Below are 56,931 nucleotides of genomic sequence, written 5' to 3'. Positions count from 1 at the left end.
CTACAGTGACAGGCGTGGATCTCGACCTGGCGCAGGTGCGGGCGTTCGTGCTGGCCGCCGAGGAGCTGCACTTCCGGCACGCCGCCGAGGCGCTGTCGATCTCGCAGCAGGCGCTGTCCAAGCGGATCGCCCGGCTGGAGTCCACGCTCGGCAGGCGGCTGTTCGAACGCGGTGCCCAGGGAGTGCGGCTCACCGAGACCGGGCAGCGCTTCCTGCAACCGGCCAGGCAGGCGCTGGCCGCCGCCGACCTGGCGGTCGAGGCGGCGCTGAAGGCGCACCGGCCGCTGCGCGTGGACGTCTGGGGCCACCTGTACGCGCCCATGCGCACCCTGGCCCAGGTGGCGGGCGAGGTGCCGCGCCTGGAGCTCGGCCACGGCCGCGACCTGTCGTCGGTGGCCGCCGCGCTGCTGCACGGCGACATCGACGCCGCCTTCGGCCGCGTCCACCCGCCGCTGCCCGCGGGGCTGACCCACCGCCTGGTACGCCTCGAACCGGTCGACGTGCTCCTGCCCGCGCGCCACCCGCTGGCGGACGCCCCGGCGATCCGGCCCGCCCAGCTCCGCGACGGCGTGCTCTGGACGCCGGGGCCGCTGCACCGGCTCGACTTCCTGCACCGCTTCGCCGAGCACTTCGCCGTCCGCGAGCACGCCGAGGGCCCCAACCTCGGGCTGGAGCACTTCCTGACCGGCCTGGACGCCGACCCGCGCCGCTTCTGCCTGCTCCCGGCCGACGTGCCGCTCCCGCCCCGCCCGGCCGTCCGCCCGGTGCCGCTGGTGGAGCCGACCCCTCTGTACGCCTGGTCGCTGATCTGGCGCGGCGACGGCCACCCGCCGCTGGACACCCTGATCGCCGCCTTCACGGCCCGGGCCGAGCGCAACCGCTGGCTGGAGTACGACCCGTCCCGCGACTGGCTCCCCGGCCCGGGACGGCCGCCCGGGTGATCCCGCTCGCCGGCTGAGGCCGGCCGGGTGTCAGGTCAGGAACGGGGAGACGGCGGTCCAGGCGGGGTCGGTGGAGATGTCCACCCGGGGCTCGCCCTCCTCCCAGCTCACGATCAGCTCCTTGGCGTGGATCGCGGCGTCGCCGGTCGGGTCGGCGTAGATGTGGATGAGCCGCTGCCCCTCGGTGCTGAGGTGGGCGGCCAGGATCGCGTCGTCGCGCAGCTTGAGCAGGCGGGCGGCCAGGCGCTCCTCGAAGTCGCGCAGCGCGGTCAGCGACTCGCCGATGGGCAGCCCCGACTCGTCGCGGTGCGCGTACGGCAGCGTGATCGCGATGTGCTGGTCGAAGAGCGGGTGGTCGACCGGCCGCAGCGGGTGGCGGGCGGTGGCCACCAGCGGCGCCCCGCCGGCGGTCTGCCCCTCCAGGAGCACCCACTCCTCCTCGTCGTAGCCCGAGGCGAGGTCGGCGACCACGGCCGGCAGGTGCGCGGCGGCCACGGCGTCGATGGGCTCGCCCGTCACCGCGGTGATCTCGCCCACCCAGCGGGCCACGTCGTCCTCGCCCAGCAGCCAGTCGAGGGCGAGCAGCGCGGCGTCCAGGCGGGCGTCCGCGTCCAGCTCGGCGAAGACCGGATGGTAGGCCGCCACGTCCACGCGCGGCTGGTCGCGCGGCACCCGCAGGCCCAGCACGAGCTTGTCGAGCGCGAACTCGTGGCCGCCCACGTCGAGCGTGAGCTCGGCCGCCTGCGGGTTGGCCTGCCGCGACGGGTGGAACTCCCACAGCAGGTCGGCGGGTGGCGCGGCCTTGGCCCAGCGGTGCGCCAGCGGGCGCAGCTCGGCGTCGCCCGCCGAGGTCACCACGAGGGCGTGCATGGCGTTGCGCGCGGGCGCCACCTCCCACACCAGCTCGGGATGCACGGCGGCCACCGCCGGCGCCAGCAGCTCCTCCAGCCCGCCGGTGTCGCCCGCGGCGACCAGCGAGTCGACGGCCGGCCTGGTCTCCTGCCACCACGTCCAGAATGCGGCGATCGCGTCCTCGCGGGACTCGCCGCCGTGGTCCTCGGCGTCCTTGCGCCCGAACAGTCGCATGCGCTGAATCCTCGCAGACCGGGGGCGCGCCCGCGCACTCCCCGCCGGACAGTACGCTGGAACGGTCATGGGACTGCGTGTGCTTGCCGCCATGTCGGGCGGCGTCGACTCAGCCGTGGCCGCCGCGCGCATCGCCGAGGCCGGTCACGAGGTCACTGGTGTCCACCTCGCGTTGTCGGCCAACCCCCAGTCGCATCGCACGGGGGCCCGCGGCTGCTGCACGATCGAGGACTCCCGCGACGCGCGCCGGGCGGCCGACGTCATCGGCATCCCCTTCTACATCTGGGACATGGCCGAGCGCTTCCAGCGTGACGTGATCGAGGACTTCGTGGCCGAGTACGCCGCCGGCCGCACGCCCAACCCCTGCCTGCGGTGCAACGAGAAGATCAAGTTCGCGGCGGTGCTCGACCGGGCGCTGGCGCTCGGCTTCGACGCCGTGGCCACCGGTCACCACGCCCGGCTGGTCGACGGCGTGCTGTCGCGCAGCCCCGACCAGGGCAAGGACCAGTCGTACGTGCTGGGCGTGCTCACCCGCGAGCAGCTCGCGCACGCGATCTTCCCGCTCGGCGACTCCACCAAGGCCGAGGTGCGCGCCGAGGCGGCGCGGCGCGGGCTGACGGTCGCCGACAAGCCCGACAGCCACGACATCTGCTTCATCGCCGACGGCGACACGCGCGGCTTCCTCGCCGACCGGCTCGGCGCGGCCGAGGGCCCGATCGTCGACCAGGACGGCACGGTGGTCGGCAGCCACCAGGGCGCCCACGGGTTCACCGTCGGGCAGCGCAAGGGCCTGCGCATCGACCGTCCCGCGCCCGACGGCCGGCCCCGCTACGTGCTGTCGATCGAGCCGGTGAGCAACACCGTCACGGTCGGCCCGCGCTCGGCGCTGGAGGTCACCACGATCACCTGCGGCGCCCCCGTGTGGAACGGCCCCGACCTGCGCGACGACCTCACGGTGCAGCTGCGCGCCCACGGCGAGGTCTACGGCTGCCGCTTCGAGGAGGTCGCCGGCGGCCTGCGCATCGCCCTCGACCGGCCGGCCACGGGAGTGGCGGCGGGCCAGGCGGCCGTGCTCTACTCCGGCGACACGGTCATCGGCTCGGCGACGATCGTCTCGGCATCGGCGTCGGCGGGCGGGGGCCGGGTGGCGCGGGCCGCCGGCTAGCTAGCCCAGGCCGACCGACTCGCCGATCGCCAGACGGCGCATGTCGGCGCCCTGCTTGTCGGACTCCATCTTCAGCCAGTTGTCCACCAGGGCCAGGCCGATGTCGCCGTAGAGCGCGTCGTGCGTCGAGTAGGCCCGCGCCGGACGCACCGTGCGCAGGTAGTGCACCACGTCCGGCAGCCTCAGCCAGGGCGCGCCCGTCGGGACCAGCAGCGTGGGCACCTCGGCCTCCGGCACGGTCAGGGCGTCGCCGGGGTAGAAGACCTCGTCGTCCACGAGGAAGCCGACGTTCTGGACGATCGGCATGTCGGGGTGGTTGGCGGCGTGCCACTCGCCGAACGCCCGCACCCGGAACCCGGCGGTCTCGAACGCGTCGCCGTGCCGGACCACCTGGATCTTGGCCGGCACCTCGGACAACCCCGCCGCGACGCCCTCGCACGTCCAGATCTCCAGGTCGGGCGAGGCGGCCTTCAGCTTGCCGACGTCCACGTGGTCCATGTGCTCGTGCGTGATGAGGACGGCGTCCGCGCCGTCGAGCACCGGGTCCTTGGTGAAGGAGCCGGGGTCGATGACGAGGACCTTGCCGTCCTTCTCCAGGCGTACGCACGCGTGGCCGTATTTCGTGAGCTCCATACGCCAGAGCCTACGCTTGTGCCATGTCAACGTGGGAAGCCACCGGGGTCGGGTCACATCCGGGTGATGATCATCTTGAGGCCATCAGGGTCGTGTTCGGGGAGGTGCCCGGGTTGCCCTACCTGCCCGAGCTGCCCGCCAGGGGAGTCGGCGCCGACCTCGTCGGCCGGACGGCCTCGCTGCTGGTCGAGCTGCCCGTCGAGGTGCAGCCGTCGGGGTGGCGGCTGACCGACCGGCCGGGGCGCGACCACCAGCGGGCCGTCGATCACCTGCGGCGCGACCTCGACGGGCTGGAGGAGATCGGGCACGACTACGCGGGGCCGCTCAAGCTGCAGGTGTGCGGGCCGTGGACGCTCGCCGGGGCGATCGAGCTCAAGCACGGCGACAAGATGCTCGCCGACGCGGGCGCGGTGCGCGACCTGACGGCCTCGCTGGCGCAGGGCGTCGCCGACCACTGCGCCGAGGTGCGGCGGCGGCTGCCGGGCGTGACGGAGATCGTGCTGCAGCTCGACGAGCCCGGCCTGCCCGGGGTGCTCACGGGCACGGTGCCGACGGCCTCCGGGTTCGGGCGGCTGCCCGCCGTGGAGGAGTGGCGGGTGCAGGAGTCGCTGCCGCTGTTCGGCGAGCCGGTGGTGCACTGCTGCGCGCCCGGGGTGCCGTTCGGGCTGCTGCGGCGGGCCGGGGTGCGCGGGGTCTCCGTGGACGCCTCGCTGCTGCGCCGGCGCGACGAGGACGAGCTGGGCGAGCTGGCCGAGGCCGGGATCCCGCTGTTCCTGGGGGTCGTGCCGGGCACCGACACCCGGCTGCCGGACGTCGGGGTGATCGCCAAGCCTGCGGTGGAGCTGTGGCGGCGGCTCGGCTTCGCGCCGGACCGGCTGGCCGGGCAGGTCGTGCTCACCCCCGCGTGCGGGCTGGCCGGGGCCTCGCCTGCGTACGCGCGGGCCGCGCTGGCCGCCTGCCGCAAGGCCGCCCAGGTGCTCAAGGACGACCCGGCGAGCGGGACGGCGGGCTGAGCGGGCGGGCGGTTCGCGCCGCTCAGAGGTGGCGCGGCTCGCGCCGCTCGCGGAGGGCCGGCGAGGGCCGGATGTCGGTGCCCGGCTGTAGCGTTTGCTCAGGTTGTCGTACGGAAGGAGAGCCCGCGTGAGCGAGTCAAGCACCGAGGTCGGGGGCGTGCCCGTGGCCGCGCTCAAGCGGCACGCAGAGCTGAGCGATCTGGTCGAGGAGGCCCGCTGGCGCTACTACGTGCTCGACCAGCCGACGGTCAGCGACGCGCAGTTCGACGAGTGGTTCAGGGAGCTGCTGGCCCTGGAGGAGGCCCACCCGTCGTTGCAGACGCCCGACTCGCCGACGCAGAAGGTGGGGGCGTCGCCGGCCTCCAGCGACTTCGCGAAGGTCGCGCACCTGGCCAGGATGGAGAGCCTCGACAACGCCTTCAGCGCCGACGACATGGCGGCCTGGCAGGCGCGGGCCGAGCGGCTGGCCGAGGGCGACCCCGGGCCCTACCTGTGCGAGCTGAAGATCGACGGCCTGGCCATCGCCCTGGTCTACCGCGACGGCAGGCTGGAGCGCGGCGCCGTCCGCGGTGACGGGCGCGTCGGCGACGACGTGACGGCCAACGTGCGCACGATCACCGGCATCCCGCACCGGCTCGCCGGCGACGACGTGCCGAGCCTGCTGGAGGTGCGCGGCGAGATCTACATGCCGGTCGAGGGCTTCAACCGCCTTAACGAGCAGCTCGTCGAGCAGGGCAAGCCGCCGTTCGCCAACCCGCGCAACTCCGCGGCCGGCAGCCTGCGGCAGAAGGACCCGCGCGTCACCGCGCAGCGGCCGCTGCGGATGCTGGTGCACGGCGTCGGGGTCTGGGAGGGGGCGAGCGAGCCGCGCGCGCAGTCGGAGGTCTACGACCGGCTGCGCGCGTTCGGGCTGCCGGTCAGCGACCTCTACAAGGTGGTGCCGACGCTCGCCGAGGTCAACGAGTTCATCGAGCACTACCGCGAGCACCGGCACGACCCGGCGTACGAGATCGACGGGGTCGTGGTCAAGATCGACGACTTCCGCACGCAGCGCGAGCTGGGCTCCACCTCGCGGGCGCCGCGGTGGGCGATCGCCTTCAAGTACCCGCCGGAGGAGGTCAACACCAAGTTGCTCGACATCCAGGTGGGGGTGGGGCGCACCGGGCGGGTGACGCCGTTCGCGGTGATGGAGCCGGTGGTGGTGTCCGGGTCCACCGTCGAGCGGGCCACGCTGCACAACGCCGCGATCGTGCAGAAGAAGGGCGTGCTCATCGGCGACACCGTGGTGCTGCGCAAGGCGGGCGACGTCATCCCCGAGGTCAGGGGGCCGGTGGCGGCGCTGCGCGACGGGTCCGAGCGGGAGTTCGTCATGCCGACGCACTGCCCCGAGTGCGGCACCGAGCTGGCCTACGAGCGCGAGGGCGACGCCGACCTGCGCTGCCCCAACGCCCGAAGCTGCCCGGCGCAGATCCGCGAGCGCGTCTTCTTCGCGGCCGGGCGCAGGGCGCTCGACATCAACGGGCTCGGCTACGTCGCGGCCACCGCGCTCAGCCAGCCGCTGCCGCCGCAGGAGCCGGTGTTGCGCACCGAGGCCGACCTGTTCGACCTGACGCTGGAGCAGCTCCTGCCGATCAGGTCGGTGGTCCGCGACCCCGACTCCGGGCTGCCCAAGACCGATCCCAAGACCGGCGAGCAGAAGGTCGTCACGCTCTTCTCCAACCAGAACGGCGAGCCCAGCGCCAACGCGCGGCTGCTCCTTGAGGAGCTGGAGCGGGCCAAGCAGGCCTCGCTCGCGCAGGTGCTGGTCGCGCTGTCGATCCGGCACGTGGGTCCGCCCACCGCCCGCGATCTGGCCAACGCCATGCGCTCGATCGACGCGATCATGAACGCGACGGAGGAGGAGCTGGCCGCCGTCCCGGGGATCGGGCCGCGGGTGGCGGCGACGATCAAGGAGTGGTTCGAGGTCGACTGGCACCGGGAGATCGTCGAGCGGTGGCGGGCCGCCGGGGTGCGCATGGAGGACGATCCCGCGCCGGAGAAGGGGCCGCAGACGCTCGACGGGCTGACGTTCGTGGTGACGGGCACGCTGGAGGGCTACACCCGCGACTCGGCCTCCGACGCGATCGCCGCCCGGGGCGGGAAGGTGGCCTCGTCGGTGTCGAAGAAGACCTCGTTCCTGGTCGCGGGGGAGAACGCGGGGTCGAAGTACGACAAGGCGGTGAGCCTGGGGGTGCCGATCCTGGACGGCACCGGGTTCGCGGTGCTCCTGGCGGACGGGCCGGAGGCGGCGGCCGAGGCGGCGGTCAAGCCGGAGGCGTGACGGCGGCGGCAAAGCCGGAGGCGTGACGGTGGCGGGCGCGGCGCCGTGGCGGTGGCGCCCGCGGCGCTTCTCCGGTGCGGGCACGGATCGGGCAGGGTTTGCTACGCAGGGTGGTTTTTGGGTATATGTCGGAAAGGAGAATTACGGACCGTACGCGCTTGGTTTCGCGAAGTGGGCTGAAGGTCGTACCCTCCCATAGTGACCTAATGGGGGTTCTGTTATCGATGACTGACCCAACCGACACCCGCGACACCGGGCCACGTGTCGGCACGCCGCTGTGGGCCTTCCTGGCCGGCATCACCGTGATCGGCTTCACCGCCCTGCTCGTCTCCATGCTCCGGCTCGACGCCACCGGGCTCGTCGAGCTGGCCGGCACCGCGCTGTTCTGGGTGCTGGCGGTCCTGACGATCCTGGGCGAGCTGCGTCCCGTGATGGTGTCCTCCGCCGCCTCCGTGGGCGGGACGTACCCGTCCACCATGTTCACCTTCGCCGTGCTGCTGCACTTCGGACTGCCGGTCGCGGTGCTCCTGCAGGCCGTCGCGGTCGCCCTGAACGGGGTGCTCACGCGCAAGGCCTGGCACCGGGTCATGTTCAACATCGCGCAGTCCACCCTCGCGCTCACCGCCGCGGCCGTGGTGCTGGGGGCCTTCGGCATCGTGCCGAGCCCGGCCGCGCCCTGGGAGCCCGGTGTCCCCGACCTGGTGCCGATCGCGCTGGCCGGCATCGCCTACTTCGTCACCCGCGCCACCCTCGTCTGCGGGGCGGTCGCGCTGCACGAGCGGCGCTCGATCGTCCGCGTGCTGAAGGCCACCGCCGGGCCGCAGAGCCTCGTCTACGCCGCGCTGCTGGGCATGGCGCCGCTGGTCGTCGTGGTGATGGACCACTCGCCCGGCCTGGTGCCGCTGTTCGTCGCGCCCCTCGCGGCCGTCTACTTCACCGCCACGCTGTCCATGCGCCGCGACCACCAGGCGCTGCACGACGAGCTGACCGGCCTGCCCAACCGCAAGCTGCTCATCGTGAGCACCGAGGAGGCGCTGGCCGAGGCCCGCCAGGACGAGCGGGTCGGCCTGTTCCTGCTCGACCTCGACCGGTTCAAGGAGGTCAACGACACGATGGGCCACCCGGTGGGCGACCGGTTGTTGCAGATGGTGGCCCACCGCCTGACCCACTCGGTGCGTCCCGGCGACGTGGTGGCCCGGCTCGGCGGCGACGAGTTCGCCGTGCTGCTGCCCTCGATCCGCGACACCCACGCGGCCCGGGAGGTCGCGGCCCGGCTGCGCGCGGCGCTGACCGAGCCGGTGCGGCTGGAGGGCATGACGTTCGACGTGGACGCCTCGGTCGGCATCGCGCTCTACCCCGACCACGCCCCCGACTTCGAGCTGCTGCTGCAACGCGCGGACGTGGCGATGTACCTGGCCAAGGAGGGGCGCACCGGCGTCGAGCTGTACCAGCCGGACAAGGACCGGAACTCGCCCGAGCGGCTGACGTTACTCGGCGACCTGCGCCGCGCCATCGACGACCGCGCCGCCGGCGGCGGCGAGCTGCGGCTGCACTACCAGCCCAAGGTCGGGCTGGGCAGCGGCGCGGTGCAGGGGGTGGAGGCGCTGCTGCGCTGGCGGCACCCGGTGCACGGGACGATCCCGCCGTCGGAGTTCGTGCCGCTGGCGGAGCAGTCCTACCTGATGCGGCAGCTCACGGCGTACGTGATCGACGAGGCGCTGGCGCAGGCCGCCCGCTGGTGGCACGGCGGGCTGCGGGTGCAGGTCTCGGTCAACATCTCCGCCCGCGACCTGCTCGACCCGGCGCTGCCCGAGCAGCTGGAGGTGGGCCTGGCCCGCTACGGCCTGCCGCCCGCGGCCATCCAGCTGGAGGTGACCGAGCGCATCCTGACCGGCGACCAGGCTTACACGGAGACCATCAAGGCGCTGGCCACGCTGGGCGTCCCCCTGTCGCTGGACGACTTCGGCACCGGCTACTCCTCGCTCATCAGGTTGCAGCGGCTGGCGGTGTCCGAGGTGAAGATCGACGCCTCGTTCGTGCGCCGGATCGCCGACTCCGCGGACGACGACCGGATCGTGCGCTCGATCGTGGACCTGGTGCGCTCGCTGGGGCTGCGCTCGGTGGCCGAGGGCGTGGAGTCCGACGACGTCGCCATGCGGCTGGCCGAGATGGGCTGCGACGTGGGGCAGGGGTGGCTGTTCGGCGAGCCGATGCCGCCCGCGGAGGTCACGGCCTGGCTGCGCGAGCACGCCGGGGCCCCGGCCGCCACCGAGTACGGCTACGAGCCCGAGGTCAGCCACACGGGCTGACCCGTCGCCACGCTGCCCGTGGGAGCGCTTCCACGGGGCGGCCGGCGCGTGTTGCCAGTGGGTTAATCGTTCGGGTGCGCTGCGTCAAGCCCCCTAGGATGGCAGTGTCCAAAGACTCCATCCACGAAACGGGTTCAACGACTCATGTCCGCCATAACCCGCGACGAGGTCGCGCACCTGGCCCGGTTGTCCAGGCTGGCGCTCACCGACGACGAGCTCGACCACTACGCCACCCAGCTCGATGCCATCATCGAGTCGGTCGCGAAGGTGGCCGAGGTCGCCGCCGAGGACGTGCCGCCTTCGTCGCACGCGCTTCCGCTCACCAACGTCTTCCGTGCCGACGAGGTGCGTCCGTCCCTGACCCCCGAGCAGGCGCTCTCCGGCGCGCCCGCCGTCGAGGACGACCGCTTCAAGGTGCCGCGCATCCTCGGGGAGGAGGCATGAGCCTGATCCGCAAGACCGCGGCCCAGCTGGGGTCGATGATCGCCGCGGGCGAGGTGTCGGCGGTCGAGGTGGCCGAGGCGCACCTCGACCGCATGGCCGAGGTGGAGCCCAAGGTCAGGGCGTTCCTGCACGTGGACCGCGAGGTCACGCTGGAGCAGGCGCGGGCGGTCGACGCCAGGCTGAGGGCGGGCGAGAAGCTCGGTCCGCTGGCCGGCGTGCCCATCGCGCACAAGGACATCTTCACCACCCACGACATGCCCACCACGGCCGCCTCCAAGATCCTGGAGGGCTGGCGGGCGCCGTACGACGCGACCGTCACCCGGCGGCTGCGCGAGGCCGGGCTGGTCATCCTGGGCAAGACGAACCTCGACGAGTTCGCCATGGGCTCCTCCACGGAGAACTCCGCCTACCACGCCACCCACAACCCCTGGGACCTGACGAGGGTGCCGGGCGGCTCGTCGGGCGGCTCCAGCGCCGCCGTGGCCGCGTACGAGGCGCCGCTGTCCACCGGCACCGACACCGGCGGCTCGATCCGGCAGCCGGCCTCGGTGACCGGCATCGTGGGCATGAAGCCGACCTACGGCGGCTCGTCCCGCTACGGCGTCATCGCCTTCGCCAGCTCGCTCGACACGCCCGGTCCCTTCGCCCGCAACGTGCTCGACGCGGCGCTGCTGCACGAGGCGTTCTCCGGCCACGACCCGATGGACTCCACCTCCATCGACGCCCCGGTCCCGAGCGTGGTCGAGGCGGCCAGGAACCCCGACGTCAGCGGCCTGCGCATCGGTGTCGTCAAGGAGTTCTCCGGCGAGGGCTACCAGGCGGGCGTGCTGGCCCGCTACCACGAGGCCGTCAAGCTGCTGGAGTCGCTCGGCGCCAGCGTGGTCGAGGTCTCCTGCCCGTCGTTCACGACGGCGCTGCCGGCCTACTACCTGATCGCGCCGTCGGAGTGCTCGTCCAACCTGGCCCGCTTCGACGCCATGCGTTACGGCCTGCGCGTCGGCGACGACGGCACCCGCAGCGCCGAGGAGGTCATGGCGCTGACCCGCGCGGCCGGCTTCGGCCCCGAGGTCAAGCGGCGCATCATGCTCGGCACGTACGCGCTGTCCAGCGGCTACTACGACGCCTACTACGGCCAGGCGCAGAAGGTCCGCACGGTCATCTCGCGCGAGTTCGAGGCCGCCTACCAGCAGGTCGACGTCCTGGTGTCGCCGACGACGCCGACCACGGCGTTCCCGATCGGCGAGCGCACCGACGACCCGATGGCGATGTACCTCGCCGACCTGTGCACCATCCCGTCCAACCTCGCGGGCAACGCCGCCATGTCGGTGCCCTGCGGCCTCGCCGACGAGGACGGCCTGCCGGTCGGCCTGCAGATCATGGCCCCGGTGCTGGCCGACGACCGCTGCTACCGCGTCGGCGCCGCCGTGGAGCGGGCCCTGGAGAGCCGCTGGGGCGGCAGCCTGCTGTCGCAGGCTCCGGAGCTGTAGGGAAGGGGGACGGCGGCATGCTCACCCGCATCGAGATCGACGGCTTCAAGTCGTTCGCGGACTTCAAGCTGAACGTGCCGCCGTTCCTCGTGGTCATCGGCCCGAACGCCAGCGGCAAGTCCAATCTCTTCGACGGCATCCAGCTGCTCCGCCGGCTCGTCGACACGCCCAGCCTGTACGACGCCTTCGCGGCTGCCAGGGGCGATCTCGGTGAGCTGTTCCGGCGGCGGGGTGACGGCCGGGTCGTGGATCATATGGCGTTCGCTGTCGAGGTGCTCCTGGACCCGAAGGTGGTCGACCAGTTCGGGGCCGAGCTCGAGATATCGCACACCCGGATCCGCTACGAGCTCGAAATCGTCCAGCGCTTGAGCGAGGACGGCTTCGCGCGTCCTTATGTGGCCAGGGAGGAAGCGCGCCCGATCCGTTCCGCCGACGACTCCTGGACCCGGGAGCAGGGCGTGGGCAGGGAGTTCCGCTCCGCGTTCCTGCGCTACAAGAGGCAGTCACCTCTGCTTGAGACGACCCTCGACGACGCCGGTCGCCAGGTCTTCCGAATCGCGCAGGAAGGGCGGCAAGGGCGCAAGCGGGAGCTCGCGGCGCACGCCGCGGAGGCCACCGTTCTGTCGAGCATCACCTCGGCGGGAGAGTTCCCGCTTCTCTACGCGCTCAGGAAGGAGATCGCTTCCTGGCGTTTCCTTCAACTGGATCCGGCCTCGTTGCGCATGCCCAGCTCTCGTCATCAGCGAGGCGAGCAACTGGAGCCGAGCGGTGCGAATCTCGCCAAGGTTCTCCGCCGGATCGAGCAGACGACCGCGGACGAGTCCGGCAGCTCGCTGGATGAGATCGCCGCCGACATGGCGCGTGTCGTCCGCGGCTTCGCCGGTATCGAGGTGGAGGAGAACGTCGCCAAGGAGCAATGGGAGATCTACCTTCGGACGCGCGATGAGGGAAAGGTGAGCGCCCGTGTCGCATCCGACGGCACCCTGCGCGTCCTGGCCCTCCTGGTCGCGCTCTACGATCCGGCCCACCGCGGGCTCATCTGCTTCGAAGAACCCGAGAACGGAATCTATCCGCAACGTCTGCGGGAGCTCGTCCGGCATCTCCGAAGACTGGTGACGGATCCGAGCCGTGATGTGGAGGAGGACGAACCCCTGGCCCAGCTCCTCATGAGCAGTCACTCCCCGTTGATGCTCGTGGCCCTGGATCCGGAGGACCTCCTGGTCATGGACTGGATCACGGTGCCTGAGGACGATGTGGCCGGTGTGGGGAGCCGCGTGTCGCGTGCCCGCCATCTGGTGCCGAGCACCCCGGACGGCACGCCGCCTCTTGACGAGGTCGGGCTCGTCGTCCCGGGGCCCGAGTGGCGGGCTTTCGCCGCCATTTCGAAAGAAGAGGCACGGCAGCTTCTGGAGGAGGCCTCGTGATCGAGGTCAACGCCTTCCTGACCGCTGAAGGAAACTCCGACTACGACTTCTTGCCCGTGCTGCTGGAGCGGGCGCTGAATCGTTTGTGCCTGCCGCACCGCCTCGCGGTGGCAGGAATGACCTTGCTCTTCTACCACTACGACGGTTCGGCGGCCCCGGATCGTGAGGAACGGAAATACTGGGCTCCGTTACGGGAGTCATGGAAGAAGCACGGGCCGGGCCGGCCGTTGGTGAGAGTGGTCCCCGTCCGTGAGATGGAAAGCCGGGCACTGAGCGACCTGGATGTCCTGCGTCAGGTCGCAGGATCGTCGTGGCATGCCAAAGGCGTCTTCGAGGGTGAACGCCTCTCTCGGGTGGAGTGCCTGTCCGACCCGAAACGGACGTTGAAGGAAGTCGTCGCGAGTGGCAGGCGGCGCCGCCGAGCGGGCCGGGAGGCGGGCGACTACCTGACCCGCATCGCCGAGCTCATGAGCCTGGACTACCTGGAAAGCGTGCCCTCGTACCGTCTCTGGCTGTCCGGGACGTGCGAGGCTCTGGAAGAACTGAGGTTGATCCGTGATTGACACAACAGGGACCATGCCGTACGACGAGGCGCTGGAGCGGTTCGAGCCGGTGCTCGGGCTGGAGACGCACGTCGAGCTGGGCACCGAGTCGAAGATGTTCTGCGGCTGCAGGACCACCTTCGGCGCTCCGCCCAACACGCAGGTCTGCCCCACCTGCCTGGCGCTGCCCGGCTCGCTGCCGGTGGCCAACGCCCAGGCCATCGAGTCGACGATCCGCATCGGCCTGGCGCTGAACTGCTCGATCGCCGAGTGGTGCCGCTTCGCCCGGAAGAACTACTTCTATCCGGACATGCCGAAGAACTACCAGATCTCGCAGTACGACGAGCCGCTCTGCTTCGACGGCTACCTCGACGTCGAGGTGGGCGGCGAGACCGTGCGCATCGGCATCGAGCGGGTGCACCTGGAGGAGGACACCGGCAAGTCCACCCACGTGGGCGGCGCGACCGGGCGCATCCACGGCGCCGACTACTCCATCGTCGACTACAACCGGGCCGGCATCCCGCTGGTGGAGATCGTCACCAAGCCCATCCCGGGCACCGACCGGATGGCGCCCGAGGTCGCCCGCGCCTACGTCACCGAGCTGCGCGAGATCATGCGCTCGCTCGGCGTCTCCGACGTGCGCATGGAGGAGGGCTCGCTGCGCTGCGACGTCAACGTCTCGCTGATGCCGCGCGGCTCCACCGAGTGGGGCACCCGCACCGAGACCAAGAACGTCAACTCGCTGCGCAGCGTCGAGCGGGCCGTGCGCAGCGAGATCGAGCGGCAGGCCGCCGTGCTCGCCGAGGGCGGCAAGATCGTCCAGGAGACCCGGCACTTCCACGAGGACACCGGCACCACCACGTCCGGCCGGTCCAAGGAGGAGGCGCAGGACTACCGGTACTTCCCCGAGCCCGACCTGGTGCCGATCGCGCCCGACCCGGCGTGGGTGGCCGAGCTGAAGGCGGCGCTGCCCGAGCTGCCGTCGGTCAAGCGCAAGCGGTTGCAGGCCGAGTGGGGGCTGTCCGACCTCGACATGCAGGCCATGCACAACGCCGACGCGATCGACCTGGTCGAGGCGACCGTGGCGGCCGGCGCGCCGGCGGCCGACGCGCGCAAGTGGTGGATGGGCGAGCTGGCCCGCCGCGCCAACGAGACCGGCGTGCCGCTGTCCGACCTGGCCATCACGCCCGCCCAGATCGCGCGGGTGACCGAGCTGGTGGCCTCCGGCGCGCTCAACGACAAGCTGGCCCGCGAGGTGCTGGAGGGCGTCCTGGCCGGCGAGGGCACGCCGGACGAGGTCGTCGCGGCGCGCGGGCTGCAGATCGTCAACGACGAGGGCGAGCTGTCGGCGATCATCGACCAGGTGCTGGCCGAGAACGCCGACGCGGCCGACAAGGTGCGCTCCGGCAAGATCGCGGCCGCCGGCGCGCTGGTCGGCGGCGTGATGCGGGCCAGCAAGGGCAAGGCGGACGCGGCCCGGGCCCGGCAGATGATCCTGGAGAAGCTGGGCGTGTCCGAGTAGCCCCGCGTAGCCCTGAGTAGCCCCGCGTAGTCCTGAGTAGCCCCGCGTAGTCCTGAGTAGCCCCGCGTAGTCCTGAGTAGTCCCGCGTAGTCCCGCGTAGTTCCGCACCCTTTCCGGGAGGGGCCCGGCCGCCCCGGTGGCCGGGCCCCTCCCGCGTTCTCCGCGCAAGGGCGTAGGGCCAAATGCCGAGATCCTCCGGCACCCCCGCCGGAGGCGCGCCGGGGCGGGACATCATAAGTTCGCGGCATGACGAGGAAAGCGTTGACCGCGGGGCTGGTGGCGATGATGTCACTGGTGGCCTTCGAGTACATGGCGGTGGCGACCGCGATGCCGGTCGTGGCCGAGGAGCTGGGCGGGCTGGAGCTGTACGGGCTGGCCTTCAGCGGGGCGATGGCGGCGAGCGTGGTCGGCACCGTGCTCGGCGGCCGGTGGGCGGACCTGCGCGGGCCGCTGGCGCCGCTGTGGACGGGCGTGGCCGGGTTCGCCGCGGGGCTGGCGGTGGCGGGTCTCGCGCCGAGCATGGAGGTGCTGATCGCGGGCCGTTTCGTCCAGGGGTTCGGCGGGGCGCTGGCCAGCGTGGCGCTGTACGTGGTGGTGGCCCGGGTCTATCCCGAGAGCCTGCACCCGAAGATCTTCTCGTTGTTCGCGACCGCCTGGGTGGTGCCGTCCATGGTCGGCCCGGCCATCGTGGGCGTGGTGACCGACACGCTCGGCTGGCGGTGGGTGTTCCTGCTGGTGCCGATCCTGAGCGTGGCCGCCGGGCTGGTGCTGCTGCGCGGCCTGGCGGGCCAGCCGGTGACCGGCGGGCAGCGCGCGCCGGCGCCCGGCCTGCCCGCCAGGGTCGCGTGGGCGGTGGTGACGGCGGTCGGGGCCGGGCTCATGCAGTACGGCAGCGATGGGCGGCTGCCGCTGCTGGTCGCCGGGCTGGTGGTGCTGGCCGTGGCGCTGCCCAGGCTGCTGCCGGCCGGGACGCTGCGGGCCGCGCGCGGGATGCCGTCCGTGGTGGGGCTGCGCGGGCTGGCGGCCGGGGCGTTCTTCGCGGCCGAGGTCATGGTGCCGCTGATGTTGCGCGAGGAGCGCGGGCTGTCCACGACGGCGGCCGGGCTGGTGCTCACCGGCGGGGCGCTGAGCTGGTCGTTCGCGTCCTGGTTGCAGGGGCGGCAGGTCTTCGGGCAGCGGACGAACCTGCGGCTCGGGGCGGCCATGATCGCGGCGGGCATCCTGATCATGGGGACGGTGGCGTTCTCGGCGATGCCGGTGGCGGTGGCGTACCCGGCGTGGATCGTCACCGGGTTCGGGATCGGGCTGGTCTACCCGACGCTGTCCGTGCTCACGCTGGAGCTGTCGGCGCCGGGGGAGCAGGGCGAGAACAGCTCGGCGTTGCAGGTGGGGGAGTCGGTGTTCTCGGTGGTGTCGGTGGCGGTCACGGCGGCGCTGTTCACCGCCGCAGGGTCGGGGTACTGGGCGGTGTTCGCGGCGACGCTGGTGATGGCGCTGGCCGGGCTGGCGATCGCCTCCCGGGCCTTCGTGGCGGGCGGGGCCGGTCCCGAGGGGCGTACGGAACCGGCCGCGCAGGCGGTCAGCCGGTCGGCGTGACCTCCTCCCGCGCCGGCAGGCGCCTGAGCAGCGGCGCCAGCAGGGCCAGCGCCGCCAGCGCCAGCAGCGTGGCGGCGACCGGGCTGCGCACCAGGACGGTCACGTCGCCCGCCCCGATCGCCAGCGCCCGGCGGAGCTGGATCTCCGCCATCGGCCCCAGGATCATGCCGATCACCGCCGGGGCGACCGGCAGGCCGAAGCGCCGCATGGCGTAGCCGAGCAGGCCGAGGACGTACAGCACGAACAGGTCCACGGCGGAGCCGTTCAGGGCGTACACGCCGAGGGCGGCGAACAGCACGATCCCGGCGTACAGGTACGGCCGGGGCACCCGCAGCACCCGTGCCCACAGCGGCGCCAGCGGCAGGTTGAGCACCAGCAGCATCGTGTTGCCGACGAACAGCGAGGCGATCATGCCCCACACCAGCGCCGGGTCGTGGTCGAAGAGCTGCGGCCCCGGCTGGAGGCCGTACTGCTGGAAGGCGGCCAGCATGATCGCGGCCGTCGCGGACGTGGGCAGGCCCAGCGTGAGCAGCGGCACCAGGGTCCCGGCGGCGGAGGCGTTGTTGGCCGCCTCCGGCCCGGCGACGCCCTCGATGGCGCCCTTGCCGTACTCCTCGCGGGCCACGCCGCGCGCCAGGCGGCGCTCGGCCGCGTACGACAGGAACGTCGGGATCTCGGCCCCGCCGCCCGGCAGCGCCCCGAACGGGAACCCCAGCGCGGTGCCGCGCAGCCACGGCAGCCAGGAGCGCCGCCAGTCCGCGCGGCCCATCCACGCCCGCCCCACGGGCACCACGGAGGGCGGGGCGTGGCGCAGCCGCGAGGCCACGTACAGCGCCTCGCCCAGCGCGAACAGGCCGACCGCGACGATCACCACGTCGATGCCGTCGAGGAGCTGCGGGATGCCCAGCGTCAGGCGCGCCTGCCCGGTCTGCTGGTCGATGCCGACCAGCCCGATCACCAGGCCGAGGCCGAGCGAGGCCAGTCCGCGCACGACCGAGCGCGACAACACCGACGACACGGCGGTGAACGCCAGGATCGCCAGCGCGAAGTAGTCCTCGGGCCCGAACGAGATCGCGAACGCCACCACGGCCGGAGCCGCCACGACCAGCAGCGCGGTGGCGATGGTCCCGGCCACGAACGAGCCGATGGCCGCCGTGGCGAGGGCCTGCGCCGCCCGCCCGCGCCGGGCCATCTTGTTGCCCTCCAGCGCGGTGATCATCGATGAGGACTCGCCGGGCGTGTTGAGCAGGATGGACGTGGTGGAGCCGCCGTACATGCCGCCGTAGTAGATGCCGGCGAACATGATGAACGCGCTGGCCGGCGGCACCGTGAACGTGATCGGCAGCAGCAGCGCCACGGTCATCGCCGGCCCGATGCCGGGCAGCACGCCGACCAGGGTGCCGAGCGTGACGCCGGCCAGCGCGTACAGGAGGTTGACGGGGGTGAGGGCGGCGGCGAAGCCGTCCAGCAGGAGGTGCAGCGAGGTCACCTCAGATCACCCCCTCCAGCGGGCCGCCCGGCAGCCGCACGCCGAGGCCCTTGACGAACAGCAGGTACGTGGCCACGCCCATGACCACCGCGACCACGGCCGCCCGGCCTTTGTGCCCGGCCCCGAGCGCCACCGACAGCCCGAAGAACAGCAGGCTCGCGCCGATCACCCAGCCGAGCACGTCCAGCAGCGCGGCGAAGGCCAGGAAGATGCCGCTCACCAGGCCGACGCCGCGCCGGTCGGCGGGCGCGGCGGCGTCCACGTCCTCGCTCTCCTCGGGGTCGCCGTGCCCGCCGCGCAGCACGTCGAGCACGTAGAACAGGCCGACGACCACCAGCGACCCGCCGACCAGCATCGGGAAGAACCGCGGCCCGAGGCCGAGCCGGGAGGCCGCGGCCGAGACGTCCAGCGTCCCGGCGATCACGAGCACCCCCAGCGCGAGCACCACGACCGCGAGCCCCAGCTCGGGCCGCCACCAGGACCGCCGCCCGTCCTGGGACCCGCCCTGCGGTCCGTTCCGCCATCCGTGCGCCATCAGGACACGAGCCCCATCTCGGCGATGATGCCCTTGACCCGGGCCTGCTCGGCGCTCAGGTAGTCGGCGAACGGCCGCCCGGTCTGGAAGGAGTCGATCCAGCCGTTCTTGGCGACGGCGTCCTTCCACGGCCGGGAGTCGTGCATCTTGGTGACCAGGTCGGTCAGCGCCTTCCTGCCGGCCTCGGACAGCCCGCCGGGGGCGACGAAACCGCGCCAGTTGGCCAGCTCCACGTCGAGGCCGCCCTCCTTGAGGGTGGGCGCGTCCAGGCCGGGCAGCCGCTGCCCGGAGGTGACGCCGAGCGCGCGCAGCTTGCCGGACCTGACGTGCTCGGCGAACTCGCCGACGCCCGAGATGCCCGCGCTGACCTTGTTGCCCAGCAGCTCGTTCAGCGCCTCGCCGCCACCCGAGTGGGCGATGTAGTTGACCCGCTTGGGGTCCACGCCCGCGGCCTTGGCCATGAGCCCGGCCACGATGTGGTCGGTGCCGCCGGCCGAGCCGCCCGAGATCGACACCTTCGCCGGGTCGGCCTTCCAGGCCGCCACCAGGTCGGCCAGCGTCCTGAACGGGGAGGCGGCCGGGACCACGACGATCTCGTACTCCTCGGTCAGCTTGGCGATCGGCGTGGTCTCGGCCAGCGTGACCTTCGACCTGTTCTGCTCGATCGCGCCCACCATGACCAGGCCCATGGTCATGAGCAGGTCGCCGTTGCCCTTCTCGCCGGCGAGCTGCGCCAGGCCGATCGTGCCGCCCGCGCCGGGCACGTTGAACACCTCGACCTTGCGCTCCGGCGCGGCGGCCTTGAGCGCCTGCTCGGCGGTGCGGGAGGTCTGGTCCCAGCCGCCGCCGGGCGCGGCCGGGGCCATGATGCGCAGCGTCCCTGAGGCGGCGGTCCCGCCGCCCTGGCCGCCGCAGCCGGCCAGGGCGCCGAGGGTGAGCGCCGCGAACGCGGCGAAGATGCGCAAGCGCATGATCAACTCCAGAGGGGTCTCACGGTTATGAAACTGGGATGGTGAATCCCCTTCCGGTCCGCGTCGAGGCTTTGCATGCTTGCCGTCATAGTGGTCGTATTGGTCGTGAGCTGGGTTCATGGGTATGTGGCTCGGACGACGGGTGCGTGAGGCCCCGCTGGGGACCCAGCTCTTCGTGCTCCAGATGGTCATCGTGCTGCTCGCCACCGGCGGCACCGCCGGGGTGTGGGCGGGGCGCACCCGCCAGCAGCTCGACGCGCTGCACCAGCAGCGGGCGCTCGCCATCGCCCAGTCGGTGGCCGCGCTCCCGCAGGTCCGCGACGCCTTCAAGCGGCCCGACCCGCAGAGCGTGCTGCAACCGCTGGCGCTCGGCGTGCAGCAGGAGACCGGCGCCGACTACGTCGTCATCGCCGACGCCCAGCAGCGCCGCTACGCCCACCCCAACGCCTCGCTCATCGGCAAGCGGCTGTCCACCGACGGCACCGCGGTGCTGCGGAGCGGCCGGAGCTGGGTCGGCACCGAGACCGGCACGCTCGGCACCACGGTCCGCGGCAAGACCCCCATCCGCGACGAGTACGGCACCGTCATCGGCCTGGTCTCGGTCGGCATCCTGGAGACCACGGTCATGGGCCAGCTCGGCGCCGCCCTGCCGCCGCTGGTGTGGACGGCGCTGGCGGTCATGCTGGCCGGGCTGGCGCTGGCCGCGCTGATCACCGCCCGGGTGCGCAGGCAGACCTTCGGCCTGGAGCCCCGGGAGATCGCCGCGCTGCTGGAGCAGCGCGAGGGCGTGCTGCACGGCGTCAAGGAGGGCGTGCTCGCGCTCGACCTCGACGGCCGCGTGACGCTGGTCAACGACGCCGCCCGCGACCTGCTCGGCGAGGTCGCCGAGGGCGCGGACCTGACCCGCCTGCCGGTCTCCGAGCGCCTGCGCGACGTGCTCGGCGGCGCCGACCCCGGCGAGGACCGCATCGTCCTGCACGGCGAGCGGGTGCTGGTGCTCAACCGCACCCCGGTGTCGGTACGCGGCCGCCACCTCGGCTGGGTGGTCACCCTCAGGGACCGCACCGAGCTGGTCCGCCTGGCCCGCGAGCTGGACGACGCCAGCAGCGCCACCGGCGCCCTGCGCGCGCAGGCGCACGAGTTCGCCAACCGCATGCACACCGTCGTCGGCCTGCTGGAGCTGGGCGAGCACGAGGCCGCGATCGGCTTCATCACCCGCACCACGCGCGGCACGTACGCGACCGGCCTGCGCGAGCGCGTCCAGGACCCGACGCTGGCCGCCCTGCTGCTGGCCAAGTCCGCCGAGGCCGCCGAGCGCGGCGCCACGCTGGTGCTGTCGGAGGACTCCCGGGTGCCCGTGGGCGCGCTCGGCGACCCGCAGGACGCCGTCCTCGTCGTCGGCAACCTGGTGGCCAACGCCATCGACGCGCTCGACGGCGCGCCCGGCACGATCGAGGTGTCGGTGCGGGCCGACGCCGGCGGCCTGCGCGTGCGGGTCGGCGACTCCGGCCCCGGCATCGCCCCCGGCCTGGTGGAGGAGGTGTTCAGGGAGGGCTTCACCACGAAGGCCGCCCACTCGGGGCCGCGCGGCCTCGGCCTGGCCCTGACCCGGCAGGCGTGCCTGCGCCGGGGCGGCTGGGTACGGGTGCGCAACGCGGGCGGCGCGGTCTTCACCGCCCTGCTGCCCAGCGTCCGGGAGGGCGTCCCGGAGGCCGTCCGGGAGGGCGTCCGGTGAGCGACGTGCGCGTGCTCGTGGTGGACGACGACTTCATGGTCGCCCGCATCCACAGCGGCTACGTCGCCCGCGTGCCCGGCTTCCGGGTGGTGTCCGTGGCGCACACGGGCGCCGCCGCCCTCGCCGCCGCGGCCGAGCTGCGGCCCGACCTCGTGCTGCTCGACATCTACCTGCCCGACATGTCGGGGCTCGACGTGCTCAAGGCGCTGCACGACGCGGACGTGCTCATGATCAGCGCCGCCCGGGACGTCACCACGGTCAGGGAGGCCGTGCGCGGCGGCGCGGTCAACTACCTGATCAAGCCGTTCACCGCCGCCGCCCTGGCCGAGCGTCTCCAGCAGTACGCCGACACCCGCCGCCGCCTGACCGCCCTCGGCCCCGAGGCCCGCCAGGACGACGTGGACCGCCTCTTCGGCGCGCCGCCCTCGGCCGTACCCATGCCGAAAGGGTTGTCCGCGGCCACCTGCGCGCTGGTCGCCGATACGCTGCGGGAGGCGGGCCGCGAGTTGTCGGCGGCCGAGACCGCCGAGCTCACCGGCCTGTCGCGGGTGAGCGCCCGCCGCTACCTCGAGCACCTGTGCGCGTCGGGGCAGGCCGTGTTGCGGCCACGTTACGGAACGGCCGGGCGGCCGGAGCATCGCTACCGGTGGCTAGGTTGACACGCTTCCGTAGCCGTTTTCCGTGACATATGCGGATCCCCGTGCCTTACTGTTGCCTGAGACTTGGCTGCGGACCGGGAGGAGATTGAGGCGTGCCTAACGCCGGACCGATCGAATCACCGACCGACCCGTTCGCCTCGGTGCCCCTGCCCTCGTCGAGGGTGTCCAGGAAGCCGCGGATCGAAGGGCTGCCGCCGGGCGTCTCCCGGGACATCTTCGGCCCGCCGGAGCGCCAGGAGCCCCCGCCGGCGCAGGGCCCGGGCGCGCCGGGCGGTCCCGCCGCCGGTGCGCTGCCCCCGGTGGCGCCGCCGGCCCAGCCCTGGCCGGTCAAGGAGAAGGAGCCCGCGCCCGCCCCCGTGTTCGGGCCCGGGCCGGCCGAGCGCCCCTCCTTCGAGGGTGACGCCGACCCGCCCAGGCGGCGGCGGCTCCTGCCGGGCCTGACGCTGCTCGTGGTGGTGCTGGCCGCGCTCGCGTACGCGGTGCCCGCCGTCCTCATGTCCGGCTCGGTCCTGCGCGGCACCCACGTCGCCGGGGTGGACATCGGCGGCCTGACCGTCACCCAGGCGGCCGACAAGCTCCGCACCGAGCTGGGCGCCAAGCTCAGCAGGCCGGTCGTGGTCGAGATCGGCGACAGGAAGGACACCGTCCAGGCCGACGAGGCCGGGCTCGAACTCGACGTGGTCGCCACCATCGGGCAGGCGCCCAGCGGGTTCCCCAGCCCGCTGGAGGTGTGGCGGGGGCTGACCGGCACCACCGAGCTCCAGCCGAAGATCACCATCGACTCCTCGCAGCTCGCCCGGACCGTCGAGGGCCTGGCCGAGACCGTGGACAAGCCCGCGGTCGAGGGCCGCGTCACGTTCGCCGGGCTGGAGCCCAGGGCCCGCCGGCCCGCCGACGGCGTGCTGCTCGACCGGGACGACGCCGTACGCAGGATCGGCGAGACCTTCCTGCGCGGCGGCGGCGCCGTCGTCCTCACCCTGCGGCCCGCCAAGCCGGTCACCACCCCCGAGAGCGTGCAGGCCGCCCTGGCCAAGGCGCGCCAGGCCGTGGCCGCGCCGCTCACGCTCACCGCGGGCGGCAAGCAGGTGCAGGTCCCGCCGGCGATGATCGCCGCCAACCTGGCGTACGTGCCGGACGGCGACGGCACGCTGGTGCCCAGGTTCGACGCCACGGCGGTGCTGGAGAGCCTGGAGAGCGCCCTGGTGGACACCGCGCAGCAGCCGCGCGACGCCACGTACCAGATCGTGAACGGCAGACCGGTCCTGGTGCCCTCGCGCGTCGGGCGGGGCGTCAACGACAAGCTGCTGGCCAGGGACGCGGAGAGGGTGCTCGCCACCGGCGGCTCGCGGGTCGTCCCGGTGCGGCTCGGCACCGTCGAGCCGGCCGTCACCACCCGGCAGGTCAGCGGCCTCGGGATCAGGGAGGAGGTCGGCGCCTTCACCACCTCCTTCGACTGCTGCCAGCCGCGCGTGACGAACATCAGGCGCATGGCGCAGCAGCTCGACGGCCACCTGGTCAAGCCCGGGGCGACGTTCTCGCTCAACGAGGTGATCGGCGAGCCGACCCTGGAGGACGGGTACGTCGAGGCGGGCCAGATCGTCGGCGGCCGCATGGTCGGCATCGTCGGCGGCGGCGGCTCGCAGGTCGCCACGACCCTGTACAACGCGGCCTTCTTCGGCGGCTTCGAGGACATCGAGCACCAGCCCATGGACTACTTCGCGTCGCGCTACCCGGCCGGCCGCGACGCCGCGCTGCTCTACCCCGACACCGACCTCAAGTGGCGCAACGACTCCGAGTACGGCGTGCTCATCAAGACCGCCGTCACCGACACCTCCGTGGCGGTGACGCTGTGGAGCACCAAGCGCTACGACAAGGTCGAGGCGGTCGAGTCCGACCGGCGGGACATCACCCCGTTCCGGCGCGAGGTCAGCTCGGAGCCGGGCTGCCTGCCGACCCTCGGCCAGGAGGGCTTCACGATCGACGTCACCCGGGTGTTCCACGACGACGGCAGGATCGTCAAGCGCGATCCGAAGCTGACCACCGAGTACCGCCCCCAGGCCCAGATCACCTGCGCCGGCGGCCAGTAGCGGCTGCCGGCGCCAGAGGGTCAGGACATCCGGACGGACAGGACGCGGTCGTCGCCCGCGCGCGGCGAGCCGCGGCCGTCCTTGTTGCTGGTGCCGATCCACAGCCCGGAGCCGTCCGGGGTGGCGGTGACGGCGCGCAGGCGGCCGTAGCGACCGGTGAAGCGGGCGACCGGCTCGCCCGCGGAGCCGTCGCCGGCCAGCGGGATCTGCCACAGCCGCGCGCCGCGCAGCGCGCCCACCCAGAGCGAGCCCTCCGCGTACGCCATCCCGGAGGGGGAGGCGTCGGAGGTCGGCCAGGTGACGATCGGGTTCACGTACCGGGAGTCGTCGCCGCGCCCCTCGACCTCGGGCCAGCCGTAGTTGCCGCCCGCCTTGATCAGGTTCACCTCGTCCCAGGTGTTCTGGCCGAACTCGCTGGCGTACAGGCGGCCCTGCTCGTCCCACGCCAGGCCCTGGACGTTGCGGTGGCCGTAGCTGTAGACGAGCGTGCCGAACGGGTTGCCGGGGGCGGGCGCGCCGTCGGTGGTCAGGCGCAGGATCTTGCCGGCCAGCGAGTCGCGGTCCTGCGCGAGGGGGCGGTCGCCGGTCTCGCCGGTGGTGGCGTAGAGGTAGCCGTCCGGGCCGAGGGCGAGGCGGCCGCCGTTGTGGATGCCGCCCTTGGGGATGCCCTGGACGAGCACCTTCGCCTGGCCGAGCCGGTCGCCGTCGAAGGCGTAGCGGACGACGCGGTTGTCCTGCTCGGCGGTGTAGTAGAGGAAGACCTGGCGGTCCTTGACGGCCACGCCCATCAGGCCGCCCTCGCCGTCGGGGCGCGCCTCGGCGATCCTCGCCACCTCCTTGACCCGGCCGGACGGGCTCACCCGCAGCAGCCTGGCGGAGTCCCGCTCGGTCACCAGCGCGTCGCCGCCCGGCAGGAACGCGATCGCCCACGGCACGGCCAGCCCGGTGGCGACGTCCTGCGGCTCGCCGGGGCGGGCGGCGGTGGCGGTGCCGGCGGGGCTGCCGGGCGTGCCCGCGGGGGTGCCCGTGGCGGGCGGGGCCGGTGCGGTGGCGCCGGGCTCCGGCGCGCCGGGAGAGCAGGCGGTCAGCGTGGCCAGGAGCACGATCGTCCAGAGCTTCCTCATGTGTTCCATACTGACCCGTGAGTCGTAGGGTTCTCCGCATGAAGACCTGGGTTCCGTCCGATGCGGTGGCCGATGTCCTGTCCGACATGCCTGGTGTGGAATGCGCTGTCTATGACGGCACGACCCCCGAGCCGGAAGGCATCGGGGAGGTGGAGGTCTGGGTCCCGCCGCTCATCCCGGTGCCCGACGTGCCCGGCACGCTGGCCAGGATGACCTCGCTGCGGCTGGTGCAGACCGTCACCGCGGGCGTGGAGCCGTACCGGCCGCACCTGCCCGAGGGCGCGACGCTGTGCAACGCGCGCGGCGTCCACGACGCCGGCACCGCCGAGTGGGCCGTCGGCGCGATGATCGCGGTGCTGCGCGAGTTTCCCGAGTTCACCGACGCCCAGCGCAGGGGCGAGTGGGCCTACCGCCACACCGCCGTGCTGGCCGACTCCACGGTGCTGATCGTCGGCTACGGCTCCATCGGCGCGGCGCTCGAACGCCGGCTGGAGGGCTTCGAGGTGGAGGTCGTCCGGGTGGCGCGCACCGCCCGCGAGGGCGTGCACGGCCTGGCCGAGCTGCCCGCCCTGCTGCCGCGGGCCGACGTCGTGGTGCTGCTCGTCCCCGCCACCCCTGACACGGCGGGCATGGTGGACGCCGCGTTCCTGGGCCGGATGCGGGACGGCGCCGTGCTGGTCAACGCCGCCAGGGGCGGCATCGTCGACACCGACGCCCTGATCGCCGAGCTGAAAACGGGTAGGCTACGCGCCGCACTGGATGTGACGGCGCCCGAGCCGCTGCCCGAGGGCCACCCCCTGTGGAGCGCGCCGGGCGTGCTGATCACCCCGCACGTGGCGGGCAGCACCCCCGCGTCGGGGCGGCGGATGCTGCGCCTGATCAAGGCCCAGCTCTCGCGTTACCTGGCGGGCCAGGAGCTGCGCAACGTCATCACGGACTCCTACTGAAGGGACCCGTACTGAGAGGATTCCGGAACGTGGCTGGTCCGTGACCTGTGGTGCGTACGGTTACGTTTGCAGGGGATTCCTGACTCGCTGTCAAGGATCTCTTGGCGGCAATGGGTCTGTGTGGTTATCAGATCGGTGACGACATCGGCGTTGTCACCACCCGCGCGTCCGTGACCGCTCACACTGGCGAGGTGATCGCCGGACTTCGGCGGTCGCGGGTGCAGAGTTCGAGACGGGATGGGCAACGACTGTGATCCGCTGGCGTGATCCACGTGCGCCACTGACCGCCGCGGTCGCGGCAGGCGCGGTGGTGCTCGCTGCCGCGTTCCTGAACGACGAGCAGGCGCTCATCGCCGGAGCGATCGTCGGAGGGGTGGCGGCGCTGGCCGCCGCGGCCTTCCTGCTGCTCGCCTCGCTGGGATCGGGCGGGCACCGCCCCACCGCCATGGGCGCGCGCTGGATGGGCGGCGGCGCCGTCATCTGGGGCGCGGGGCTGGCGCTGCGCCCGTTCGCCGGAAGCTTCGTCGCCGGCTTCGCCGATCTGTTCCTGCTGCTCGGTACCGTGGTCACCGCGGGCGGCGCGCTGATCGCCGCCGACCGCAAGCTGCCCGCCAGGACGGTTTTACGGCACATCACCGACGCCTACCTGTGCGCGGCCTCGCTCTTCCTGGTCGGCTGGGTGGTGCAGCTGCGCCACGTGTACGAGGCCGCGGCCGACCCGCCGACCTTCACCCTCGTCATGCTGCCGCCGATGATCGGCCTGCTGGTGACCTGCGCCGTGCTGCCGTCGGTGGCCACCAGCAGGTCGCCGGCGTGGACGCTGGGCCTGGCGGGCGCGGTCACCCTGGTCGCGATGACGGTGACGGGCGTGTCCATCGCCGTGGCGCGCCTCGACGGCGGCCTGCCGCCGGTCTGGGCCGTGCTGCTGGCGCCGGTGGCGTTCCTGCTGCTGTCCGGCGTGCCCTGGTTCCAGTGGCCCGGCCCGATGGGCGGCGCGGTGGCCAGGAACCTGGTCGCGATGGTCCCGCTGGCGCTGGTCGCCGTGGCCGCGGTCACGATGCTGGCCCACGTGGGCGGCGGGCACGCCGAGAAGCCCGTGGCCGGCGTCGTGGTGATCGCGGTCAGCGTCGTGCTGCTCCTGCTGGTACGGCTGTTCGTGGTGTCGGCGACCAACGTACGCATGCGCGGCCTGGTCCGGCTCGGCGAGCGGCAGCTCAGGGAGCTGGCCGAGAGCACCGGCGACGTGGTGTTCCTGTGCGACTACCAGGGCGTGGTCCGCGAGATCGGCGCCGGCGTCGAGGTCACCTACGGCTACCCGCCCGAGGACCTGGTCGGCGGGTCGATCTTCGACTACATCCATCCCGAGGACGTCCCCGGCATCCAGGCCGCGCTGCGTGCCATGGGCCTAGACGAGGAGCACACCACCCCGGGCGCCTGCCTCATCGCCTGCCGGGTACGCGCCGCCGACGGCACCTGGCGGCCCACCGAGTCCGTCGCCACCCGCCACATCGGCGGCGACGAGCTGATGCTGGTCACCACCAGGGACGTCAGCGACGAGGAGGCCCTGCGCAACCAGGTCGCCCACCTCACCTTCCACGACGGCGTCACCGGCCTGCCCAACCGCGCCTACTTCGAGGAGCGCACCCGCGAGGTGCTGTCCGGCCGCATGGCGGGCAACGTCGCGGTGATCTTCCTCGACCTCGACGGGTTCACCTCGGTCAACGACTCCGTCGGCCACGCCAGCGGCGACTACCTGCTGGGCCAGGCGGCCCGGCGGCTGCGCGGGGCCGTACGCGCCGACGACACGCTGGCCCGCTGGGGCGGCGACGAGTTCGCGGTGCTGGTGGAGACCGGCGGCGAGGCGCAGGTCGCGGTCGACCTGGCCGAGCGGCTGGTCCGCGCGGTCTCGCAGGAGCCCTTCCGCGTCGCCGACCGCGACGTCGCGCTCACCGCGAGCGTCGGCGTGGCCTTCGCCGAGGACGACATGCCCGCCGGCGACCTCATCCGCAACGCCGACGTGGCGATGGCCCGCTCGAAGGAGCTGGGCGGGCGGCGCGTGGAGGTGTTCGCCGCGCAGATGCACGCCGACGTCGTCCGCCGGCTGGAGCTGGCCGCCGACCTGCAACGGGCGCTCATCGAGCACCAGTTCGCGATCGAGTACCAGCCCGTGGTGGACCTGGCCACCTCGCGCGTCACCGCCGTCGAGGCGCTGGTGCGGTGGTGGCGGGGGTCGGTGTTCGTGCCGCCCGAGCAGTTCCTCGGCCCGGCCGAGGACACCGGCCTGATCGTGCCGCTCGGCGAGTGGATCCTGCGCGAGGCGTGCCGCGAGGTCGCCGCCTGGCGGGCCTCGTCCTGGGACATCGGGCTGTCGCTCAACCTGTCGGCGCGCCAGATCACCGCGCCCCGCTTCGTCGAGACGGTCGAGGAGGCGCTGGCCGAGAGCGGGCTGCCCGCCTCGGCGCTGACGCTCGAAGTGATCGAGGAGATGCTCGTCGAGGACGCCGAGGAGACGATCAAGCGGCTGTCGGAGCTGCGCGCCCTCGGCGTGCGCCTGGCCATCGACGACTTCGGCACCGGCTACGCCTCGCTGGCCTTCCTGCGGCAGCTCCCCGTCGACATGATCAAGATCGATCCTTCGTTCGTGGCGGGGCTGGGCACCGACGACACGCTGACGCTGCTCACGCGGACGATCGTGCGGCTCGGCCACGACCTCGGGCTGATCGTGGTGGCCGAGGGCATCGAGCGTCCCGAGCAGCTCGAACTCCTGCGGGAGATGGGCTGCACGCGCGGCCAGGGCTTCCTCGTGGCCCGGCCGATGGCGGCGCGCGGCGTCGACTCGTTGATGCGGACAAGTCTCACTGTTTGAGACTTGTGTCCACCAAGTTGACACCGGGGCGTTCCGAGCGGCTATCGTGGACGCCATGCTTCGCAGTGAGATTCTCGTAGTACTTCGCCGGCGCGCAGGCCGATAGCGAAGCACGACGACCTGCGCGCCGCCCCAGTCCCGCCATCCCGGTGGGAAGGGGCATTTTTTATGTCCTAAGCGAGTAGCCACGCAAGGAACGAGCCGATGACCGAACGCATGACAGGTGCACAGGCCCTGGTCAGGGCACTGGAGCACGTGGGGGTCGACACCGTGTTCGGGATCCCCGGCGGGGCCATCCTGCCCGCCTACGATCCCCTCTACGACTCGGTCAAGGTGCGGCACGTGCTTGTACGGCACGAGCAGGGCGCCGGGCACGCGGCCGAGGGGTACGCGCAGGCCACGGGCAAGGTGGGCGTGTGCATGGCCACCAGCGGCCCCGGCGCGACCAACCTGGTGACGCCTTTGGCCGACGCCTTCATGGACTCGGTGCCGATCGTGGCGATCACCGGGCAGGTGGCCGCGCCGATGATCGGCACGGACGCCTTCCAGGAGGCCGACATCTCCGGCATCACCATGCCGATCACCAAGCACAACTTCCTGGTGACCGACGCCGGCGACATCGCCCGCACGATCATGGAGGCGTTCCACATCGCCTCGACCGGCCGGCCCGGCCCGGTGCTCGTGGACATCTCCAAGGACGCGTTGCAGTCCGAGACCACCTTCGCCTGGCCGCCGGTCATGCAGTTGCCCGGCTACCGCCCGGTGACGCGCCCGCACTCCAAGCAGATCCGCGAGGCCGCCAAGCTGATCGCCGAGGCCCGCCGCCCGGTCCTGTACGTCGGCGGCGGCGTCCACAAGGCGCGTGCCTCGGCCGAGCTGCTGCAACTGGCCGAGCTGACCGGCATCCCGGTCGTGACGACCCTGATGGCCCGGGGCACCTTCCCCGACGGCCACCCGCAGCACATGGGCATGCCGGGCATGCACGGCAGCGTCGCCGCCGTCGGCGCGCTGCAGAAGTCCGACCTGCTCATCGGCCTGGGCGTGCGCTTCGACGACCGGGTGACCGGCGACCTGGCGACGTTCGCGCCGTACGCGAAGGTCGTCCACGCGGACATCGACCCCGCCGAGATCTCCAAGAACCGCCACGCCGACGTGCCGATCGTCGGCGACTGCAAGGAGGTCCTCACCGACCTCATCGCCGCCGTCCAGGCCGGCGGGCAGAAGGGCGACTACGACGACTGGTGGCGGCTGCTCAACGGCTACAAGAAGACCTACCCGCTGGGCTACGAGCCGTTCGAGGACGGCTCGCTGGCCCCGCAGTACGTGATGGAGCGGCTGAGCAGCATCGTCGGCCCCGACGCCTACTACGTGGCCGGCGTCGGCCAGCACCAGATGTGGGCCTCGCAGTTCATCAGCTACGAGAACCCCGGCACGTTCATCAACTCCGGCGGCCTCGGCACGATGGGCTTCGCCGTCCCGGCCGCGATGGGCGCCAAGATGGGCCGCCCCGACAGCACGGTGTGGGCCATCGACGGCGACGGCTGCTTCCAGATGACCAACCAGGAGCTGGCCACCTGCGCCCTGGAGGGCGTGCCGATCAAGGTCGCCGTCATCAACAACGGCAACCTCGGCATGGTCCGCCAGTGGCAGACGCTCTTCTACGACCAGCGTTACTCCAACACCAACCTCCAGGCGACGCGCCGGATCCCCGACTTCGTCAAACTGGCCGACGCCTATGGTTGTGTTGGTCTGCGATGCGAGCGTCCGGAGGACGTGGACGCCGTCATCAAGAAGGCCATGGAGATCAACGACGTGCCCGTCGTGGTCGACTTCGTCGTCCACCAGGACGCGATGGTCTGGCCCATGGTCGCGGCGGGCACCAGCAACGACGACATCAAGATCGCCCGGGACATGGCGCCGAGGTGGGAGAACGAAGATGAGTAGGCACACGCTGTCGGTGCTTGTCGAGAACAAGCCGGGTGTCCTGGCGCGCGTGTCCGCGTTGTTCAGCCGGCGGGGCTTCAACATCGACTCGCTGGCCGTGGGGCCCACCGAGCACGACGACATCTCGCGCATGACGATCGTGGTGAGCGTGGAGGAGCTGCCGCTGGAGCAGGTCACCAAGCAGCTCAACAAGCTGGTGAACGTGCTGAAGATCGTCGAGCTCGACACCTCGCAGTCCGTGCAGCGCGAGCTGATGCTCATCAAGGTCAAGGCCGACGCCGAGAGCCGCTCGCACGTGCTGGAGCTCGTCCAGCTCTTCCGGGCCCGCTGCGTGGACGTGGCGGCCGACGCGGTGACCATCGAGGTCACCGGCACCCCCGACAAGCTTGAGGCGTTCGTCAAGGTCCTCGAGCCGTTCGGGATCAAAGAACTCGTCCAGTCGGGCATGGTGGCCATCGGCCGCGGTGCCCGTTCCATCACCGACCGGTCCCTCAGGGCACTGGACCGTACCGCCTAATCCGCCTGAAAGGTTTTGAGCACGTGACCGAGATCTACTACGACGACCAGGCCGACCTGTCGATCATCCAGGGGCGCCACGTGGCCGTGCTGGGGTACGGCAGCCAGGGCCACGCCCACGCGCTCTCCCTGCGCGACAGCGGCGTCGACGTGCGCGTCGGCCTGCCCGAGGGCTCCAAGAGCCGCGAGAAGGCGGAGAACGACGGGCTGCGCGTCGTCACCCCGGCCGAGGCCGTCGAGGAGGCCAACCTCACGATGATCCTCGCGCCGGACCACGTCCAGCGCGACCTGTACGCCCAGCACGTGGCCCCCAACCTGGTCGAGGGCGACGCCCTCTTCTTCGGCCACGGCCTCAACATCCGCTACGGCCTCATCGAGGCCCCCGAGGGCGTGGACGTCTGCATGGTCGCCCCCAAGGGCCCCGGCCACCTGGTGCGCCGCCAGTTCGAGGCGGGCCGCGGCGTGCCCGTGCTCGTCGCCGTCGAGAAGGACGCCTCCGGCAAGGCCCTCGACCTGGCGCTGTCGTACGCCAAGGGCATCGGCGGCACCCGCGCCGGCGCGCTGCGCACCACGTTCAAGGAGGAGACGGAGACCGACCTGTTCGGCGAGCAGGCCGTGCTCTGCGGCGGCGTGTCCGAGCTGATCAAGGCCGGCTTCGACACCCTCATCGAGGCGGGCTACCAGCCCGAGGTCGCCTACTTCGAGTGCCTGCACGAGATGAAGCTCATCGTGGACCTCATGTACGAGGGCGGCATCTCCAAGATGTACTGGTCGGTCTCCGACACCGCCGAGTACGGCGGCTACACCCGCGGCCCGCGCGTGGTCACCGAGGAGACCCGGCAGGAGATGCGCCGCATCCTGGGCGAGATCCAGGACGGCGCGTTCGCGCGCGAGCTGGTCGAGGAGTTCGACAGCGGCCAGAAGAAGTTCCAGCAGTACCGCGAGGAGCTGTCCGAGGACGCCATCGAAAAGACGGGCGCCAAGCTGCGCCCGATGATGAGCTGGCTCAAGGGCTGATCCACCGGACGCGGGCGGGTGCCGCCCCACCCGCCCGCGCCCGTTCGCCGGGCCTCGCCGCACCGAGCCGGCCCGGCGGCCGACTTGACTGATGATCTTAGATGCACCAGATTGTTCGGGTCCTTCCGGAGCATCCCCCCTCAAGGAACCAAGAACCCATGAAGCGAACCATCGTCGGTGTCGCCGTGGTCGCCGGCGCGTTGCAGCTCGCCGCCGCGCCCGCGCAGGCGGCGCCGAAGATCGATCCGGTGCAGGCCCTCACGGCCGAGCTGGCGCCGGGCAAGGGCGTCAACGTGCAGGCCACGGCGAAGGTGACGTACGCGGACGGCGGGTACATCACCTCGGCGCTCGACGGCACCGTCGAGTTCGACGCGCGCGGCGCGCGGGCCGCCGACACCAGCCAGAACCTGCGCTACAGCGAGAAGCTGCTCGCCAAGATGACGAAGGTGAGCCCCGAGGAGACCGAGGCGCTGCAGCAGTCGCCGGTCCGGGTGCTCTCCTCCGGCGCGACCAGCTACGTCTCCGGCGCGGTGGTCGAGGACGCCCTGCCGGAGGGGACGAGCTGGGTGCGGTACGGCCGCACCGACGTGCCGTCCGGCAACCTGGTGCTCGACGTCTTCGAGCCCGCCACGCTCAAGGCGCTCATGAAGCACCGCTCGTCCTGGAGCGGCGGCGTCGTGAAGGGCTCGATCAAGCCGCGCGAGCTGGCGAAGGTCTCCGACTCCTTCGTGGCCCGCTACGGGGCGGGGTGGAAGAAGAGCCGCGCCGGCAAGGTCACCTACGCGTTGCACCTCAGCCCCGGCGGCCTGGTCGAGCGGGTGTGGGCGAGGGGCGAGCTGCCCTACGCCAAGAGCCCGCTGAAGGTCGAGTCGGACACCCGCTACACCGAATGGGGCCGCCAGATCACGGTCCTGCTGCCGCTGCGCGGCGAGGTCATCGACCAGCCGGAGGTCAAGGACGAGGCGCCGACGCAGGTGCCCGCCCTCTGGAGCTGACCGCCGGCCCGCCCCCCGGCCGTTCGGTCCGGGGGCGGGGGCCACGGCGCCGTCACGCGAGCGGGCCGGCCACCGTGTAGGTGCGGGTCACCGCGACCAGCTCGCCGTCCTCCCGGGTGGCGGGCACCAGCTCGGCCGGCCTCGGGACGAAGCCCGGCACCGCGGCCGGCCCGTCGCTCTCGCCGATGGCGGTGAGCCGGACCGGGCCCTGCTCCGGCAGGCGCACGGTGATGCGGGCTCCCCCGGCGGGCAGGCCGCGGAAGCGGATCTCCGCGGGCCAGGTGCCGGTACGGGTGCCGCCGACGGGCACGCTCGCCGACCCGAACCGGCCGGCCGCGGCTGTGACGTGGGTGATCGGCCGGTCGAGCCGCAGCGTCACCGAGCGCGCGCCCTTGCCGGCGCTCACGCGCAGGTCGAGCGTGCCCCGGTCGCGGGACAGGACGGTGACCCGCGGGCCGTCAGCGGTGATCGCCGGCGCGGGGCCGGTCCACAGGGCGCCCCGGGCGTACCCGGCGGGCAGCGCGGAGGTGTCGTGGCCGGACACGTACCGCCGGGTCCACGCGGGCGGGTCGGCGTCGGCGCTGACCCAGTGGGCGGTGCGGGTGCGGGCGTCCATGACGTACGCCAGGTGCGTACGTCCCGGGCGGCCGGGGGCGAAGCCGTCCGTCACGAGCCCGGTGGCGACCAGCCCCGCCACGAGGAGCAGGGCCGTCAGGGACCCGGCGAGGACGGCGGCGCGGCGCGACCGGCCGGGCCGGACGCTGGGCTCCGCGCCGGGGCCGGTCTCGGGACGGGCGCCGAGCCCGGCTTCGGGGCTGGTGCCGGGACGGGGCAGGAACAGCTCCGCGACCGGTGTCAGGGTCAGCCCGAACAGTGCCAGCACCACGGCGCTCGCCCCGCCGAGCGCCAGCCCCATGCCGTCGAAGACGTCCCCGGCCAGGGCCGGCAGCAGCATGGCGGCCGTGACGGGGCCCAGCATCGCCACGACCGGCCGGGCGAGGGCGGGCGTGCGCGGCACGGCGGCGGCCAGGCAGCCGAGCGCGCCCGCCAGCGCCGGCAGCGCGAACAGGAAGGACGCGCCGGGCGCGGCCTGGGCGCACAGCACGCCCAGCCCGGCCGGCCAGGCCAGCGCGCCCACGGTGAGAGCCGCAGGGCCGAGCCGGCGCCGCAGCGACAGGTACCAGCCGAGCACCGCCAGCGCGCACAGCAGCGCGACCGCCGCCTGGTAAGGACGCGGGCGGTGCAGCAGCCCGCCCATCAGGTCGTAGGCCGGCCGCCAGGCCACCAGCAGCGCCCACAGCCCCTGCGCCGGCGCCGCCGACGCCAGCAGCGGCACCACGGCCGAGACCGCCGCCACCAGCAGCCGGGGCAGGCTCAGCAGCCGCCGGACGCGGGCCAGCGCCGCCAGACCGGCCACCGCGGCGACGGCCAGCACCGCCAGCGGCCACACCAGCCCGCCCGAGTACGTGATCATGGTGCCGAGCGCGCGGAAGTAGGTGACGTCGTGGTCGGCGGCCATCGTCCGCAGGTCGGCTCCGCCGAGGGCGCGGGCCAGGGCCAGCATGTTGGTGCCGTGGTGCTGGAGGCTGCCCGGGTCGAGGTTGGCGATGGAGTCGCCGGCGGTGTGGTAGTGCGAGGAGCGCTGGATGTAGGCGAAGTTCATGCCCGCGAAGCCGGCCGCGGTCAGCGGGGTGAAGTCCGTGTTGTTGGGCAGCAGCCGGTACAGCTCCACCATCGCGGAGTGGCCGCGCGGCGCGGGCACGGCGCCGGTGAAGGTCTCGACCAGGCGGGCGTTGCCGGGGGAGGTCTCGAACATCAGCGAGGGGCCGCCGACCCCGCGTGCCTCCCAGTTCAGCAGCACGCCGCCGGCCCTGCCCAGGGGGTGCTCGCGGACGAAGGACTCGGCGCCGAGCACGCCGTCCTCCTCGCCGTCCGACATGAGCAGCACGATGTCGTTGCGCGGGGCGGGCCCGGCGCGCAGGGCCCGGACGGTCTCGATCATGGCGGCCACGGCGGCGCCGTCGTCGGAGGCGCCCGGCCCCATGGCCGCGGAGTCGTAGTGGGCGGCGATGAGCACGGTGCCGGTGGAGGCCGTTCCCGGCAGCCGGGCGACGATGTTGTCCACCTGGCCGAACGTCGCCAGCCCCGCCGAGGACCGGGCGCCGACCGAGCGCTGGACCTCGACCTGGAGCCCCGCCGCGCGTAGCCGCCCGGCCAGGTAGTCCCGGGCGCGCTCGCTCGCCGGGCTGCCGATGGGCCGCGGTTCGGTGGCGAACCTCTTCAGGTGGACGAGCGCGCGCCCGGCGCTGAACTGCCCGCCCGGGGCGCCGGCCGGCAGGGGCTGCATGGTGCTGTCGGCCATGGCGGTCAGCATGATCACCGCGAACAGGGCGAGCAGGGCCGCCACCGCGGCCGGCCACCGCCGCCGGACGTCGAACAACTTTCCGATCATGACCGGGAACGGTAGGCCGCGCCGCGATCCCGGCGGAATGAGGTGCCTGCCCGTCCGAACCTGTGGTTTTCCACACCCCAGAACCGGCGACACGCCCCATTCCGGGCATGGGACGATCGTCCGTAACCTCCCAGACATGACGGATTGGCTGATCGAACTGATGGAAACGCTCGGCGCGCCGGGCGCCGGTCTCGGGATCGCGCTGGAGGACCTCTTCCCGCCCCTGCCCAGCGAGGTGATCCTGCCGCTGGCCGGCTTCACCGCCTCGCGCGGCGAGATGCACCTGCTCAGCGTGCTGGCCTGGACCACCGCGGGCTCGGTGGTGGGCGCCCTGGCGCTGTACTGGGTGGGCGCCCTGCTCGGCCGCGAGCGCACGCTGGCGCTGGCCGCCAGGATCCCGCTGCTGAAGGTCTCCGACATCGCGAGGACCGAGGCGTGGTTCCTCAAGCACGGCCGCAAGACGGTGTTCTTCGGGCGGATGATCCCCATCTTCCGCAGCCTGATCTCGGTCCCGGCCGGGGTGGAGCGCATGCCGCTGGGCGTGTTCACCCTGCTGACGACGGCCGGCAGCCTCCTGTGGAACACGCTGTTCGTCATGGCCGGCTACGTCCTGGGCGAGAGCTGGTCGCTGGTGGAGACGTACGTCGGGCTGGGCACCAACATGGTCATCGCGCTGGTCCTGCTGGCCGTGCTCGTCTTCGCGGGCGTGCGGCTGGGGGAGCGGTGCAAGGGGCGGCATGCGCTCCGTGGCTGAGGGGCTGCGCCTGCTGGGGGCGGTGGTCCTCGGAGCCGTCACCGCCCTGCTCGGCCTCGTCCTCCTGCCGCCGGCGCTGCCGCTCGCCCGCCGCCCCGCCGTCCGGGAGGCCGCCCGGCGGCTGGCCGTGCTGGAGGCCCGCCGGCTGCGGCTCGACCCCGCCGCCCTGGGGCTCGGCGCGGCCCGTCCCGACGGGCAGGAGCTGCGCTACCTGGCGGCCAGGCTGCCGCTGGGCGTCCTCGGCGGCCTGACGGCCGCCCTGCTCGGCTGCGGGCTCGCCGTGGCCGGGACGCTGGTCTGGCACTGGGGGAGGGGCCTGCCGGTGGACGGCATGCTGCCGACCGCGCCGCTGCTGGCCTACGCCGCCCTCGGGGGCACCGTCCTGCTGTTCCTGGACCTGTCGGGCCTGGTGGGCGTGCACGCGCTGGAGCGGCGGCTGGCGCTGCGCATGCTCGCCCCCGACCCGACCGAGGCGCTGCGGCGCCGCATCACCGAGCTGGCCGAGAGCCGCGCGGGCGTGCTGGCGGCGGTGGACGCCGAGCGGCGCAGGATCGAGCGGGACCTGCACGACGGGTTGCAGCAGCGGCTGGTGGCGCTGTCCATGCTGGCGGGACGGGCCCGCAGGGGGCGGCCCGAGCTGCTGGCGCAGGTCCACGAGCAGGCGCAGCAGGCGCTGGCCGAGCTGCGCGAGGTGGCCTGGCGGGCCTACCCGTCGGCGCTGGACGCCCTCGGCCTCGCCGACGCCCTGGCCGGCATGGCCGAGCGTGCCGGCATCCCGGTCAAGGTGGTGTGCGAGCTGTCCGCCCGGCCGCCGGCGGCGGTGGAGACGGTGTCGTACTTCGTGGCCAGCGAGGCGGTGACCAACGCCGCCAAGCACTCGGGGGCCACCGCGGTCACCGTCGAGGTACGCGAGCACGGCACAATGATCGCCGTGAACGTGCACGACGACGGCATGGGCGGGGCGGACCCCGCGGGCGGCGGCCTGTCGGGGCTGGCGCGGCGGGTGGCCGCGCTGGACGGCGGCTTCACGGTGACCAGCCCGCCCGGCGGGCCCACCGTGATCAGGGCGGAGCTGCCGTGCGGGTGATCCTGGCCGAGGACTCGACCCTGCTGCGCGAGGGCCTGGTACGCCTGCTGGAGGAGGAGGGCCACGAGGTCCTGGCCGCCGTCGGCGACGGCGAGGCGCTGGTCGGGGCGGTCGAGGCGGAGGAGCCCGACGTCGTCGTGGTGGACGTGCGGATGCCGCCCACGCACACCGACGAGGGCCTGCGCGCCGCGCTGGAGATCCGGCGCCGCCGCCCGCACGTGAAGGTGCTGGTGCTGTCGCAGTACGTGGAGAAGAAGTACGCCACCGAGCTGATGAGCGGGAACGTGGACGGCGTCGGCTACCTGCTCAAGGACCGGGTGGCGCAGGTCAGCGACTTCCTGGACGCGCTGGAGCGGGTGGGCGCGGGCGGCGCGGCGTTCGACCCCGAGGTGGTGCGGCAGCTCCTGGCCCGCACCAGCCACGCCGACCCCCTGGCCCGGCTGACCGGCCGCGAGCGCGAGGTGCTGGAGCTGATGGCCCAAGGGCTGACCAACGCCTCGATCGCCCAGTCGCTGCACGTGTCGCAGAGCGCGGTGGAGAAGCACGTCAACGCGCTGTTCGACAAGCTGTCGCTCTCCCACACCGCCGGTTACAGCCGCCGCGTCCTGGCCGTCCTGCGCTACCTCGGCTCCTGAGGCCCGCTCAGCCGAGGAGGGGAACGCCGCGCCGGTCGCCCACCGCCCCGCCGCCCGCTCGCGGCCCCAGCGCGGGCTGCGCCGGCGGCGCCATGTACAGCGATATATCGTTCGATATAGCATCCGAGCCATGATGATGAACGCGCGCCGCGCCCCGGGCGGGTTCGGGCCCTCCGGGCGCTTCTTCGGGCCGGGCGAGTTGCGCCTGGCCGTGCTGGCACTGATCGCCGAGCAGCCGGGCCACGGCTACCAGGTCATGAGCCGGCTGGCCGACCGCTTCAACGGCACCTACGAGCCGAGCGCCGGCTCCATCTACCCCACCCTCCAGCTCCTGGAGGACGAGGGCCTGGTCCGGGTCGAGCAGGCCGACGGCCGAAAGGTCCACCACGTCACCGACGAGGGCCGCCGGGCCGTCGAGGAGCAGGCCGACGAGATCGAGCGGCTGTGGGGGCGGGCGGCCAGCAGGGGCGAGTGGGGCATGTTCCGCGAGCCCGAGGCCGCCGAGATCGTCGGGCCGGCCCTGCGGATGGTCAAGGCCGCCGTGAAGACGCTCGCGCACAGCCACGGCGACCCCCGGGTGATCGAGCGCATCCAGGAGATCTTCGTCGAGGGCCGCCGCCGCATCGAGGAGCTGGACCCGAGGAGGGGGCGATGACGGCGCCCATGGGGAGCGTGGCCCGGCGGCTGCTGAACCGGGTGCTCGTGCGCGGGGAGGTCATCGAGGTCGAGGAGGTGGCCCCGCGCATGCGCAGGATCAGGATCGGCGGCGAGGCCCTGGCCGGTCTCGCGTGGACGCCGGGCCAGCACGTGCGGGTGTTCATCGGCGGTGAGGGCCTGCTGGGCGGGGTGCTGCGGACGTACTCGCTCTGGTCGTACGACCCCGCCTGGGAGGCCCTTGACCTCGTCGGTCTCGACCACGGCGGCGACGCCCCGGGCGCGGCCTGGGTGCGGGGTGCCGCCCCCGGCCAGGAGGTCGCCTTCACCCGGCCGGAGGGCGGCTTCGTGTTGCGGGACGGCGCGCGCTACCACCTGTTCGCGGGGGAGGAGACGGCGGCGGTGGCGTTCGGCGCGATGTTGCGGGCCCTGCCGCCCGAGGCCCCCGCGTACGGCGTTGTCGAGGCGGAGGGTCCAGGCGACCACCTCGTCCTGCCGCGCGAGCTGACCCAGGTGTGCCGGGACGGGGCTCCGGCGGCCGGGTCCCGGGTGCTGGTGGAGGCCGTGCGGAAGCTGGACCTGCCCGGCGGGCCGGGCGTCGCCTACCTGGCGGGCGAGGCCCGCACGATCCAGGCCGTCCGCGCCCACCTGGTCAAGGAGCGCGGCTGGAACCGCAGGGACGTGGTCACCAAGCCGTTCTGGACGCCGGGCCGGCGCGGGCTCGACTGACGGCCCGGCCGGGGTCCCCTGGTGCTCGATAAAAATACCGGTATAGTTATCGCCACACCGACAGGCGGACCTATGAGGAGTGGCCATGATCGAGCTGAAGAGCGCCGGTGAGATCGACGCGATGCGGGAGGCGGGCCGGGTGGTCGCCGCCGTGCACGCCGCGGTACGGGAGCGGGCCGCGATCGGCGTGTCGCTCAAGCAGCTCGACGAGGTGGCGCGGACGGTCCTGCGGGAGGCCGGGGCAGGGGCGTCGTTCCTGGGCTACCATCCGTCGTTCGGCGCGACCCCGTATCCGGGCGTCATCTGCACCTCGGTCAACGGGGTCATGCTGCACGGCCTGCCGACGCCGTACCGGCTGCGCGACGGCGACCTCATCAGCGTGGACTGCGGCGCGATCGTGGACGGCTGGCACGCCGACGGCACGGTGAGCTTCACCGTCGGCGAGCCGCGCGCCGAGGACCTGAAGCTGATCCGGGCGGCCGAGGAGACGCTGGCCGCCGGCATCGAGGCGGCCCTGCCCGGCGCCCGGCTGGGCGACATCGGCCACGCCATGTCCACGGTCGGGCGCGGCGCCGGCTACGGCATGCAGAACGACTTCGCCGGCCACGGCATCGGCCGGGCCATGCACGAGGCGCCGTTCGTGCCCAACGAGGCTCCCGCGGGGCGCGGGCTGCGGCTGCGGCCGGGGCTGGTGATCGCGATCGAGCCGAGCCTGATGGCCGGCGGCGACGACGGTTACCGCATGGCCGACGACGGCTGGTCGGTGGTCTCGGCGGACGGCAGCCGCAGCGTCCACGTGGAGCACACGGTGGCTATCACGGACGACGGCCCGGTGATTCTCACCCTGCCTTAAAGGCGGGTAACGGAAAGGTCCGACATTCCTCTTGCGGACACACCTATGCGCCAAGAAGGGTGATCTTCTCCACCTCTTCCCTCAGACGAGGCATTTCCCCAGGTCAAGCATGAAAGTGCCGGTGTTTGTCCAAAGTGGACATAGGGCAGATCTCCTCCCGATAGCTACGGAGAGTAGTCGATAGGTATCAGAGGAGAATCGATATGTACAGAGCAGGACTCATCCTTGCCGGCCTCATCGGCGGGATGGTCGCGTTCGGCGGCTCCGCGCTAGCGACATCCAACGTCACCACCGTCGAGAGCACGCAGGGCAACCTCCTGCCCGGCCCCAGCCACGGCAAGGGAAAGCCCGGCGTCTGGGACGCGGGCGAGTGGAACAACTTCGGCCAGGACAACGACATCCTCGACCTGGACCTTCTGAACGAGCTCCTCGGCTCGGTCCTGAGCGGCGGCTGACGTCCTCGTTGACCCAAAAGGGGCCCGTCCTGCCGAGGGCGGGCCCCTTTGCCGGCTCCGGGGCCGGTGGACGGGCCCGGCCGCGGTCCTTTCGTGCGGGGGGAGGCGCGGCCGGGCCCGCCGGGAGGGGAGCGCCGTGGGCGTGCGGTGGGAAACCGGCTGGGGGTGTGGCCGGTGAAGGCCCGCGCGCTCCCGTGGTCCTCGGTGGGGTACTGGAAAGGGATTCTGGTCGCCGGAAGTCGGCCATGTCCTGAAAAGTCGGCCGATATCTGGAGTTCCAGGTAAACCGGCGCGGCCCTCCAGGCGTCACAGGGTCGCGCCAGGGTCAGCCCGGCGTCCCCGGTGTCCCCGGTGTCAGCACTGGACGGGCTTCAGCCACGAGCACTCCAGGTCGCCCGCCTGCCCCGCGTCCGCCGCGCGGAGCTGGGCCGTGGTGTCGACCGGGTTGGCGCGGGAGAACTGCGCGAGCCGGACCGCGATCTTGTCCTCGATGTCCTTCGGCGAGCCCGACAGGTACTGGTTCAGCATGATCGAGAAGACCAGCGGCTCGCCGTCGGCGCTGGTCACGTAGCCCGACAGCGCCGTCACGCCGGTCAGGGAGCCGGTCTTGGCGTGGACGTTGCCCGCCGCCGGGGTGTTCCGCATCCGGCTGCGCAGGGTGCCGCCCACGAAACGGTCGGCGTTGCCGGCGATGGGCAGGGCCTCGTACCAGGTGCCGAACCACGGCTTGCCGCGCACGGCGCTCAGGAGCTGGACGATCGAGCCGGGCGAGAACCCGTCGCGGCGCGACAGCCCGGAGCCGTCCCGCATGTTGATCACCTGCACGCCGTTGGCCTTGGCGAAGTCGGTGCTGACCTTGAGCCCGGCCGCCCACGTGCCCTGGCCGGCGACCTTGCGGCCCATCGCCTTGGTGAGGATCTCGGCGTGCATGTTGTTGCTCAGCTTCAGGAACGGCACCAGCAGCTCGCCCAGCGTCATCGACTCGTGCCTGGCCAGCTCCCTGGCCCCCGAGGGCGCGGCCCCGGACGTCGTGCCGCCGAGCACCTTCACGCCGTGCCTGGCCAGCGCCGTGCGGAACAGCGAGGAGACGTACGCGGTGGGGTCGTCCACGGCCACCCACTCCTGGTACGGCTCCGCCACCGTGCCGGTGATGACGACCGTGCGGGTGCCGTGCTGCCGCTCGATGAGCACGTCGGTCTCGGAGCCGGCGGTGGCCCTGTTGACGATCTTCAGGTAGTCGGTCTCCGGCGTCGTGGAGACCTTGACCTCGCCGCCGTCGGCGGCCACCGAGACGATCACCGAGCCGGCGTCGTAGTCGCGGTCGGGGGAGGCGGTCAGGGCGGAGATCGGAGCCGCGTAGTAGGCGGTCTCGTCGTCCCACGACCAGTCGTTGCCCAGCCGCTGGGAGTCGAACCAGGTGTCGTCGGCCACCAGCCGGCCGGCGACGACCTTGATCCCGGCCGCCGCGACCTTCGCCGCCAGGGCGTCGTAGTCCTCGGCCAGCATGGTCGGGTCGCCGGTGCCGCGCAGCACCAGGTCGCCGGCGAGCACGGAGCCGGCCTTGCGGGCGGAGCTGAGCACGGTGGTGGGGAAGCGGTAGTCGAGGCCGAGCGTCTCGGCGGCGGCGGCCGAGGTGAACAGCTTGGTGTTGGACGCCGGGGTGAGCAGCTTGCCGGCGTCGGTGGCGTACAGCTCCTCGCCGGTCTTGGCGCTCTTCACCACGACGCCCGCGCGGGCGATCGTGAGCCGGGAGTCGCTGAGGATCTGGTTGAGGTCCTGGGTGAGGTCGGCCACGCCGGCCGCCGGGTCCAGGGCGACGGCGGGCGAGGACGGGCTGGACGCCCACGCGAGGGCCGCGACGAGCGCGCCCGCGACGAGGGAGGCTGAGGTGCGCCGCATGGAGTCTCCAAGGGGACTGGGGGATCGCCTGCGAGCATGGATGAGCGCGGACAGCCTGTAATCCGCAAAATTCCGTATTTATTGCTCGGGTCGCGGAACGCGGCGCCGTCAGGCGCCCGGCTGGGCCGAGGTCAGCAGGAACCCGCAGTCGCCGAAGGCGATCTCGTCGCCGGACTTCACCCGCGCCGGCCCCACCAGCCGCCACCCGTTGAGCCGCGTCCCGTTCAGCGACCCCAGATCGACCAGCAGCCACCGGCCGTCGTCGTCGCGCCGCAGCTCGGCGTGGACCCGGGAGACCGTCAGGTCGGACAGCACGAGGTCGCAGGCCGAGCCCCGCCCCACCACGTAGCGCACCCGCTCGTCGTCGGGCAGCGCCAGCCGGGGCAGCCGGGGCCGCCGCCAGGCCGACTGGAGCCTGGTGGTGAACTCCGACACCGACGACACCGCGTCGGTCAGCCGCTGCCGGATCGTGGGCCGCCGCGGCAGGTCGGCCACCAGCTCGTCGAGCTCCCACTGGTTACGCGCCCGGAGGGCCTGGTCGACCCGGCCGACGAAGGTCTCGTGGGAGATGCGTCCCTCGACGGCGCGGTCCTTGAGCTCGTCGATCGCACGGTCGCGTTCCCCGTCGGAGGCGCGGAAAGGTGGATGGGTCGAGCTCATGTAGCGAGTATCGGCCTCAACCTCGACTCGTGTCCAGAATACGCCGGATCAGTTGCCGTGGGCATACTCAGTATGCATACTCAGTATCCATGTCGATCAGACACGGACTGCTCGCCCTGCTGAGTGGCGGGCCACGGTACGGCTACCAGTTGCGGGTGGAGTTCGAGGCGTCCACGGGGGCGACCTGGCCGCTCAACATCGGCCAGGTCTACACGACGCTGTCCCGCCTGGAGCGCGACGGGCTGGTGGCGCCCGGGGGCGCCGACGAGCAGGGCCGTGCGGTCTACGCGATCACCGAGGCCGGCCGGGCGGAGCTGGACAGATGGTTCGCCACCCCGGTCGCCCAGGGTGACCGGCCGCGCGACGAGCTGAGCATCAAGATCGCGATGGCCGTGGCCGGGGCGGGCGCGGGCGTTGACGTCGCGGACGTCATCCACACCCAGCGCATGGCCACCATGCGCGCCCTGCGCGACCTCACCCAGGCCAAACGATCCGCCAAGGGCGGGCTCGCCGAGCGGCTGGTGCTCGACTCGCTGATCTTCAAGGCCGAGGCGGAGCAACGCTGGCTGGACCACTGCGAGGCCGTGGCGAACGAGAAGCTTCCCAGGGAGAAGAAGGCATGACCACCGTTGTTGAGCTGCGAGAGGTGACCCGCGAGCACGGCCAGGTGCACGCCTTACGCGGCGTCAGCCTGGAGGTGGCGGCCGGGGAGCTGGTCGCCGTCATGGGCCCCTCGGGCTCGGGCAAGTCCACGCTGCTGAACCTGGCCGGCGGCCTGGACCGCCCCACCTCCGGCACGGTCGTCGTCGAGGGCCGCGACCTGGCCACGGTGAAGGACCTGGCCGAGCTGCGGCGCGTCAGCGTCGGGTACGTCTTCCAGGACCTCAACCTGATCCCGTCCCTGACGGCGGCCGAGAACGTCATGCTGCCGAGGGAGCTGGACGGCGTGCGTACCCGCCGCGCCCGTGAGGAGGCGCTGGCCGCGCTGGCCGACGTGGGCGCGGCGGAGATCGCCGACCGCTTTCCCGAGGAGCTGTCCGGCGGCCAGCGCCAGCGGGTGGCCATCGCGCGGGCGCTGACCGGCGAGCGGCGGCTGCTGCTGGCCGACGAGCCTACCGGCGCCCTGGACACCGCCACCGGCGACGACATCCTGCAGCTCCTGCGCGCCCGCTGCGACGAGGACGGCGTGGCGGTGCTGCTGGTCACCCACGAGCCGCGCTACGCGGCCTGGGCCGACCGGATGGTCTACCTGCGCGACGGGCTCGTCGTGGAGTCCGGCGCGGTCCGGCTGGAGAGCGCCCGATGAGCGCCGCGCGCGCCGCGCTGCGGATCTCGCGCAGGGACGCGCTGCGCGCCAAGGGCCGCACCGCCCTCGTCATGGTGCTGATCGGCCTGCCGGTGCTGGTCATCACGGCGGTGCTCACCAGCGCGGCCACCACCGACCTGACCTCGCGGGAGCGGTTGCCCTCCCTGATGGGCTCGGCCGACGCCCGCCTCGTCACGCTGCCGTTCCGCACCCCGGTCAAGCAGACCTACTGGGGGGACGGCAGCCAGAGCCACGCGAAGCGGCCCGGCCGCCCGTGGACGCCGCAGGAGATCGGCACGCTGCTCCCCGGTCGCCTGCTCCGCTACCAGAGCAACGTCACCGAGACGCGTCTCGGCGCCTTCTACGACCGGGTGGACGTGCTGGAGGTGGACCTGCGCGACCCGATCGCCCACGGCATGCGTGAGCTGGAGGAGGGCAGGTTCGCGGCCGGCCCCGGCGAGGTCGCGGTCTCGCCCGAGCTGGCCGGGCGCGGGGCCCGCGTGGGCACCACGATCAAGCTGACCCGGCGGGACCGGCCGATGCGCGTGGTCGGCGTCGTCCGCAACCCCAACCGGCCCGGCCTGGCCGAGGTCGTCGCCCTGCCCGAGGCCGTGCTGGGCCACCAGAACGACGGCAACAGCAGCGGCTGGCTGGCCGACACCCCGCGCCCGGTGAGCCGGGCCGATGTCGAGCGGCTCAACCGGGCGGGCCTGGCCGTCGGCTCCCGCGCGGTCATCGAGAACCCGACCCCCGCCGAGCTGCGGCGGGAGGAGTACCACGAGGACGACCTGCGGGACGCCGCCACCGCGGGCCTCGGCGTCGTGCTGATCGTCACCGAGACCGTGCTGCTGGCCGGGCCCGCGTTCGCCGTCGGCCTGCGGCGCAGGCGCAGGGAGCTGGCGCTCGTCGCGGCGCAGGGCGGCTCGGGGGCGCACCTGCGGGCGGTCGTGCTGGCCGACGGGCTGGTGCTCGGCGGCGCGGCCGCGCTGCTCGGGGCCTGCCTGGGCGTGGGGGCGGGCGGGCTGGCCGAGTCCTTGCTCGCCCGCGAGCTGGACTGGACGCACGGGCCCCTGGACGTGCCCTGGTGGCAGGTCGCGGGGGTGGCCGCGCTCGGCGTGCTCAGCGGCCTGGTCGCCGCGCTGGTCCCGGCCGTGCAGGCGGCCCGGCAGCACCCGGCGACGGTGCTGGCCGGTCGGGCCGCCGTGGACCCGCCGGGCCGCGCCGGGCGGCCGGTGCTGGGGCTGGCCCTGGTCGTGCTCGGGCTCGGCGGCGCCGTCCTGCTGTGGCTCCGCCCGCATCTGCCGGCCAGGATCGTCGGGCCCGCCCTCGGGCTCACCCTGCCGATGGCGGGCGCCGTGACCGTCATGGGGCTCGGCCTAGTGGCGCTGATGCCGTGGCTCGTCCAGGTCACGGGGCGGCCGGCCGGGCGGCTGCCGCTCCCGCTGCGCCTGTCCGTGCGCGACGCCGCCCGGCACCGCGTCCGTACGGCCTCGGCCGCCGCCGCGGTCATGGCGGCCACCCTGGCGGCGGTCACGATCGGCGTCATGGCCAGCTCCACCTTCGCCTACCACGAGGCGAACCGCCAGTCGGTGACACCAGTGGGCACGCTGAGGATCGGCATGTCGAGCGCGACGGACGACGGCGAATGGTCGCGGCTGCGGGCGGCGGCCGAGCGGATCCTGCCGGGAGTGGACCTGGTCCCCGGGCTGGAGGCGAGCAACGAGCGGGGCGATCTCCTCCACTTCCGGATCGTCTGGAGCAACAGGTCATGCCAGGACCGGCGCGACTGTTTCCCGCCCGCCTACCACTGGCTGCCGATGCCGGTCGGCGACCAGCGGCTGCTGGCCCTGCTGCAGGGCCGCCACGACCCGTCGGCAGCGGCGGCGCTGGCGGCGGGCAAGGCGGTGGCCTTCGATCCGGAGGTGGTGCGCGACGGCTTCGTCGAGCTGGCGGTCGATGGCCCGTCGGAGCAGAAGGACAAGACCTTCCGGGTGCCGGCGGTGGTGGCGAGGGCGGCCGAGCCCGCGCAGACCGGCGTGCTGATCCCGGCGCGGGCGGTGACGGCGGCCGGGTACCGGGTCGCCGAGCGCGTGCTGTACGCCGCGTACGAGCCCCCCGACGAGGCGCTCCTGTCGCGGCAGCTGGACGCGGTGAGCTATGAGGCGTACGTGCAGGTCGAGCGCACCGCCGACGGCAATCTCGCCACCTACCTCCTGGCGCTGCTCGGCGCGGCGCTGGTCCTGGTGCTCGGCGGCACGTTCGCGGCGACGGGGCTGGCGGCGGCCGACATGCGCCGGGACCTGGACACGCTGTCGGCGGTCGGCGGCGCGCCCCGGGTGCGCAGGCTCGTGGTGGCGGCCCAGGCGGCGTACATCTCCGGCCTGGGTGCCGTGGTGGGGCTGGCCGGAGGTCTGGCCGGCGGGGTGGTGTTGTCCGCCACCGTGATCACCGCCATGCGGCAGGAGGACATACTGTCGTACATCGGCACGCCGCCCCCCGACCTCCCCTGGGCCTTCCTGGCGGCGCTGGTGATCGGGCTGCCGCTGCTGGCGGCGCTGGTGGCCGGGACGTTCACGCGGACGCGCTGGGCTCCGGCGCGGCGGGTGGCCTGAGCCGGTACTTCAGCGTCACCAGCACCGACGCGAAGATGATCAGCGCGGGGACCGCGGTCTGCCCGAGGAGGACCGCGGTCACCGCGCTGTCCGGCTGCCGGACCGGCGTGTCCGGCTGGGACTCCACGAAGCCGCCGAGCGACAGGGTCACGCCGAAGATCAGCGCGCCGAACGAGCTGACCCCGCTCTCGATGGCGGTCCACAGCCCGGTGAGCACGCCGGCGCGGCGCTTGCCGGTGGCGGCGGCGTCCGCGGCGATGACGTCGGCCAGCATCGAGAACTGCAGCAGTTGCAGCCCGGCGTACCCGACGCCGACGAGCAGGATCGTCACGTGCGCCCACACCGCGCCGAGCAGCGGCGTCGCCATGGCCGCCGCCGTGCCCGTCCCGAACAGCGAGGCCGCCAGCACCATCGCCCCGCGCTTGTCGAAGCGTCTGGACAGCCGCACCCACAGCGGCATGGTCAGCAGGATCGGGCCGACGAGCGCGGCGAAGAGCGTCTGCGTGGCCTTGGGGTCGCCGATCGTGTACGTGGCGAAGTAGGGCGCCGCGGCCAGCATCATGCTCGCGGCCAGCATCTGCGTGCAGGCCAGCACGGTCAGCCACAGGAACGGCCGGTTGCCCCTGATCGCGGCGAACTGCTCGCGCCAGGTGCCCCGGTCGGCCTCGGGCGCGCCGGTCATCGGGGCGCGGGCGGTGCCGAGGAAGGAGCCGAGCATGGCCAGCAGCAGGACGGCCGCGATCGTGACCCCCATCAGCCGGTAGCTGCTCAGCGTGCCCTCCTGGCCCTCGCTGGTGGCGATGGCGGGGGCCAGCACGCCGCTGATCGCGGTGGCCACGCCGATGAAGACCATGCGCCACTGCAGCAGGGAGGTGCGCTCGTGGTAGTCGTGGGTCATCTCGCCGGGCATCGCCTTGTACGGCACCTCGAACAACGCGTACGCGGTCGCCGTGGCCAGGAAGCAGGCGGCGACGTACGCGGCGGCGGGCGCCCCCGTCAGCGACGGCCCGGCGAAGACCAGGAAGAACGCGACCGGCAGCGTGCAGGCCCCGGCCAGCATCCACGGCCGCCGCGGCCCCCAGCGCGAGACGGTCCGGTCGGACCAGCGCCCGACCAGCGGGTTGAGGAGCAGGTCCCAGACCTTGGGCGCGGTGACCACCACGCCGGCCAGCCACGCGGGCACGGCCAGGAAGTTGGTCATGTAGTAGAGCAGCAGCAGCCCGGGCACGGCGTTGACCGTGGCCGTGCAGAAGGAGCCCACGCCGTAGCCGAGGCGCACGCTCCCCGGGACCGTGGACGCGCTCGCGGCCGGTGTGATCATGCCCACATTAGAGCTGACCAAGGGCTTGTTCGGGAGACCCAGTTCGCCGTTCAGTCGCTCACGTTCGCGCAGACCACGTGCGCGCCGATCTCGATCATGCGCCGCTCGCTGCGCGCGTCGGCCACCCGGGCCATGAGGATCGGCGCGCCGCTGGCCGCGAACTGCGGCAGCCGGGCCCGCACCAGGCGGTGCAGGTCGCGCACGACGTCCTCGGCGGCCGACATGTGGACCTTGACGTGCAGCATGATCCCGGTGGCCCCGGAGGCGGTGCTCGCCTCGGAGATCCAGACGTGGTGCACCAGCGGGAAGTCCATGAGCAGGTACGCGATCGCCTGGCGCAGGGCGGGCAGGATCGGGTGCGTGCACCTGCGGTAGCCGGGGTCCACCTGCTGCATCGGGCCCGACAGGTGCGGCCGCGGCGCGGGCACCCACGGGAACGCCGGCGCCTGCGGGGCCGGCGGGGCGACCTGGGCCAGCGCGGCGCCCCGCGACACGGTGGCCATCGCGCCGGTGGCGTAGGCGGCCGGGGCCGCCCCCGACAGCACGGGCGTCGGCCCGGTCCGCGTCGTGGTGAGGAAGCGTTGCAGGTCGTCGATGGGCACGGCCGCGGCGGCCGGTCCGGCCGCGTCGATCACGATCTCCCGTACGCCCGTGACGCGCTGGATGTCCAGGATGGTGTCGGCGTCGCAGGCCGACAGGGAATGGCTGCCGCGGTGCCGGGCGTAGGTCGCCGGGCTGGTGTAGCCGAGCAGCACGCGGTCGCCGGCCTGGGTCGTCCCGAGGACGACGGAGCGGTCCGGTCGCACCGCGACCAGGACACCGCCATCGGCGAGGGCGCCCAGCAGCCGGTGGGGTGTGCCGTGCTGGGCGAGAACGTCGGCAAGCGCAGGATTCCCGATGCTCATATGACGAACCATAGGTAGTCGGCCACGGCTTATCAGGCTAATGGCGAATAAATCCCCCGATCAAGATGAAGATGGCCCCGGGATGCGTGACTTTGCAGCGCGCTGGGTACGAGCCGGGTCGTCTCAGATGGTGGGTCTCTCGTGAATGCGTTCACAAGCCCCGGTTAGACTCGGGAGGACCGCCGGGGGATCCATGGACGTGTCCCCCTTCAAGACCCGCCGGAAGCCCCTAAGGATCCACCCGTGAACAAGCCCGTCGTTCTGGTCGCAGAGGAGCTGTCCGAGGCCGGCCTCGCCGTGCTCGGCGCTGATTTCGAGGTCCGCCACACCGACGGCGCCGACCGTTCCCAGCTGCTGCCCGCCCTCGCCGACGTGGACGCGCTCATCGTGCGCTCCGCCACGCAGGTCGACGCCGAGGCCATCGCCGCGGCGCCCAAGCTGCGCGTGGTCGCCCGCGCGGGCGTCGGCCTCGACAACGTCGACGTCGAGGCGGCCACCAAGGCCGGTGTCATGGTCGTCAACGCGCCGACCTCCAACATCACCAGCGCCGCCGAGCAGACCATCGCCCTCATCCTCGCCAGCGCGCGCAACACCGCCCAGGCCCACGCCGCGCTGAAGAACGGCGAGTGGAAGCGGTCCAAGTACACCGGCGTCGAGCTGGACGAGAAGGTCGTCGGCATCCTCGGCTTCGGCAAGATCGGCCAGCTCGTGGCGCAGCGGCTGCAGCCGTTCGGCGTCGAGATCATCGCCTACGACCCCTACCTGCCGCCGGCCCGCGCCGCGCAGCTCGGCGTCAAGCTGGTGAGCCTCGACGAGGTGTTCAAGCAGTCCGACTTCATCACGGTGCACCTGCCCAAGACCAAGGAGACCCTCGGGCTCATCGGCGAGGAGGCGCTGCGCAAGGTCAAGCCCAGCGTCCGCATCGTCAACGTGGCCCGCGGCGGCATCGTGGACGAGGCCGCGCTCTACTCGGCGATCAAGGAGGGCCGCGTCGCCGGCGCGGGACTCGACGTGTTCGCCAAGGAGCCCTGCACCGACAGCCCGCTGTTCGAGCTGGACCAGGTCGTCGTCACCCCGCACCTCGGCGCCTCCACGCACGAGGCCCAGGAGAAGGCCGGCACCCAGGTCGCGCGGAGCGTGAAGCTGGCCCTCGCCGGCGAGTTCGTGCCGGACGCGGTCAACGTCCAGGGCGGCGCGGTGGCCGAGGACGTCAAGCCGGGCCTGCCGCTGGCCGAGAAGCTGGGCCGGGTGTTCACCGCGCTGGCCGGCGAGATCGCCACCAAGCTCGACGTCGAGGTGCGCGGCGAGATCGCCTCCCAGGACGTGCGGGTCATCGAGCTGGCCGCGCTCAAGGGCGTGTTCGCCGACGTGATCGAGGAGCAGGTCACCTACGTCAACGCGCCGCTGCTGGCCAAGGACCGCGGCGTCGCCGTCGAGCTGGTCACCAGCTCCGAGAGCCCCGACTGGCGCAACGTGGTCACCGTGCGCGGCGTGCTGGCCGACGGCCGCCAGGTCTCGGTGTCGGGCACGCTGTCCGGCCCGCGGCAGATCACCAAGATCGTCGAGGTCAACGGCTACGAGATGGAGATCGAGCCGACGGCCCACCTGGCGTTCTTCACCTACGCCGACCGTCCCGGCATCGTCGGCGTGGTCGGCCGGCTGCTCGGCGAGCACGGCGTCAACATCGCCTCCATGCAGGTGGCCCGCGACACCAAGGGCGGCAGCGCGCTCATCGCGCTGACCGTCGACTCGGCCATCCCCGCCGACATCGTGGAGCAGATCGTCGCCGAGATCGGCGCCGACAGCGGCCGCTCGGTGGACCTGGAGGACTGACCTCCCGACGAGGGAAGGCCGCCGCCCGGCACGGGCGGCGGCCTTTTTGTTGTCTCGGCATGCGAGATACTAGGACATCCAACGAGATTCCTCGGTTACCGTGGAAGCACATGCGCCAGGTACTCGTACTCATTACCTGCCGCGGCGAGGCCTGTTAGGGCAGGTCGACGACTCGCCGCGGTGATCGGCGTGCGTCGGCCGGTAAGTCCCTCCCGTCCGGTCCGTGATCCGGATCCGCGACAGCAGGCCCCGTTCGGATTCGCGACCGGGGTCCGACCACACCCACTGGAACACGTCCGCGAAGAGAGATGAGCGCCATGTACGAGATGTACGCCTGGAACGGTGCCGAGGAGCACGAGGACGAGGCCGCCGAGGCCCTGCAGACCGCGCTGGACCGCCGCGACAACGGCGGCGCCCCCCAGGCCACGGGCTGGTAGAGAACGGAATGGGACTTCGGGTGAGAAGTCCGGAAAATGAGACGGTGTGTTCGTCAGGCGAGACGAGCCGGTAAGGTACCCGCATGGAGTCGCGTAACATCCGCCTGGCCGTCATCCCCGGCGACGGCATCGGCACCGAGGTCGTCACCGAAGGGCTCAAGGTCCTGGAGGCCGTAGGGACGAAGATCGAGTCCACCCACTACGACCTGGGCGCGGCCCGCTACCACCGCACCGGCGAGACGCTTCCCGACGCCGTGCTGGAGGAGCTGCGGGGCTACGACGCGATCCTGCTCGGCGCGGTGGGCGACCCCAGCGTGCCCCCGGGCATCCTGGAGCGCGAGCTGCTGCTGCGGCTGCGCTTCGCGTTCGACCACTACGTCAACCTGCGCCCGGTCAAGCTCTTCCCCGGCGTCGAGACCCCGCTGGCCGACACCGCGGCCGAGGACATCGACATGATCGTGGTCCGCGAGGGCACCGAGGGCCTCTACGCGGGCACCGGCGGCACCATGCGGCGCGGCACGCCGCACGAGATCGCCACCCAGGAGTCGCTCAACACCGCCCACGGCGTCGAGCGCGTGGTCCGCTACGCCTTCGACAAGGCGCAGGGCCGCCCGCGCAAGAAGCTGACGCTGGTCCACAAGACCAACGTCCTCACCTTCGCCGGCGACCTGTGGCAGCGCACGGTCAACCGGGTGGCGGAGGAATACCCCGAGGTCACCACCGACTACTGCCACATCGACGCGGCGTCGATGTTCTTCGTGACGCAGCCGGAGCGCTTCGACGTGGTCGTCACCGACAACCTGTTCGGCGACATCATCACCGACCTCGGCGCGGCCATCGCGGGCGGCATCGGCCTGGCCGCCAGCGGCAACATCAACCCCGAGCGCACCGCGCCCAGCATGTTCGAGCCGGTGCACGGCAGCGCCCCCGACATCGCGGGCCAGGGCAAGGCCGACCCGACCGCCACCATCCTGTCGGTCGCCATGCTCCTCGACCACCTGGGCCTGTCCGCCGAGGCGGCCAAGGTCGAGCAGGCGGTCGCCGAGGACATCGTCGAGCGGCTGTCCGGCTGGACGGGCCGCACCACCTCCCAGATCGGCGACGACATCACCGCGCGAGTATCCGGCTAGGGCCGCCCAGCCCCGTGAGCGCCTGGCGGTCCGTGGAGGATCGCCAGGCGCTTTTTGCTGCCCTGACCGTCGAATCCCCCATTGGCCGCTTGCCATCCCATATGGCGAGACAATAGGAAGTACGAGCTGCCTTCGGGCAGAGCTGCCGCACCACCGCGGGTCCCGGGACCCGCAGGATTCGGTAGATTTTCGCGAAATCGCAGAGAGAAGGACCGTCGTCATGACCATCGCTCAGAAGCTCAGCTTCGACGTGCAGCTATCCGACCACGCTCGCACCGCGGCCGAGCGCGAGCAGGTACTGGCGAGCCCCGGGTTCGGGCAGACCTTCACCGATCACATGATCACGATCGACTACACCGAGGGCCACGGCTGGCACGACGCCCGGCTCGTGCCGTACGGGCCGCTCTCGCTCGACCCGGCCACCTCGGTCTTCCACTACGCCCAGGAGCTGTTCGAGGGCCTGAAGGCATACCGGCAGGCCAACGGCTCGATCGTGATGTTCCGCCCGTACGCCAACGCCGCCCGCTTCAACCGCTCGGCGCTGCGCATGGCCATGCCCGAGCTGCCCGAGGAGACCTTCGTCGGCTCACTCGAACTGCTCGTCGAGACCGACAAGGAGTGGGTGCCCACGACCGAGGGGCACAGCCTCTACCTACGGCCCTTCATGATCGCCACGCAGGCGGGGCTCGGGGTCAACTACCCGTCCAAGAGCTACAAGTACATGGTCATCGCCTCGCCGGCGGCCTCGTACTTCACCGGCGGCATCAAGCCCGTCTCGGTGTGGCTGTCCACCGAGTACACCCGGGCCGCGCCCGGCGGCACCGGCTTCGCCAAGTGCGGCGGCAACTACGCGGCGGCGTTCGTCGCCCAGCGCCAGGCCGTCGAGAACGGCTGCGACCAGGTCGTGTGGCTGGACGCCGGCGAGCACAAGTACGTCGAGGAGATGGGGGGCATGAACCTGTTCTTCGTCTTCGGCGACAAGCTCGTCACGCCCGCCCTGACCGGCACCCTGCTGCCCGGCATCACCCGCGAGTCGATCCTGGAGCTGGCCGGCGACCTCGGCCTGCGGACCGAGGAGCGGCTGATCTCGGTCGAGGAGTGGCAGGCGGCGTGCGCATCGGGCGAGCTGACCGAGGTCTTCGCCTGCGGCACGGCGGCCGTGGTGACCCCGGTCGGCTCGGTCAAGGGCGCCGACCGGGCCTGGACGGTCGGCGACGGCACGCCCGGCCCGGTGACGATGCGGGTGCGCGAGGAGCTGGTCGGCATCCAGTACGGCGCCCGCCCCGACGCGCACGGCTGGATCCACAAGATCCTCTGATCGCGGAGTCGCGGCGATCGGTGCTCGGCGCTCACTGCTCGGCGCGCGGGGCTCAGTGCCTGGTGATCAGTGCTTGGTGATCAGCGTCATGCCGTCGGCGACCGGCAGCAGGAGCACGCTCACCCGCGGATCCTCGATCACCAGGTCGTTGAACTCGCGGATCGCCACCGTGGTCGGCTCGTCGTGCGCCGGGTCGGCCACGTACCCGCGGCGCAGCGTGTTGTCGGCGATCAGCAGGCCGCCCGGGCGCATGCGGGCGATCAGCAGCTCGTAGTAGCCGGGGTAGTTGCCCTTGTCGGCGTCCACGAAGGCGAGGTCGACGGTCTGGTCGAAGGCGGCGAGGGTCTCCAGCGCCGGGCCCAGGGTGAGCGTCACCCGGTCGTCCACCCCGGCCTCCGCCCAGTAGCGGCGCGCGACGGAGGTCCACGTGTCGCTGACGTCGAAGCAGTGCAGCCGCCCGCCCCGCAGGCCCCGCGCGATGCAGAGCGAGGAGTAGCCGGTGAAGGTGCCCACCTCCACCGCCACCTCGGGCGCCATGAGCTGGGTGATCATCGTGAGGAACGTGCCCTGGTCAGGGGAGATCTGCATGCCGGCGTCGTCGCCCGCGATCTCCAGCGTCTCCCGTGCCAGCCGCTCCAGCAGCGGGTCGGGCCTGGTGGAGTGCTCAAGGACGTAGCGGGCGACGGCTGGGCTCAGGAGGTCGGCCTTCATACGACCATTCTTCCGGGTCCGATAGGGTCTGCGCGATCGACGAGGTGAGAGTGGGCGGATGATGAAGCGGTTGGTGGCGGTCGCGGTCGCGTGCGTGGCGATCGCCGTCCTCGGTGTGCTGGCCTTTTCCGAGCCGGGCGCGAGCTCCGAGGGGGTGCGCCTGACCCGCCAGATCGACGGGTCGATGGTGCTGGCGGACAAGGGGAGCGACGCTCCCGTCCTGGACCTCTACGAGGATTTCGACTGCCCGATCTGCAAGCGACTGCACGCCGAGGTGGATCCGACGATCCAGCGGCTGGCCCGCGCGGGCCAGGTCAAGGTCGTCTTCCACGCCGTGACGATCTTCCGGGACGAGCCCATGCGCTCCAACTCCGTCCGCGCCGCCGCGGCCGCCCGCTGCGTGCCCGAGGAGAGCTGGCTGGCCTTCCGCGACGAGCTGTACGCCATGCAGCCCGCGCCGCACGGCGTGGCCTCCGGCTTCACCGTGGAGGAGCTGGCCCGGGCGGCCAGGAAGGCGGGCGCGCAGGTGGACGAGTGCGTGCGCTCCCAGTCGTACGCCGAGGCGCACCTGGCCGAGACCGCGAAGGTGCGGCTGGAGGGCACCCCGACCCTGCTGCTGGACGGCCGGCTCCTCGGCGACGAGGCGCTCGACCCGGCCGCACTGGAGAAGATCATCACCGGCCGCGGCGGCGTGACGGTGTGACGGGGCGCCGGAGTGACGGGATGACGTCCAAGCACTGAGACCGGTGTGTCGGATGGTGGATCGGTGTGGCAGACTGGGGAGCACCATGTTCTACGGTCTGCTCATTATCGGCAGGCGCGCTGGCTGACACAGGGACACCGCCAGCGCGCAGACCTCTCACGTCCGTGAGGGGTCTTTTTGTTTTCCGGGATCTCCAGAAGGAAGAGGCTCATGGCCGACGACCGGTTCCACGTATATGACACGACCCTGCGTGACGGCGCACAGCAGGAGGGGCTCAGCCTCACCGTCGCCGACAAGCTCGCCGTCGCGCGTCACCTGGACAGCCTGGGCGTCGGTTTCATCGAGGGCGGCTGGCCCGGAGCCAATCCCAAGGACACCGAGTTCTTCAGGCGTGCTCGAACAGAGCTGGACCTGGAGCACGCGCAGCTCGCCGCGTTCGGCGCGACCCGCCGGGCCGGGGTGAAGGCAGCCGACGACCCATTGGTGGCCGCACTGCGCGAATCCGGCGCGCCGGTCGTGACCCTTGTCGCCAAGAGTCACGACCGGCACGTGGAACTGGCCCTCCGCACCACCCTTCAGGAGAACCTCGCGATGATCCGCGACACGGTCTCCCACCTGCGTGCGGAGGGCCAGCGGATCTTCCTCGACGCCGAGCACTTCTTCGACGGCTACAAGTCCAACCCGGCCTACGCGCTGGAGGTCCTCAGGACCGCCGCCGAGGCCGGGGCCGACGTCATCGCCCTGTGCGACACCAACGGCGGCATGCTCCCCGACGAGCTGGCCGACATCGTCCACGAGGCCGTGCAGGCCGGCGCCCGGGTCGGCATCCACTGCCACGACGACACCGGCTGCGCGGTCGCCAACACCCTGGCCGCCGTCCGCGCCGGCGCCACCCACGTGCAGGGCTGCGCCAACGGCTACGGCGAGCGCTCCGGCAACGCCAACCTCTTCACCGTCGTCGCCAACCTCCAGCTCAAGCGGGGCTTCGACCTGGTGCCGCCGGCCGCGCTGGCCGACATGACGCGCATCGCGCACGCCATCACCGAGGTCACCAACGTCACCCCCAACTCGCACGCGCCGTACGTCGGCATGTCCGCCTTCGCCCACAAG

Annotated in this window: 48 protein-coding genes (1 of these 48 running past the window's edge); 36 read left to right on the top strand and 12 right to left on the bottom strand. The window is 72.6% G+C overall.

The window, feature by feature from the left end:
- The first annotated feature begins 14 nt into the window (after positions 1-14).
- Complete coding sequence (locus tag AB0H75_RS24440) at positions 15-941, top strand: LysR family transcriptional regulator (RefSeq protein WP_367799719.1); 927 nt, start codon at positions 15-17, stop codon at positions 939-941.
- A gap of 30 nt (positions 942-971) precedes the next feature.
- On the opposite strand, the gene AB0H75_RS24435 is transcribed toward AB0H75_RS24440, so the two are convergent.
- Positions 972-2,027, bottom strand: a complete 1,056-nt coding sequence (locus AB0H75_RS24435) for a DUF695 domain-containing protein (protein ID WP_367799717.1) — start codon at positions 2,025-2,027, stop codon at positions 972-974.
- Between the two features lie 67 nt (positions 2,028-2,094).
- Between AB0H75_RS24435 and mnmA the strand changes: the two genes are divergently transcribed.
- Positions 2,095-3,192, top strand: a complete 1,098-nt coding sequence (gene mnmA / locus AB0H75_RS24430; RefSeq protein ID WP_367799715.1) for a tRNA 2-thiouridine(34) synthase MnmA — start codon at positions 2,095-2,097, stop codon at positions 3,190-3,192.
- On the opposite strand, the gene AB0H75_RS24425 is transcribed toward mnmA, so the two are convergent.
- A complete protein-coding gene (locus AB0H75_RS24425; RefSeq protein ID WP_367799713.1) occupies positions 3,193-3,825 on the bottom strand; it encodes an MBL fold metallo-hydrolase in 633 nt (210 codons plus the stop codon).
- 23 nt (positions 3,826-3,848) lie between these two features.
- Here AB0H75_RS24425 and AB0H75_RS24420 point away from each other — a divergent pair, with 23 nt between their 5' ends.
- The 9 genes from AB0H75_RS24420 (at position 3,849) to AB0H75_RS24380 (ending at position 16,482) form a co-directional block, all read left to right on the top strand.
- Positions 3,849-4,838 (top strand): methionine synthase, encoded by a 990-nt coding sequence (locus AB0H75_RS24420; protein WP_367799711.1) that lies wholly within the window; start codon positions 3,849-3,851, stop codon positions 4,836-4,838.
- A 127-nt stretch (positions 4,839-4,965) separates the two neighbouring features.
- Entirely contained in the window at positions 4,966-7,158 is a 2,193-nt protein-coding gene (gene ligA / locus AB0H75_RS24415; protein WP_367799709.1) for an NAD-dependent DNA ligase LigA, read from the top strand.
- Positions 7,159-7,382: 224 nt separating this feature from the next.
- Positions 7,383-9,467 (top strand): putative bifunctional diguanylate cyclase/phosphodiesterase, encoded by a 2,085-nt coding sequence (locus AB0H75_RS24410; protein ID WP_367799707.1) that lies wholly within the window; start codon positions 7,383-7,385, stop codon positions 9,465-9,467.
- A gap of 144 nt (positions 9,468-9,611) precedes the next feature.
- Positions 9,612-9,911, top strand: coding sequence for an Asp-tRNA(Asn)/Glu-tRNA(Gln) amidotransferase subunit GatC (gene gatC, locus AB0H75_RS24405; RefSeq protein WP_367799705.1), 300 nt, complete (start codon positions 9,612-9,614; stop codon positions 9,909-9,911).
- On the top strand, positions 9,908-11,398 hold the full coding sequence (gatA, locus tag AB0H75_RS24400; RefSeq protein WP_367799703.1) for an Asp-tRNA(Asn)/Glu-tRNA(Gln) amidotransferase subunit GatA: 1,491 nt from the start codon (positions 9,908-9,910) through the stop codon (positions 11,396-11,398). Before gatC ends, gatA begins: the two co-directional genes overlap by 4 nt.
- Positions 11,399-11,415: 17 nt before the next feature.
- A complete protein-coding gene (locus tag AB0H75_RS24395; protein WP_367799701.1) occupies positions 11,416-12,822 on the top strand; it encodes an AAA family ATPase in 1,407 nt (468 codons plus the stop codon).
- Positions 12,819-13,385 carry a hypothetical protein gene (locus tag AB0H75_RS24390; RefSeq protein WP_367799699.1) on the top strand — a complete coding sequence of 189 codons (567 nt, stop codon included), beginning with the start codon at positions 12,819-12,821 and terminating at the stop codon, positions 13,383-13,385. Before AB0H75_RS24395 ends, AB0H75_RS24390 begins: the two co-directional genes overlap by 4 nt.
- A 13-nt stretch (positions 13,386-13,398) precedes the next feature.
- Complete coding sequence (gene gatB / locus AB0H75_RS24385) at positions 13,399-14,886, top strand: Asp-tRNA(Asn)/Glu-tRNA(Gln) amidotransferase subunit GatB (RefSeq protein ID WP_367799734.1); 1,488 nt, start codon at positions 13,399-13,401, stop codon at positions 14,884-14,886.
- Between the two features lie 246 nt (positions 14,887-15,132).
- Positions 15,133-16,482: an MFS transporter gene (locus tag AB0H75_RS24380; protein WP_367799697.1), complete on the top strand. Its 1,350-nt coding sequence runs from the start codon at positions 15,133-15,135 to the stop codon at positions 16,480-16,482.
- Here AB0H75_RS24380 and AB0H75_RS24375 read toward each other — a convergent pair.
- Genes AB0H75_RS24375 through AB0H75_RS24365 form a run of 3 tightly spaced genes read right to left on the bottom strand, consistent with a single transcriptional unit; the run spans position 16,466 to position 19,477 of the window.
- Positions 16,466-17,971, bottom strand: coding sequence for a tripartite tricarboxylate transporter permease (locus tag AB0H75_RS24375; RefSeq protein ID WP_367799695.1), 1,506 nt, complete (start codon positions 17,969-17,971; stop codon positions 16,466-16,468). The genes AB0H75_RS24380 and AB0H75_RS24375 overlap by 17 nt on opposite strands.
- A gap of 1 nt (position 17,972) precedes the next feature.
- Positions 17,973-18,506, bottom strand: a complete 534-nt coding sequence (locus tag AB0H75_RS24370) for a tripartite tricarboxylate transporter TctB family protein (RefSeq protein WP_367799693.1) — start codon at positions 18,504-18,506, stop codon at positions 17,973-17,975.
- Positions 18,506-19,477, bottom strand: a complete 972-nt coding sequence (locus AB0H75_RS24365; RefSeq protein WP_367799691.1) for a Bug family tripartite tricarboxylate transporter substrate binding protein — start codon at positions 19,475-19,477, stop codon at positions 18,506-18,508. Before AB0H75_RS24365 ends, AB0H75_RS24370 begins: the two co-directional genes overlap by 1 nt.
- A gap of 142 nt (positions 19,478-19,619) precedes the next feature.
- Here AB0H75_RS24365 and AB0H75_RS24360 point away from each other — a divergent pair, with 142 nt between their 5' ends.
- The 3 genes from AB0H75_RS24360 (at position 19,620) to AB0H75_RS24350 (ending at position 23,958) form a co-directional block, all read left to right on the top strand.
- The gene (locus tag AB0H75_RS24360; RefSeq protein WP_367799689.1) at positions 19,620-21,212 is read left to right on the top strand and encodes an ATP-binding protein; all 1,593 of its coding nucleotides are present in this window, start codon (positions 19,620-19,622) and stop codon (positions 21,210-21,212) included.
- The gene (locus AB0H75_RS24355; protein ID WP_367799687.1) at positions 21,209-21,871 is read left to right on the top strand and encodes a response regulator; all 663 of its coding nucleotides are present in this window, start codon (positions 21,209-21,211) and stop codon (positions 21,869-21,871) included. Before AB0H75_RS24360 ends, AB0H75_RS24355 begins: the two co-directional genes overlap by 4 nt.
- A gap of 92 nt (positions 21,872-21,963) precedes the next feature.
- Positions 21,964-23,958: a VanW family protein gene (locus AB0H75_RS24350; RefSeq protein WP_367799685.1), complete on the top strand. Its 1,995-nt coding sequence runs from the start codon at positions 21,964-21,966 to the stop codon at positions 23,956-23,958.
- Positions 23,959-23,978: 20 nt separating this feature from the next.
- Here the strand turns inward: AB0H75_RS24350 and AB0H75_RS24345 are convergent, their stop codons facing one another.
- Positions 23,979-25,082, bottom strand: coding sequence for a sorbosone dehydrogenase family protein (locus tag AB0H75_RS24345; RefSeq protein WP_367799683.1), 1,104 nt, complete (start codon positions 25,080-25,082; stop codon positions 23,979-23,981).
- Positions 25,083-25,120: 38 nt separating this feature from the next.
- On the opposite strand from AB0H75_RS24345, the gene AB0H75_RS24340 reads away from it, so the two are divergent.
- From AB0H75_RS24340 to AB0H75_RS24315, 6 genes are all read left to right on the top strand, one after another.
- Complete coding sequence (locus tag AB0H75_RS24340; protein ID WP_367799681.1) at positions 25,121-26,029, top strand: 2-hydroxyacid dehydrogenase; 909 nt, start codon at positions 25,121-25,123, stop codon at positions 26,027-26,029.
- Positions 26,030-26,336: 307 nt separating this feature from the next.
- Positions 26,337-28,895 carry an EAL domain-containing protein gene (locus AB0H75_RS24335; protein ID WP_367799679.1) on the top strand — a complete coding sequence of 853 codons (2,559 nt, stop codon included), beginning with the start codon at positions 26,337-26,339 and terminating at the stop codon, positions 28,893-28,895.
- Positions 28,896-29,099: 204 nt separating this feature from the next.
- Positions 29,100-30,839 carry an acetolactate synthase large subunit gene (locus AB0H75_RS24330; RefSeq protein ID WP_367799677.1) on the top strand — a complete coding sequence of 580 codons (1,740 nt, stop codon included), beginning with the start codon at positions 29,100-29,102 and terminating at the stop codon, positions 30,837-30,839.
- Positions 30,832-31,356: an acetolactate synthase small subunit gene (ilvN, locus tag AB0H75_RS24325; RefSeq protein ID WP_367799675.1), complete on the top strand. Its 525-nt coding sequence runs from the start codon at positions 30,832-30,834 to the stop codon at positions 31,354-31,356. Before AB0H75_RS24330 ends, ilvN begins: the two co-directional genes overlap by 8 nt.
- A 32-nt stretch (positions 31,357-31,388) precedes the next feature.
- Entirely contained in the window at positions 31,389-32,372 is a 984-nt protein-coding gene (ilvC, locus tag AB0H75_RS24320) for a ketol-acid reductoisomerase (protein ID WP_367799732.1), read from the top strand.
- A 158-nt stretch (positions 32,373-32,530) separates the two neighbouring features.
- The gene (locus tag AB0H75_RS24315) at positions 32,531-33,367 is read left to right on the top strand and encodes a hypothetical protein (RefSeq protein WP_367799673.1); all 837 of its coding nucleotides are present in this window, start codon (positions 32,531-32,533) and stop codon (positions 33,365-33,367) included.
- 52 nt (positions 33,368-33,419) lie between these two features.
- Here the strand turns inward: AB0H75_RS24315 and AB0H75_RS24310 are convergent, their stop codons facing one another.
- Positions 33,420-35,819 carry a M28 family peptidase gene (locus AB0H75_RS24310; RefSeq protein ID WP_367799671.1) on the bottom strand — a complete coding sequence of 800 codons (2,400 nt, stop codon included), beginning with the start codon at positions 35,817-35,819 and terminating at the stop codon, positions 33,420-33,422.
- Positions 35,820-35,955: 136 nt separating this feature from the next.
- On the opposite strand from AB0H75_RS24310, the gene AB0H75_RS24305 reads away from it, so the two are divergent.
- From AB0H75_RS24305 to AB0H75_RS24275, 7 genes are all read left to right on the top strand, one after another.
- Positions 35,956-36,573, top strand: a complete 618-nt coding sequence (locus AB0H75_RS24305) for a DedA family protein (RefSeq protein WP_367799669.1) — start codon at positions 35,956-35,958, stop codon at positions 36,571-36,573.
- On the top strand, positions 36,557-37,660 hold the full coding sequence (locus AB0H75_RS24300) for a sensor histidine kinase (protein WP_367799667.1): 1,104 nt from the start codon (positions 36,557-36,559) through the stop codon (positions 37,658-37,660). Before AB0H75_RS24305 ends, AB0H75_RS24300 begins: the two co-directional genes overlap by 17 nt.
- A complete protein-coding gene (locus AB0H75_RS24295) occupies positions 37,651-38,295 on the top strand; it encodes a response regulator (protein ID WP_367799665.1) in 645 nt (214 codons plus the stop codon). Before AB0H75_RS24300 ends, AB0H75_RS24295 begins: the two co-directional genes overlap by 10 nt.
- Before the next feature lie 130 nt (positions 38,296-38,425).
- Positions 38,426-38,950 carry a PadR family transcriptional regulator gene (locus AB0H75_RS24290; RefSeq protein ID WP_367799663.1) on the top strand — a complete coding sequence of 175 codons (525 nt, stop codon included), beginning with the start codon at positions 38,426-38,428 and terminating at the stop codon, positions 38,948-38,950.
- Complete coding sequence (locus tag AB0H75_RS24285; protein ID WP_367799661.1) at positions 38,947-39,678, top strand: siderophore-interacting protein; 732 nt, start codon at positions 38,947-38,949, stop codon at positions 39,676-39,678. Before AB0H75_RS24290 ends, AB0H75_RS24285 begins: the two co-directional genes overlap by 4 nt.
- 85 nt (positions 39,679-39,763) lie before the next feature.
- Positions 39,764-40,531: a type I methionyl aminopeptidase gene (gene map, locus AB0H75_RS24280; RefSeq protein ID WP_367799659.1), complete on the top strand. Its 768-nt coding sequence runs from the start codon at positions 39,764-39,766 to the stop codon at positions 40,529-40,531.
- Positions 40,532-40,734: 203 nt separating this feature from the next.
- On the top strand, positions 40,735-40,986 hold the full coding sequence (locus tag AB0H75_RS24275; protein WP_367799657.1) for a hypothetical protein: 252 nt from the start codon (positions 40,735-40,737) through the stop codon (positions 40,984-40,986).
- A 354-nt stretch (positions 40,987-41,340) separates the two neighbouring features.
- Here the strand turns inward: AB0H75_RS24275 and dacB are convergent, their stop codons facing one another.
- Positions 41,341-42,885: a D-alanyl-D-alanine carboxypeptidase/D-alanyl-D-alanine-endopeptidase gene (gene dacB, locus AB0H75_RS24270; RefSeq protein ID WP_367799655.1), complete on the bottom strand. Its 1,545-nt coding sequence runs from the start codon at positions 42,883-42,885 to the stop codon at positions 41,341-41,343.
- Between the two features lie 108 nt (positions 42,886-42,993).
- Positions 42,994-43,545: an FHA domain-containing protein gene (locus tag AB0H75_RS24265; RefSeq protein WP_367799653.1), complete on the bottom strand. Its 552-nt coding sequence runs from the start codon at positions 43,543-43,545 to the stop codon at positions 42,994-42,996.
- An 89-nt stretch (positions 43,546-43,634) separates the two neighbouring features.
- Here AB0H75_RS24265 and AB0H75_RS24260 point away from each other — a divergent pair, with 89 nt between their 5' ends.
- Genes AB0H75_RS24260 through AB0H75_RS24250 form a run of 3 tightly spaced genes read left to right on the top strand, consistent with a single transcriptional unit; the run spans position 43,635 to position 47,463 of the window.
- The gene (locus tag AB0H75_RS24260) at positions 43,635-44,168 is read left to right on the top strand and encodes a PadR family transcriptional regulator (RefSeq protein ID WP_367799651.1); all 534 of its coding nucleotides are present in this window, start codon (positions 43,635-43,637) and stop codon (positions 44,166-44,168) included.
- A complete protein-coding gene (locus AB0H75_RS24255; protein ID WP_367799649.1) occupies positions 44,165-44,851 on the top strand; it encodes an ABC transporter ATP-binding protein in 687 nt (228 codons plus the stop codon). Before AB0H75_RS24260 ends, AB0H75_RS24255 begins: the two co-directional genes overlap by 4 nt.
- Positions 44,848-47,463 (top strand): FtsX-like permease family protein, encoded by a 2,616-nt coding sequence (locus tag AB0H75_RS24250; RefSeq protein ID WP_367799647.1) that lies wholly within the window; start codon positions 44,848-44,850, stop codon positions 47,461-47,463. Before AB0H75_RS24255 ends, AB0H75_RS24250 begins: the two co-directional genes overlap by 4 nt.
- Here AB0H75_RS24250 and AB0H75_RS24245 read toward each other — a convergent pair.
- A complete protein-coding gene (locus tag AB0H75_RS24245) occupies positions 47,423-48,784 on the bottom strand; it encodes an MFS transporter (RefSeq protein ID WP_367799645.1) in 1,362 nt (453 codons plus the stop codon). The two genes, AB0H75_RS24250 and AB0H75_RS24245, sit on opposite strands and share 41 nt — an antisense overlap.
- Before the next feature lie 50 nt (positions 48,785-48,834).
- Positions 48,835-49,689, bottom strand: coding sequence for a hypothetical protein (locus AB0H75_RS24240; RefSeq protein WP_367799643.1), 855 nt, complete (start codon positions 49,687-49,689; stop codon positions 48,835-48,837).
- 243 nt (positions 49,690-49,932) lie between these two features.
- Here AB0H75_RS24240 and serA point away from each other — a divergent pair, with 243 nt between their 5' ends.
- The 4 genes from serA (at position 49,933) to AB0H75_RS24220 (ending at position 54,407) form a co-directional block, all read left to right on the top strand.
- A complete protein-coding gene (gene serA / locus AB0H75_RS24235; protein ID WP_367799641.1) occupies positions 49,933-51,522 on the top strand; it encodes a phosphoglycerate dehydrogenase in 1,590 nt (529 codons plus the stop codon).
- Between the two features lie 308 nt (positions 51,523-51,830).
- The gene (locus tag AB0H75_RS24230; protein WP_367799639.1) at positions 51,831-51,959 is read left to right on the top strand and encodes a hypothetical protein; all 129 of its coding nucleotides are present in this window, start codon (positions 51,831-51,833) and stop codon (positions 51,957-51,959) included.
- Between the two features lie 83 nt (positions 51,960-52,042).
- Positions 52,043-53,089, top strand: a complete 1,047-nt coding sequence (locus AB0H75_RS24225) for a 3-isopropylmalate dehydrogenase (RefSeq protein WP_367799637.1) — start codon at positions 52,043-52,045, stop codon at positions 53,087-53,089.
- 220 nt (positions 53,090-53,309) lie between these two features.
- On the top strand, positions 53,310-54,407 hold the full coding sequence (locus AB0H75_RS24220; RefSeq protein ID WP_367799635.1) for a branched-chain amino acid aminotransferase: 1,098 nt from the start codon (positions 53,310-53,312) through the stop codon (positions 54,405-54,407).
- Between the two features lie 66 nt (positions 54,408-54,473).
- On the opposite strand, the gene AB0H75_RS24215 is transcribed toward AB0H75_RS24220, so the two are convergent.
- Positions 54,474-55,118, bottom strand: coding sequence for an O-methyltransferase (locus AB0H75_RS24215; RefSeq protein WP_367799633.1), 645 nt, complete (start codon positions 55,116-55,118; stop codon positions 54,474-54,476).
- Between the two features lie 58 nt (positions 55,119-55,176).
- Here AB0H75_RS24215 and AB0H75_RS24210 point away from each other — a divergent pair, with 58 nt between their 5' ends.
- Positions 55,177-55,821 (top strand): DsbA family protein, encoded by a 645-nt coding sequence (locus AB0H75_RS24210; protein WP_367799631.1) that lies wholly within the window; start codon positions 55,177-55,179, stop codon positions 55,819-55,821.
- A gap of 210 nt (positions 55,822-56,031) precedes the next feature.
- Positions 56,032-56,931, top strand: the 5' portion of a protein-coding gene (cimA, locus tag AB0H75_RS24205) for a citramalate synthase (protein WP_367799629.1). It continues 675 nt past the right edge of the window; the window shows 900 of its 1,575 coding nt (coding positions 1-900); it begins with the start codon at positions 56,032-56,034; its stop codon lies beyond the right edge, outside the window.

The organism is Nonomuraea sp. NPDC050783 (assembly GCF_040802095.1).
Lineage (GTDB): Bacteria > Actinomycetota > Actinomycetes > Streptosporangiales > Streptosporangiaceae > Nonomuraea.
This window is presented reverse-complemented; position numbering and strand designations above follow the sequence as displayed.

What these genes read in the sequence shown, in the direction of transcription:
- AB0H75_RS24365 (WP_367799691.1), bottom strand. Translation starts at nt 19,477, where the DNA reads ATGCGCTTGCGCATCTTCGCCGCGTTCGCGGCGCTCACCCTCGGCGCC.
- map (WP_367799659.1), top strand. Translation starts at nt 39,764, where the DNA reads ATGATCGAGCTGAAGAGCGCCGGTGAGATCGACGCGATGCGGGAGGCG.
- AB0H75_RS24275 (WP_367799657.1), top strand. Translation starts at nt 40,735, where the DNA reads ATGTACAGAGCAGGACTCATCCTTGCCGGCCTCATCGGCGGGATGGTC.
- mnmA (WP_367799715.1), top strand. Translation starts at nt 2,095, where the DNA reads ATGGGACTGCGTGTGCTTGCCGCCATGTCGGGCGGCGTCGACTCAGCC.
- gatB (WP_367799734.1), top strand. Translation starts at nt 13,399, where the DNA reads ATGCCGTACGACGAGGCGCTGGAGCGGTTCGAGCCGGTGCTCGGGCTG.
- gatA (WP_367799703.1), top strand. Translation starts at nt 9,908, where the DNA reads ATGAGCCTGATCCGCAAGACCGCGGCCCAGCTGGGGTCGATGATCGCC.
- AB0H75_RS24265 (WP_367799653.1), bottom strand. Translation starts at nt 43,545, where the DNA reads ATGAGCTCGACCCATCCACCTTTCCGCGCCTCCGACGGGGAACGCGAC.
- AB0H75_RS24370 (WP_367799693.1), bottom strand. Translation starts at nt 18,506, where the DNA reads ATGGCGCACGGATGGCGGAACGGACCGCAGGGCGGGTCCCAGGACGGG.
- gatC (WP_367799705.1), top strand. Translation starts at nt 9,612, where the DNA reads ATGTCCGCCATAACCCGCGACGAGGTCGCGCACCTGGCCCGGTTGTCC.
- AB0H75_RS24255 (WP_367799649.1), top strand. Translation starts at nt 44,165, where the DNA reads ATGACCACCGTTGTTGAGCTGCGAGAGGTGACCCGCGAGCACGGCCAG.
- AB0H75_RS24315 (WP_367799673.1), top strand. Translation starts at nt 32,531, where the DNA reads ATGAAGCGAACCATCGTCGGTGTCGCCGTGGTCGCCGGCGCGTTGCAG.
- AB0H75_RS24420 (WP_367799711.1), top strand. Translation starts at nt 3,849, where the DNA reads ATGTCAACGTGGGAAGCCACCGGGGTCGGGTCACATCCGGGTGATGAT.
- AB0H75_RS24425 (WP_367799713.1), bottom strand. Translation starts at nt 3,825, where the DNA reads ATGGAGCTCACGAAATACGGCCACGCGTGCGTACGCCTGGAGAAGGAC.
- AB0H75_RS24245 (WP_367799645.1), bottom strand. Translation starts at nt 48,784, where the DNA reads ATGATCACACCGGCCGCGAGCGCGTCCACGGTCCCGGGGAGCGTGCGC.
- AB0H75_RS24330 (WP_367799677.1), top strand. Translation starts at nt 29,100, where the DNA reads ATGACCGAACGCATGACAGGTGCACAGGCCCTGGTCAGGGCACTGGAG.
- AB0H75_RS24410 (WP_367799707.1), top strand. Translation starts at nt 7,383, where the DNA reads ATGACTGACCCAACCGACACCCGCGACACCGGGCCACGTGTCGGCACG.
- AB0H75_RS24240 (WP_367799643.1), bottom strand. Translation starts at nt 49,689, where the DNA reads ATGAGCATCGGGAATCCTGCGCTTGCCGACGTTCTCGCCCAGCACGGC.
- AB0H75_RS24435 (WP_367799717.1), bottom strand. Translation starts at nt 2,027, where the DNA reads ATGCGACTGTTCGGGCGCAAGGACGCCGAGGACCACGGCGGCGAGTCC.
- AB0H75_RS24230 (WP_367799639.1), top strand. Translation starts at nt 51,831, where the DNA reads ATGAGCGCCATGTACGAGATGTACGCCTGGAACGGTGCCGAGGAGCAC.
- AB0H75_RS24305 (WP_367799669.1), top strand. Translation starts at nt 35,956, where the DNA reads ATGACGGATTGGCTGATCGAACTGATGGAAACGCTCGGCGCGCCGGGC.
- AB0H75_RS24220 (WP_367799635.1), top strand. Translation starts at nt 53,310, where the DNA reads ATGACCATCGCTCAGAAGCTCAGCTTCGACGTGCAGCTATCCGACCAC.
- AB0H75_RS24260 (WP_367799651.1), top strand. Translation starts at nt 43,635, where the DNA reads ATGTCGATCAGACACGGACTGCTCGCCCTGCTGAGTGGCGGGCCACGG.
- AB0H75_RS24345 (WP_367799683.1), bottom strand. Translation starts at nt 25,082, where the DNA reads ATGAGGAAGCTCTGGACGATCGTGCTCCTGGCCACGCTGACCGCCTGC.
- dacB (WP_367799655.1), bottom strand. Translation starts at nt 42,885, where the DNA reads ATGCGGCGCACCTCAGCCTCCCTCGTCGCGGGCGCGCTCGTCGCGGCC.
- AB0H75_RS24310 (WP_367799671.1), bottom strand. Translation starts at nt 35,819, where the DNA reads ATGATCGGAAAGTTGTTCGACGTCCGGCGGCGGTGGCCGGCCGCGGTG.
- AB0H75_RS24210 (WP_367799631.1), top strand. Translation starts at nt 55,177, where the DNA reads ATGATGAAGCGGTTGGTGGCGGTCGCGGTCGCGTGCGTGGCGATCGCC.
- AB0H75_RS24395 (WP_367799701.1), top strand. Translation starts at nt 11,416, where the DNA reads ATGCTCACCCGCATCGAGATCGACGGCTTCAAGTCGTTCGCGGACTTC.
- AB0H75_RS24380 (WP_367799697.1), top strand. Translation starts at nt 15,133, where the DNA reads ATGACGAGGAAAGCGTTGACCGCGGGGCTGGTGGCGATGATGTCACTG.
- AB0H75_RS24225 (WP_367799637.1), top strand. Translation starts at nt 52,043, where the DNA reads ATGGAGTCGCGTAACATCCGCCTGGCCGTCATCCCCGGCGACGGCATC.
- AB0H75_RS24285 (WP_367799661.1), top strand. Translation starts at nt 38,947, where the DNA reads ATGACGGCGCCCATGGGGAGCGTGGCCCGGCGGCTGCTGAACCGGGTG.
- AB0H75_RS24250 (WP_367799647.1), top strand. Translation starts at nt 44,848, where the DNA reads ATGAGCGCCGCGCGCGCCGCGCTGCGGATCTCGCGCAGGGACGCGCTG.
- AB0H75_RS24290 (WP_367799663.1), top strand. Translation starts at nt 38,426, where the DNA reads ATGATGATGAACGCGCGCCGCGCCCCGGGCGGGTTCGGGCCCTCCGGG.
- AB0H75_RS24300 (WP_367799667.1), top strand. Translation starts at nt 36,557, where the DNA reads ATGCGCTCCGTGGCTGAGGGGCTGCGCCTGCTGGGGGCGGTGGTCCTC.
- AB0H75_RS24340 (WP_367799681.1), top strand. Translation starts at nt 25,121, where the DNA reads ATGAAGACCTGGGTTCCGTCCGATGCGGTGGCCGATGTCCTGTCCGAC.
- ilvN (WP_367799675.1), top strand. Translation starts at nt 30,832, where the DNA reads ATGAGTAGGCACACGCTGTCGGTGCTTGTCGAGAACAAGCCGGGTGTC.
- AB0H75_RS24215 (WP_367799633.1), bottom strand. Translation starts at nt 55,118, where the DNA reads ATGAAGGCCGACCTCCTGAGCCCAGCCGTCGCCCGCTACGTCCTTGAG.